Below are 57,671 nucleotides of genomic sequence, written 5' to 3' on the forward strand. Positions count from 1 at the left end.
AAACGAACCAATAAGAAGTGAATGACCGGACAAATTCGTAATGGCTAAGATCGACCAAATGGATACAGAACTACTAATCAAACTCCAAATAGCAAACCGGAGAGAACGTTTATTTCTTTTTACCGAAAGCGGTGCTTTGATTTTACTCGGTAAACTTTTAAATCTATTTTTCAGCGTAATTTACCCAAATCTCTTTCATCTGATCGATAAAACAAAAAGCAGACTGGTGGGATGCATCATTAAATAAATCGCAAGTTCCAGGTTTATTCCAATTCAAAGGATAAGCTCCATAAGAAGTGGCAAGGATCTCCATTGGATCCCACCAAATTTCTTTTATATGAAACTTTTCATAGTAATTGTAATAATCACCATAAACCTTAGGCCAAAGAACAAGTGTTTTGATTTGATTCTTCTTTGTGAGTTCCAAAAAAGCCTCTACATAAGGTTTTTGTGATTCACCCAAAGAATAAGAGCTCATATACAAACTTCCAATTCGGAGTGTGTCTTTTTTGATTTTTTCAATAGGATTAGACTGAACCCCATAAATCAAATATTCCCCTTTGGTATAATTGATTAATTGAAACTCTTGATTATAACGTGATTTATATTCTCGTAGTTTCCCTTGTTTGAGTCTGGAAGTAAAAAGAGAGAGATTTAATTCTACACTACGAATGGTAAATATCTTATCTAAAAAGTAAGTCCATTTTTCTTTTAGGGGAATGTCTTTCCATACAATGTCTAAACAGTCCTTGTCACAACCCATTCGAAGAAACGGAGACAAAATAAATCCTTTATTGTCATCAAACGCTTCTGGACTGAGCGAAAGAATGACAAACTCCGGTTTAACACCCGATTCCAATAGTTTTTTTAATTGAATATAGGAATTCATAGGAATTCCTTGTGGACTACTGAAATTATAAAGAGTCCAATCTTTTCGATAAGGTTCAGGGATTCCTAATTCTGAAAACGGATACGACCGTGAATCCCCAAAAACAAGAGCCAGTTTTTTATCACTCAGCTCTTTGTCCGTTAACAATCGCTTGGCGAGCACTGTTCGTTGAAAATAAAAAACGGAATTTCCTGCTTGAAGGAACTCTTCATGAAAGACAGGCAAAAGGAAAATTTTATCTACCAAAAAGACAAAAAAGAAAAGAGCCACTGGATATAATAAAAACGGTTTTGATTTCAAAAACACAAATCCCCTAACCTCACCATTTTAAGAGCGGATTGGATTCTTCAACCAAATTAAGGAGTCGGTTTCCCAAGAACCTGCTCTTCGGTAACAACCTTATATTTGCCTTCTTCCAGCACAAAGTCGCGTAGATCCAGTTTTCCAATCCTAATTCGATAGAGATCAAGAACCACCATTTCCTTGGCCTTACACATTCTACGGATTTGCCGTTTTTTTCCTTCTTTTAAAATGATACTGAGGTAACTGGTAAACCCTGGGTTCGTCTTTTCGGGAACCACATTGGCTGGTTTTACAGAAAGTGCCCGAAGTGTTTCACCACCTTCCCTTACACCTAACATAAATTCGTCAGCGATCGGTTTCCAAGCGACAGGTTGTTTCAAACTAATGATATATTCTTTATCAATTTTGTTCCTTGGGTGAGTTACTTTTTGAATAAAGTCCCCATCAATGGATAATAGTAAAAGCCCCCGAGAATCCAAATCCAAACGACCCGCATAATTGTATTTTTGAAATCCTTCTGGCAAAAGTGAGAAGATCGTATTTTCATGGAACTTATCTTCATGCGAAGTTAAGTATCCTGGTGGTTTGTTGAAGGCAATGATTTTGGGTCTTTTTAGTGAATCCTCTTCCAGTTGAACCGATTTTCCGTCAAAACTGACAGAGTCGGTTTCGGCTACCTGAAAGGAGAGGTCTGTGATGGTGCTTCCATTCACTTTGATTCGGCCCGCGAGGACCAATTCTTCCACTTTCCGACGGGAACCGAGACCTAATTTGGCTAGAAATGCGTTGATCCTCATGATTTTCCATTTTACAAAGGGGCCTCATTTCAAAAAGTCTAAAGAAGGTATGAATCCGTTAAAAAAGAAACCTCGCTCCAAAAATATCAGCCCCCGGACCCAACATCCAGAGTGGATGAAGGTACGAGTGAGTTTTCCAACAGACGGAGATGCCCTCTCCCAGGTGCGAGGAGAGGTAGAATCCAAAAAACTGCATACGGTTTGTGAATCTGCTAGTTGTCCCAATCTCAATCATTGTTGGAACCGACGCACTGCCACTTATATGCTTTCTGGAGATATCTGTACAAGACGGTGCCAGTACTGTGATGTGGCCTTTGGAAAACCAAACGCATTGGATTTAGAAGAACCGGAAAGAGTCGCAACGTCTGTGGCGGAGCTCGGGTTACGTCACGTAGTTCTTACTGCTGTGAACCGGGATGATTTGAAAGATGGGGGTGCAGGACACTTTGCCGAAACCATTACCAAAATCAAATCCTATCATCCTTCTTGTTCCATCGAAGTTTTGATTCCAGATTTCAAAGCCAAAGAGGAATCCTTACAAATCCTCTATGCATCAAAACCCAATATCATCAACCACAACATTGAAACCGTAGAACGACTCTTTCCAACGATTGCCCCTCAAAAAAACTACAAACGTTCGCTCGATGTTCTCAAACATATTTCTGAAAACGGTTTCCTTACCAAAAGTGGATTGATTCTCGGGCTTGGAGAAAATGAGGAAGATATCAAACAATGTTTAGGGGATTTGTATTCACATGGTGTGCGGATGCTTACCATTGGCCAATATCTCCAACCAGGCCCCACTCATTACCCTGTCCAAGAATTTGTAAAGCCTGAGGCTTTTGAGTTTTGGAAAGAATATTCCTATAAAATTGGGTTTAAAATCGTAGCATCCGGCCCACTGGTTCGTTCTTCTTACCATGCCGATGAATATTTTTCCGACCAAACTTCCAATTAGTCCGAAAGGTTAGGTATGGACCAAGAACATTTGGAGGCATTCCAAGAGGAACTTGCCAAAACTTTCTTTTTCTCCATCTTAAAGGACTTAAGTGAAGTTGGAGAAACCCTAACTGATTTTGAGGTCAAAGTCCTCATTCAAAAGGCATTGGCTCATTCTTCAGACTTACAAGTGGAATGGGGTGAGATGGACCGGTTTGGAAATAGCACCTTACTTGTGAAATACGAATCCAACTTACTAGTCATTGAAGCAAGTCCACTCATCAATGCCATTCGTATCCTTTGGAATGAATACAAATCCAAAGAAAATTGATCGTCCTTTCCATCGATAAGATCTCTCGTTACAAACACAAAAGCTAAATTATACGCGTCTTCCTCCATTGATTTTGGGTAAAAAATATATAGTGTCTAAAGGATTCGTTGTACATAAAAAAAGCCCGAAGGATTTCTCCTCCAGGCTTCTTTTCTACTTAAGGGTTGGTTTATTTAGAATTTAGATTTTTGTTGAAGGTCGTAAATGACTTCTTCCACATTGTCCATATCAATTTTTTTGACCCCATTTTCAGTGTGAACAATCAACTGACCGTTTTCTTGGTTGATGATCGCTCCAATCACTGTTTTACCGTCTACTAATACGATTTTTTCAATTCTTTCGTAGTAGTTTACAATGTCTTTTTTAGATTTGAACTCTTTTGGTTGGTTAGCCAAAGACTCTTCGAATTTTTTCTTCTCAGCTTCTTGGCGTTTTGCAACGTCTTGTTCAATCACTTGTCTCTTAGCATCAATTTCTTGTTTTTTCAACTCATCTAACTTTTCAGTTTGAGCTGATTCGCTAAGTTTTACAATCTCTTGTGCAGTTTGTTTGTCCACTGTCACGATTGTTTTGATTTCTTGTTCTTCGTTTTTAGTCAGTTTTGCATTTTCAACAACGAGTTTTTCTTTCTCAGAAGTTTTGAATGCTTTGCTCAAATCCAAAGATTTGATGTCAGCAGACTTTGCAAGGTCAGCAGACTTAGCTGATTGAGTGGATGCTTGGTCTTTCTCTAAGATGACCTCTGCTTTTGCAAGAGAGTCTTGGAGTTTTTTCAAGTCAGCATTTCCAGAAATTTCCTCTGTAGAAAGTTTTTCTAAAGCAGGAACACGTGGAGCAAATGCAACCGCACCATCTACTACTTTTACTTTCGCAGGTTTTCCATCAGCAGCTTCTACGATAAAAGACGTTCCTCGCACACCCGCAATCGCAGTCGGTGTTACGACAGTAAAGTTGTCTTCTTTCTTAGCTTTGTTAACTTTCGCAAATACCTTTCCGGAAACTAGAGCAATTTGAGTGTCTGTAGTTCCTGAATTGTCTTGGGAGAGTTTTGCAAAGTCAATCGCGGACTTAGGAGAGATACGAATGCTCGATCCATCCGCAAATTGGATGTCTACTTTTCCATTGTCGCCTGTGACTACATTATCCCCGGATTTCAGAAGGGCACCAAGCTGTGCTTTTTCTTCTGTTTGGTCTGCGTGTTGGATTTTTGAATCTCCTACCGCAAATACGACTACCGCAGATAAATCTGCCGCTTTTTTAGGTGCCTCGGACACTTCTGCGTCTGGTTTCTTACAAACTGTAAGACCAGTAAAAAGAAGCGCAAGGCCCATTATGGTTAGTTTCGATGCTTTCATATCGTCCTGTCCCTTAGTGAAATTCAACTTTCGTTACTTTAATCAACAAACTGGGAGATCAGAAATTCCCAGCTTTTTTGTATTTTTTTCTAGAATGAAAAAAATTTCATTAGTTCGGAAAAAAAATAATTTAGTGACTGGATTTGTAAACGAATTTTAAGTATTTTTGCCCAAAACTAGCGATTTTCAACGGAAATGAAGGGTTTTTTTGGGAAAATCGCTTTGTCTAAGATGGAGGAAGAAAAAAACTCCCATTATGGCTGAAACCTCTACATTAAACCAAAGACCTGCCTCCTCCATCAAACTCCTAGAAGAAATGGAAAGGACATACAAAGACCTACCGATGGAAGCCATTGTCAAACAAGACATCCTGAGACAAGGGATTCACTTCTTTCCTGAGGCATTTCAAGTCAAAGATCCTTATAAATCCAAAGACTATTTTATCTTTTCCTTTGATCATATTCCCCTTGCCGACCTAAAAGATGGGGCAGATACCAAAGCTCCAGAGGAAATCAAAATCTCAGGGGGACACTTCGGCCTTTTAAAAACAGTGATCTCCACGAGAAACAACCCCAACTCTCCCTACAAAATGAAACTAAAAGAAGGAATCCCCACTTTGTTTCTAGAGGAAACAGAGATTGGTAGTGCAGAATACCCACCAATTCCTTCGTGGTACAAACACAAAACCAAGTCAGGGAAGTTGCCAGGTGAGATCGCACCTGTCATCGAATGGGGTTACCTTTTGTATCTGACAGTGTTTCGTAACTGCCAATATTTTGGAAAAGACGAAGAATGTGCGTATTGCGATATCAACCACAATTACCGCCAACAAAAAGGTGCGGGTAGACCGTATACGGGAGTGAAGGACGTAGAGGATATCTTAGAAGTCCTCTCTTGGGTGGATGCCGAAGACCAAATTGCCAAAGTATACACTCTTACAGGGGGTTCTGTCCTTACCAATCTAAAGAAAAAATCAGAAGTGGACTTTTATCTCCAATACCCAGAAGCCATTGAAGCTCGGTTCCCCAAACGATGGATGGGAAAACTTGTGGCCCAGGCATTTGAAAAAGAAGACTGCCAAAAGTTTAAAGATGCTGGAATCCAAATTTACCATCCCAATTATGAAGTTTGGGATAAGGCACTTTTTGAGAAAATCTGTCCTGGAAAGTCGAGTTGGATTGGTTATGAAAATTGGATTCGCAGAGTTGTGGATTCAGCGGAAGTGTTTGGTCCAGAAAATGTGATTCCTAACTTTGTGGGTGGAGTGGAACTCTCCGAACCTTGGGGTTTCAAAACAGTAGCGGAAGCAATCAATTCCACGAAACAAGGTTTAGATTTTTTTATGTCGAAAGGAATTGTTCCTAGATTTACCGCTTGGTGCCCTGAACCTTATACGACTCTTGGCCAACAAGCGGGCCCACCCCTTGTGTATTTTTGTGAACTCCTCCGTGCATGGAAAGAAACCTTTGAACAGTATGGTTTGCCTACTCCTCCTGGTTACGGAGAACCGGGTCCTGGAAAGGCAGTGTTTTCAGTTTCAGCTTTTATGGATGTGATAGGATATTCTGGACGAAATTAATCCTTTCCCATACAAAGAAAAAAGCTAAAATCCGTTTATGCGAAAACTAATTCTTCTGGCAGGAGTGATTCCACTTCTGCTTTTACACCTTGCTTGTATGAATCCCGAACAGGAAGAACCACATCGGTTCCGCCAAGGGGTTCTTGACATACGCGATGTCATTTTCAAAGAAAACACCATTGTTGATCTACATGGGGAATGGGAATTTTATTTTGGTGAGTTCCATTATCCCCCCTTTCATGGCGAAAAACCTCTTACAGGATACTTAGCCATTCCTAATTCTTGGCAAGATGAAGAATTTGACGGTGAAGAATTACCAAGAACAGGACATGTCACCTTACGAGCGTTCATCCATATAAACAAACAGACCATAGGTCAAGAATTAAGAATTTATATTCCCGACATTGCTTCCTCCTATCGATTTTTTGCGAATGGAGTTTTGATCGGTGGGCAAGGAAAACCAGGGATCAACAAATTTGATGATACACCAAGAATCAAATCAAAATACTATACCCTCATCCCCGACCAGGAAGTGATCGAACTTGTTTTTCATATTGCAAATTATGATAACAACTTTGGTGGGTTTTGGGCCATTCCGAGTTTAGGAAATAAAAATGCACTGGATCGGGAGAAGATGCTCGCTAACGCACGCGAACTCTTTTTGCTGGGAGCCCTTGTTCTCATTGGTTTGTATCATTTTGGATTGTACTTTTATAAACGAAAAGAAACTTCCATCTTTTACTTTGCTCTCTTTTGTTTTTTGCTTGGGATACGACTTGCCTTCACTGGAGAAAGATACATCCTCGAGGTATTTCCTAGTTTCCATTGGCCTACCGCATTTCGGATTGAATTTGCTTCTTATTATTTTGCTGTACCTACATTTTTATTATTCATCTATTCTCTTTTTCCACAAGACTCCAATCAAAAGTATGTTCGATATGCTCTCATAGCTAGTACGATCTTTGCCCTTACACTTTTTTTACCGATTTCAATATTTACCATTTTATTATACGGGTTCCAAGTATTAGCCTTTTTTACGATTGGGTATGTCATCCATATCAACCTAAAAGCTGTGATCAACAAACGGCCCAATTCCAAATTGTTTTTTTTAGGACTTCTCATTTTAGCTTTTTCGGTTGCGTTTGATATTTTAAGACACAGTGTAAACAACCGCGGAATAGGACTTACTCCTTATGCCCTACTTTGTTTTATTTTTATTCAATCACTCATTCTCTCTAGTCGGGTGGCCAATGCATTTTTACGTGCTGAGGAACTAGCAATGAGTTTAAAGATTAGTAACGAATCTTTACTTGCAGTGACAGAAAATTTGGAACAAATTGTTTCAGAAAGAACATTCCAGTTAAATTCCTCTTTAAATCGAATCAAAAAGGATCTCTTACTTGCGAAAAAAATTCAACAAAAGATCCTACCACAAGATGGAATCAAATTTGAACATTTAAAAATCCATTTGTATTTCCAACCACAAGAAGAAGTGGGTGGAGATTTTTATGATATCTTTGAGTTGGATGATGGAACGGTTCGTTTTTTTGTCGCTGATGCTACAGGACACGGAATCCAAGCCGCCCTTTATACTATGGCAATCAAATCAGAATATGAGGCCATCAAACGTTTCATTACAAAAACAGATGATTTAATGAACCATCTCAACCAAAAAATTCAAAATAAATTTTCTGGACTAAAAATTGTATTCTCTGGGTTTTTATTAGATATAAATACAAATACAAAGACCATCTACTACTCGTCAGCTGGTCACCCAAACCAAATTTTCCAGTCAGCCAATAAACAATCCATCTTAGATCGTACAGGGAATATCATTGGGCTCAAAAAAGACCAACCCTATACACAAAAACAATTTCAGATGGCTATGGGAGATCGAATCCTTTTGTTTACAGATGGTATGTTGGAACAAAAAAACGAATCGAGAGAAGAGTTTGGAATGGAGAGAATCCAAAAGATTTTAAGTGATTACCAAGAAAAAGAATCAGAGCGAGTTCTTGCTGAGCTCGTCATCCAATTGTTCCTTTTCCAAGGGAAAGAAGAACAAGAGGATGACCAAACGATGGTTCTGATTGAATGGGAAAAACCTACTTAAAAGTTTTTAACCTAGTCTTTGTTTATTTTTTAAGAAAAAGATTATCCACACCATTCTTTTCAAATTCAGAATCATACTTCTCTGCTTCCTTGGCTACTTTGGCTTCGTAATCTTCTGGAGCTAAAGCTTCGAGGTCTTTGGCAGATACTTTTTGTTCTAAATCTCTTTGAGCCAGTTCGGTAGAAAGATCTGTCCAAAAGATATCATCGTTATATGGTTCAATATAAGATTCGAATACTTCTTGAAAGTATTCTTCGGAAATAGTATAGAGTCCGTTTTCAGAATCAATCGGGCCCTTTTCGCCACCGGCAGAAAGTTTTTTTAAAAGGGACTGGATGAATTCATCTACAGAAGGGTCTGTTTCTTCGTGTGGGGAATTACTCACCCATTCGAACACAGCGAGTGCATTCAAAAGATGTTTTGTTTCTTGAGGATTAAGATCTAAATTCATGATTACCTACTTTGTTTCCATGGAAGCAAGAATCCTTCGCATAGGCAAATCAAAGAATGACCGTGGATCGATTTTCCTTATAGTTTTGATACATCTGGTCAACGAGAAGGCGAAAGGTTGGATCTTCTTTTAGAATTTCCAATTTTTCTTCCAGGCTCAGAATCGAAAATTTAGGATACAAAGCTTTCGTGACTGCAGGCTTCATACCTAATAAGTAAACAAACGAGTAGTATTGTCAACCAAAAAATACTAAACGTATGTCATGTATTTATGTCTCGATAGACTTTTGCGATTCGTTTCACACCCTCTTCCATTTCAACATCCCCAAGAAAACTAAAATTCATTCGAAAGTTTGATGAAGTTCTCTTCACGGGAGAAAATTCACTGCCAGGAACCATCGCCACCCCACTCGTCAGACATTGTTTCATCAATTCTTTCTCAGAAACTTTAGGATACTCAACCCAAAGAAACATTCCACCTTTTGGTAAGGAAAACTTGGCTTCAGGAAGAAAGTTCTTCATAAGAGAAACCAATATCTCTTTTTTTTCCGAATAGAATCTTTGAATGGAACGCAGATGATCTTTAAAATCCATCTCATCCAAAAGTTTGGAGACAATCACTTGTGAGAATTGGTTAGAATTCAAATCATTTCCTTGTTTGATTGCGGTGAAGAGTGAACGATAAACTTCCGGAACCACAGTCCAACCCAATCGAAAACCAGGAGAAAGGATTTTCGAAAAACTTCCCAAAACAAATGTTAAATCATTTCTCTTACGTAAGGAACTAACAGAAGGATATACATTTCCTTCAAAATCTAAATACCGATAGGCCTCATCTTCGATGAGGATGATTTCTTTTTCATCCAGGAGAGAGGCAATTTGTTTTCGTTTTTCCAGAGACCAAGTATAAGTAGATGGATTTTGGTAAGACGGATTTGCATAAAAAACATGAATTTTGTTTTGAGATAAAATTTCTTCCAACCAAAAAAGGTTAGGACCATCCGTTTCCATCGGGACACTAAAAAACTGAGGATGGTAAGGAGAAAATGCCTGTAAAGCCCCTAGATATACGGGATCTTCTATTAATACATTGGTGTCCGAATCCATAAACATCTTTCCCAAAATATCCAAACCTTGTTGGGATCCATGAGTGATGATAATCGAATCAGGAGAGTTCCAAGGAACATCCGTTAACTCTTCTATAATTTGTTTTCGCAGTGGTAAGTATCCAGAGGAATCTCCGTATTGAAGGGCTGTGGCAATATTCTCTCTAATGGTCGCCTCCATTACAGAACCTAAAATATCTTTTGAAAGTAAATGTGGATTTGGCAGTCCACCGGCAAAGGAAAGGATATCCGAATTTTCAACAGTTAACTTCAGAATTTCGCGGATAACAGAAGTTCGAACAAAAGAAGTTCGTTTCGCTGAAAAAATAGTTGGTATTTCCGTTTCCATAATTATAGAATAACAAAAATGGGTAGAACTGTCCATATACAGTTGACTGAATCTATCCATATACAGTTAAAAAAATGACTAAATACAAACAATTAGCTGAAGATCTAAAACTAGAAATCCAATCGGGATATTATTCAGAAAAAGAAAGAATTCCTTCTCTTCGTGAAATCCAAAATTTAAAATCCTGTAGCCTCACCACAGCAAAAGAAGCCTATCGGATCTTAGAAGAAGAAGGATATATTTTTGTAATTCCCCAGTCAGGATACTTTGTTCATCCAAACATAAGTTCAGTCATTTCGGGGCCAAAGAATGAATTTTACCCAGCAGTTGAAGCAGATGACAGAATCCAACAAATCATGCGAACCGTAATGGATCCAAAACTAATCTCTTTTGGTGCGGCCATTCCTTCTGATTTTTATCTTCCTCTTGGCGGACTTGTCTCCTCATTCAAAAAAGCACTCCAACATAAAGAAATTTTTTCTTATGGAGACCTACAAGGACACCGAGGGTTACGCGAATGGATTAGCAAACGTACTTCGATCCAAGGATACAGAGTGAATGCAGAAGAGATTCAGATCACAAGCGGTTGTACAGAAGCGATCACATTTTCTTTACTTTCGACAACAGAACCAGGGGATACAGTGATTGTCCCTTCCCCTATTTACGTTGGACTATTTCAAATTTTAGAAACACTGAAACTAAAAGTCGTAGAAATACCCTATAGAAAGAACGAAGGAATTTCATCCGATGAATATGAAAAACTAATCAAACGTCATAAACCAAAAGTATTTTTATTCTCAGCTAACTTCAACAATCCGAATGGAGTTTTGATGAGCGAAACTTCCAAACAAAGTTTGGCAAAAATTTCGTATTTATACGGGATTCATTTAGTGGAAGATGATATTTATGGAGATTTGTATTTTTACGGAACGAGACCAAGGGCTTTAGTTAGTTATTTTCCGGAAGATCCGCGTGGTCCCAAATCTTTTCTATGTTCTTCATTTTCAAAAACAATTGCTCCAGGAATCCGTGTCGGTTGGGTCAGCTCCAAAAATGGAATTAGAGATTTAAGTAAAAGAACAAGAGCCTATAAAATATCGGAAAACAATCCGGCGCAGGTGGCCGTTTATGAATTCTTAAAACTACAAACCTACGAAAGACATCTTAAATTCCTACGCACTGAATATAAAAACCTCATAGACGAATACATAGAACTTTTGTCATTTTATAGTGAGGGAATTCTTCAGATACAAAAACCAGATGGTGGTTTTGTATTATGGATCAAATCACCGTTAGATGGTGACAAACTACTTTATGAATCCAAAAAAATAGGGATGGCCATTGCCCCTGGTTCTCTTTTTGGTTTATCCAAACATTGGGACAACCACTTTCGACTCAATGTATCTGTAGGTTTTTCTCCCAAAATCAAAGAGAAACTCATACAGTTTTCCAAGTTATTCTTAAAAAAAAGGAAATCCTAATTTTTTTAGTTTTTGGTTGCCAATAGAAGAAAGAGAAACAAGGTCTATACTATGTCAGAAAACACACGCAAGTATCTGGAAACATCTCAAATCATCCCTTCCAAAGGTATGTCTTACACTATGTATGAAATTGAAGGCCAAGATACGATCTTACGTATGCTTACCTTTATCCCAGACAATGACGAGATCCACATCTATCCCAAACCGCCGGTAAAAAAACTTTATAAACCAGAACTTTGTAAAAAGGTAGAAGAGAACGAATTTTTAGGTCTTTGGACTATGGGAGAAGAAAGGAAGGCTGGAAATTAGGCAACCGTGGCCCCGGACAGAATCGAACTGCCGACACGAGGATTTTCAGTCCTCTGCTCTACCGACTGAGCTACAGGGCCTTCGGTTACAACCAAAGTATTTTTCCACATCCCGCTGTCAACGAACCTTTATATTTTTTGTGAGGACACTATGAATACCCATGGGAAACTTTTAACCACTACGATCCTATCTGCACTCCTCTTTGTTCAATGTGCATCCACCCTCCACAAAACAGGAATTAGTTTAGAACGATACAGATCAGATTTAGAAACAAAATCGATTTTAGTCGACGGTCTTCAGTGGAAGTATACAGAAAAACCTGGTGATAGAGAAATCCTTATCGCAGTACATGGATTTGGTGGAGATAAAGACCATTGGACTCGGTTTTTTAGACACCTTCCCGAAGGAATCCGAGTTTTTTCTCCCGACCTACCGGGTTTTGGAGAATCAGACAAACCCGAAGGTGCAAATTATACCCAAGAGGCGCAGGCAGACAGGCTTTACCAATTCACAGAAACATTAGGGTTAAAGAATTTTCACATTGCTGGGAATTCTATGGGCGGGGGGATCGCTGGTATCTTTGCCGCCAAATACCCAGAGAAAGTAAAATCACTCATTTTGTTTGACAACGCAGGAATCAAAAGTCCTACCCCGAGTGAAATGCAAACCATTGAGATGTCCGGAAAACCGAGCCCCCTTCTTCTCACAAGTCCTGAAGACTTCGATAGACTTCTTGCTTTTACCTTTGTGAACCCACCCTATCTCCCCAGTTTCTTAAAAACATACTTTGCAAATAAAACCTTTGCCAATAGAGACTGGAACGCATCCATCCTAAAACAAATTCGAAGGGAAGGTTATTTCTTAGAAAACAAATTGGAAAAAATTCAATCTCCCACCTTGGTCATCTGGGGAAAAGAAGACAAAGTCATCCATTACACAGTCATGGATGTTTTAAAAAAGAAGATGAAAACAAAACTGGAAACAGTCCTTTTAGAGAATATGGGCCATGCTCCCATGATAGAAGATCCAAAATTGTCCGCCAAACTCGTACAAGACTGGATTTACAACCTACAAACTTCTCAAAAATAATCTCCAAATACTTTAGTATTTTTTTTCCAATTTAGGATAAAAAAATACTTGTACTTTCATGGGTTTTTTATGTTATAAACCCGTGAGCGTAAAACATAACAACAAAACATTGATAGGAATTACCGGATCCATTGGATCAGGAAAGTCCACTGTGCTTGCTATGTTTGGCGAATTAGGAGCCGAAACGATTAGTTCTGACTCCATTGCTCGCAGTTTCACAGAACCGAACAGTCCCGTTATCAAAGAATTAGTATCTATATTTGGCGAATCGATTCTAGATTCCGAAGGTGCACCTTCCAGAACAAAAATTGCGGAATCTGCTTTTTCCGACAAATCAAAGCTAAATGCCCTAAACAACCTTCTCCACCCTTTAATTCGCAAAACCTTTCTCGAATTTCTAAATTCCAGAGAACCAGGAAGTATCATCGCCTGGGAAGTTCCTCTCCTCTTCGAAACAGATGCCTACAGCCTTTGCGACTTTACGGTGACCGTAGCAGTGAACCCGGAGGTCGCCTTCGAACGAGTTATGGGACGAGGTGGAATGACAAAAGAAGACTTCCAAAGACGAAACCTCGCCCAAATGGAATTGGCGAAAAAAAAGTCTCTCTCTGATTTTGTCGTAACGAACGATAATCAAAGGGAAGAGTTAAAAGAACAAATCGAAATCATCTATTCAGAAATCAAACAAAGGATTCAAAAATGAAAGAAAGAGTATTTTACGTAATCAACCTAGATAAACAAAGAATTGGAGTTTTATCCCTCTTTCTTTTTGCACTGTTCTTTTCGATTTTTTTTCTCGGCGTTTCCGTAGGAAAAGGAAAAGCAGAAGAAACACAAACTCTTTACAAGAAGTTGGAAGTAAGTCCAGTCGCTCCTGAAGTGACCGATGGATCGATCCCTGCACCAACTACTGCCACACCGGATGCGGCAAATACAACGGTAGGAACAAATGTTGCTTCTTCTCTTGTTCAGGGGACAAAAACCAAAGAACAACCAAATCTATCTCAAGAAATTCCAATGGCCGATGTGGGTAATCATCCCTACTTTGTAGAAACATCCACTGCCAAAGATGAGGAAGAAGAGAAAAAACAACAAGTTGTAGATTTGACAAAACGTACAGAAAAAAAAGTTTCTGCAAACAAAGTAGAAAGTTTTAAAAATTTGGCTCCCACGTCAAAATCATATAAATCACAAAAAACAAATTCACAAGTTGTTACGACAACTAAGTCTGAAGGAAAACAATATACCTTACAATTGGCAGCTTTTACGAGCAGACAATCTGCTGAGACATTTTTATCTCAACTTAAATCAGATAACCATGGTAAGTTGGCTGCGAAAACCTTCATCGTAGTGAAAAATGGGTTCTTTGTGGTGCAAATGGGAAAATCGAAAGATAAGTCCTCTCTTTCTAAAGCCCTATCCAAAACTTCCATGCCTAAGGAAATTAAATCCAAAGCTATGGTTGTGAGTTACCAACCGCTTTCATAAAAAAAGATCGTCAAAAACCTTGGCCTTCGGCTTTCCTAAAGATTCTTTAGGGGAGCCTTTTTCTGATTTCTTCCCAATTAGAAATCAGAAATTATTTACAAAATCAATTAAGAGAGATTCTCTAATCATTAGAATGGAAGCAGAGGAAACTCCCCACCACAGTCTCACTTATGGAACCAGCCGATTGGCTCCGGCGATCAGTCTCGTGGACCGAGCAAAAGAAATTGAATTGGCTGAAGAGTCAGTTAAACTTCATGTACATGGAAAATTAGAAGTCATTGCCAACCAAATCCGCCGTCTTAAGGAAGAAGCAGAACTAATCTTAGAACAAGCAGAAAAAGATATAGAACTTCATAAAGCTCGTTGTCAGTTTGAAAAAAAACCAGGTCAGACCATTCATCTTTACGAAAAAGAAACAGGTTCTTACTTTTCCCTTCTAGCACCCAGTGATTGGGGAAAGAACCCACCACATTCGTACAAAGGATCCTACACTATGAATCCTGATCGAAGTTTTACCGAAATTTTCCTGACACCCAAACCGTAACACCTAACTTTGATTTATCAATTTAAACTTAAAATCAAATTACTAAAAAGGATATTTACTTCTCTAATCAATGGGAAGTATTTTCTTTTCGGACTAAAACCAAATACAATTGCTTTATGGACAGAGGAAACATCCCTTAGTTTACCTATTTTTGATTCCCCACTTAAGGAAGGAAAACTTCAAAACCTTCGGATTGCGATCGCAAATTTAAATGGTCGTGTCCTAAATCCAGGAAGAATCTTTTCCTTTTGGCATGAAATCGGAAATCCCACTCTCCAAAAGGGATATCAAGAAGGACGTGTGATCCGCAATGGAGAAGTAGGAGCGGAGATTGCAGGCGGACTTTGTCAATTGTCTGGGATCATCTACTATCTCGCGTTGGAACTCGGACTAACCATCATAGAACGATACCCTCACTCACGTGACTTATATACTGAAAAAACAAGATTTACACCACTCGGAACCGATGCCTCCGTTGTGTTTCCCACAAAAGATTTACGAATCCAAAATTCATTTCCTTTTCCCTTACTTATGGAATGGGATCTCACCGATACAAACCTGACATTTCGAATCAAAACAGCAAAACCTCTGAGGCGACAAAAATTATATTTCCAACAAACAAACAAAAATGGATATTCGAATGTTTTAGTTTATCGAGAATCAGAAAAAAATGACAAACCCATCTTATGTTCTTCCGATGATTACCTACTTTAAAAAAAAGGGATTTGTTATTGGGATCTTCCTACTTGTTGTTTGTTTGCAATTGATCGTACAGTTCAGCTCAAACTTTGCTTATGGAGCTGACGGTTATTACTACGCCGCCCAAGTAAATTCTTACATTACCAAAGGTAGGTTTTTTAGTCCGGATGTATCTCCTGTTTTATATGGCCTAGTTTACTTTTCAAAACTAGGAACCAATATTGTCGTAACAAATAAGGTATTTGTGTCCCTACTTGTTGGTTTTTTATTCTTATCTGGATACCGACTCACACTTCACCTTTCTAAAAAAGAATCTACTTCTGTATTACTTGGACTGGTTTTGGTTTCTTCTTCTTTTTTGCCACATTTTAGTTTTAACTTTATCAAAAACTTAGGGGGGATTGTTTTTTTTATCTTATTTTTAACAGAACTTTGGATTTTAGAAAAGTCAGAACATAAAGACAACCTAATAAACTACATACGCATTTGTATCATATTTTTATTAGTGCTTTTCAGTCATAAAATCACAGCAGGGATAGCTTTCTGTTTTCTGCTGCCTTGGATATGGAAACAAATTCCAATTGCAAAAATCTACAGAACCCTTCTCCTTTTGGCACTACCACTTACCCTAGTGGGACTTACCTTTCTTTTTCCAAATCTAATTCACTGGAATGATTTAAAAACGATTCTCTCTGAAGAATTACAGTTTCAGCTCCTTTCTCCGTTTTTTAAGTATTCCCAAATCCTTCCTGAATTTGTATGGGAACAAATTCTATTTTTTCTTTCGCCCTGGATTTATTTAATCCGAAGAACAAAACTCTCCCCTGTGGAGAAATCGTTTTACGATAGATTGGTTGTTTTCTTTTTCCTACTCTCACTTCCTATTTTTAGTTATACACCCTTTAGTTTTCCATTTCGATTGTTTTTACTTATTTTTATCCCATCCACTTTTTTATTACTTCCTTTCCTCTCCCAAATTAAATCAAAATGGATGATCACCTCCCTCTGTTTGCTAATCGCGATCTATCAATATTTTACAATGATCAAAGAAAAAGATTTTAACAATCAAGATTACAAACTCTATTCGATTCTACTTCCTTTGTTTCAATTTCCAAAAGACTCTTTGATTATCGTACACCAAGGTTTTGACTATTTTATTTGTTACAATAAGGCAGGAGACGCTTTCCATTTTTTACCAGAAGAGAAACACAAAGGTAGGCCCATTTACCGAATTGTATATGGAGTGTCTGGGGCGGACTATAAAAAATATCTCCCAGATAATGTAAAGATACAGTATCTACCCGGTTTTTATTCTGTATTGGAAGAAGGGAAATGGCAGGAGTTTATAAACAAACTTCCTGCCGAATCCAAGAAACGGATATTAGATTGGAAAAATCCTCATACACACCGAACCAATGGAATGATTCGAAATGAATCCTTTAAGGAGAAGAGTAAGAAGATTTAGTATAGGCATACTCTGTTGCACATGCAGATTCTTTTTCTTTTTTCTCTTTTAGTAACAAGAGTTTGTCGTTACAAACATAAAAATAAAGATTTTCTTTTCCCTCCACAGGGTAGGTGCTCAGCGCCACCAAATGACTATCAGAATCAGAATATCCAAAATAAGCGTTATTATAAGCAGTTCGTTCTTCATCTGTTTGTGGGTATTGAATGAAAATAGAAGGTCGAACAAGTCTAGATTTTGTATCCAATACTAAATGGTCGGAATACACATCAAACACACCTTCTAACTTTTCACTAATTCCTGAATAACCAAAATAAGCGCGATATACAAAACTTTCCCCATCAAATTCAATTGTATTTGAACAATCCTGCCTATCAGGAACTTTACAAAGCACAAAGTTTCCTTGGACAGCAGCAATCATCGCATCCCTAGATTCAACTTTGCTAATAGACAAATAACCACCAAATACCCAACCAGTGATGTCCTTGGACTTAACACGGTACCAGAAAGAGGAAATTCCATCGATTTCTGTTTCTGATTCCGATTTTTCTAAAACACTGACTTCATCACCGAGTTTCAGTTTCCCAACCTTCTCTCCATCCAATGTGGGGGTTTTTCTCGCATTAAGGACAGTGGCGGAAATAAAAGCATTTTTGCCCACTTCAATGGTAGGAGTCTTTTTGCACTGAAATAAGACAAGAGAGGAAAGGATCACTAAAAGCAGTTTCTTCATGGAAGAAAGATTGGTTTTTAGGAGAAATTTTGGCAAGAAAAAATGTAAGGCCTATACAAAAGAAATGCCACCTAATTTTTCATAGGTGGGCCTGAGATTCAATAGGAGGATTTTATTTTGTAAATAAGGATGCCAAAGAGGAAAGCTGGGAAGTGATGTCACCGCCAGGTTCTTTTCCATCAGGTGAAAGTTTATCGATCACCACTGGTAATAAATTTCCAATGAGACCTGCGGTCGCTTCAGAATCCAATCCCACCTTTTTCGCAAGTTCTTGGATCGAATCACTTCCGAGAACTTTGATCACGTCAGACGCTCCAATATTTACATTATCTCCAGTTCCAACCCAAGAGGATGCTGCCTCAACAAATCCTTTATCCTTAAATTTTTGGACAATTCCAGACACACCACCGTTCTCCTCTATGATCTTTTGGATCCCAGATACAACTTGTGGATTGTTTTGTACTAGCTCTACTGCCTGAGCTGCGACGGCTTTCAAACTTTCAAAAAAACTCATGCCAAGGATGATGACTCAACAAATCTAAAAAGGAAAGATATTTTTTGAATTCTATTTTTTATTTACTCTATTTTATCACAAAGATTGTCACAAAAAATCCAAGATATTTACAAAAAATAATAAAACCGAAAATCACTGTTATGTGAATTTTTATAGACGAAATGTAATTTCATAAATAGAATTTTTAGAGCAGCCTGCGGACAATGCTGATCTTAAGTAGGAAAAAAACGATGAAACCCAAAGGAACGTTATCTGCATTTTTATTTTTATCACTCGATGGTTTTTATAAAGGTGAAAACGAAGACATCTCCTGGCATTCCCATGGCCCAGAGGAATCGAAGTTTTCCGAAGATAACCTAAACTCAGGAAACACCTTACTTTTTGGAAAAAGAACCTTTCAAATGATGGAATCATTTTGGACCAGTGAAAGTGCTTTTCAGACCTTTCCTATGGTCGCCAAACAAATGCAAAATGCCCCAAAATTAGTCCTTTCACATTCAAAACTAAATACCAAATGGAAGCATACGGATACCTTGGAACCTAACTGGGTGCAACAGATACTACAGCTAAAAGAAAAAGGAACGAGTATCACAATCCTAGGAAGTGGAGAGGTCGTCCGTCAATGTTCGGACTTAGGCCTTCTCGACCATTATTCTCTAATGGTCGATCCGATCGCAATAGGAAAAGGTGAATCTTTGTTTGGTGGGCTAAAATCGACACAATCCTTAAAACTCGAATCCACTAAGAGTTTTGCCAGTGGATCGGTGCTTCTCAATTACAAAAAAATACAGGATGATTCTGTCGAAGAATAGAGTTTTTGCAAAAGGAATTGTACGAAGTGTTCGAATTTTGGGAAACCGGATCGAGTAAATCTTAATGTTCAATTTTTAAGCATTTTCAAACATCCTTTCAAAAACCTTAAATCCAAACACAGTATAAAGCAGGTAACCATTCCCCTTTCTCTGTTTTCACTTTTTCATAAGATTAAATCATTGCACTCCCATTCCCGAAACCTAACATCAACACAATGTTAGACTCTGAGAACCATGGTATTTAGAACGTTCCGTCAAAAACTGAAGCTAACACCTAGATTTTTGCCATTGGTTGTAATTTTCAGTTTCATTGGTTGTTGGTCCAATCCCCTCACCCACCCACCAATTGAATGTTTGATGAAGATATCCAATTTTATCTGCCCCGATAATGACATTTTGAGACGTTGGTCTCCTGCCTACTATTTACTCCTACTCCCTGAATCCACCGTCACCATTTCCAACCTAACCAACCATTCGATTGTGGAAACAGGATTTGTTGTGGGTACGGTTCCTCCTGGACCAACCTTCGTAAACGTTGGAATTGATGATGCACAGCCTACCCAAGTCCCAGTAGTCAACGGAACTTGGCGGTATGCTCTGCCTGCAAAGGCCGTTACCAATACATTTTGGACCTATGGAAGCCTTCATACTATCTATGCGCATTTGCCTTATGAAAGATCCAATACCATCCAAGTGCGAATGGGAACCAATCATGATACAAATGGGGATGGGTATCCGGATTTGATTGTATCGGCATGTCCAAACAATAGTACCCAAGGTTATGGCTATGTTTACACACCAAATCCAAATACGAAACAACTCGAAATGACACCTAACACAGTTCTAACAAACGGAATCACTTCCTATTTTTTTGGAAGTCGAATTGGTGCTGGTGATTTTAATGGAGATGGGTACTCTGATATTTTAATTGGAGCGCAAGCATATAATGCTGCGGCAGGGAGAGCCTATTTATTTTTAAGCCAAGGTCAGTCAGGAGTTCCTTCCCAAAACCTAAATGCCGGCGGATCGGCCGATGCGATTCTTGATGGAGTGACAGGTGGTGGAAGATTTGGAACGAATATCATCGGAGCCGATATCAATCATGACGGTTATGATGACGCAGTATTTGCTTCTCCTTGGGCAAATGAATTATTTATTTTCTATAGCCAAGGTACTAACGGATTTTCATCACTAAACACGAATTCAGCGAATTTTGTTTTTAAAAACCCGGCTCCTCCCAACCCAGATGATAATTTCGGATCCTTTGCTTTAGCTGGTGATATCAATGGAGATGGTTTTTTAGATTTAGTAGTCAGTGCTACGACGCATTCCACGATCGTTGGCCGGATTTATATCTTCATATCCAATCAAGGATCCTTACCTACGACTCCGCAACAAATCCTGGTTGCTCCAATAGAACCTTCACCAGGTTGCGCTGCAGGTACCGGGTGCCAATTTGGAACTAGTTTTGCTTTGGATTATTTTAATTCTGACCGTTGTATCGATCTTGCTGTGGGTGGACCAAGTTTCAATTCAAATCAAGGAATCGTATTCGTATACCATTCCACTTGCGACCCAATCAATCCATATACTACACCGGTTGCTACGTTGGTAGGACCGCCAACGACAAGTTGTAATGCGAATAATTGTTCCTTTGGTGGAACCGTAGCTTCCGGTGATACCAATGGAGATGGCTTACCCGATCTCTTAATCGGATCTCCAGGTGCCAGTTCCGGAATCGGTGACGCATACTTAGTGTTAAATGATCAAATTTCAGGATTTCGTAATATGAACTTAAGTGCGGGCGGATCTGCTGATAGCCTTTTTTCTGGTTCACTCGTGAATCGTGGATTCTCTCAAGGATTAAAGTTCCAAGACACCAATGCAGACGGTCTTCAAGATATCATCATCTCAGAACCATTGACCACCAATCGAGTTTATACTTTTCATAGTGTGCGCGGAGGTTTACCAACAAGCCAAAACTTAAATGGAAGCGGAGTGACAAGCCAAACACTTTCTCCTCCAGCAGGGACTTCCTTGGGGAATACCATTGCGTTATGGAAAACGAAAACCAGGAATTATTTATGGGCTATCGTTTCCCAAACCAAAAAGTTTTTTGGGATGATTTAACGGGAGATAGATTAATTTTTTCATTTGGCCGCCTCGTCATCGTTCGGTGGATCAAAATCCACCGAGTTACGTGACCGCGCTTTACGCTCCAATCTTTTGCTATGCAAAAGGATTTCCGCTACAATCGCTGGCGGAAGATTCATACTTTACTTTGCAGAATGCATCCCAATCTTATTCCCTTCTGAATCAGAAATATAAGCATAATATCCCATCTCAGGACTAATCAACGTTTTTGTAAGAAGGATTTTCCCACCGTTTTTCTCCACTTTGTCTAAAGCCGGCTGTAAATCATCTCCTAGGTTTAAATAAATAACGACTCCATTTTTCGTAGGAACGTAATCCTTTCCCTTAACTAAAACGACGTTCACAGAATTTTCTGAAGCAGGAATGACCCCAAGCTCAGTATCTTCCATATTCATTTTTTCTATAGAAACATTTAGTATCGTCTGATAAAACTTGATGGCTCGTTCCATATTCGAAACAGGAATCTCCACGATTGAGACTGCATTCTTCATTCCCTTACCTACTTTCTCCGAATCACTTTCTGCCTGTGTCGATTCCGTTTCTTTTTTACAACTAAAGAGGCTCAAACCTACTATCAATAATACAAAAACCCAAATGACCTTTCTCATATTTTCCCCTAAAACACGAATATAAGGACACAAAACTGAAACGAAAACAAGTAAAATATGCCAAATATATCTTTCCCTAAAACAATCAATTGAACTTCACTTCCTAGAACCAAATGACAAAGTCTGAGTAAAACCATTTCATCATTGCGCAAAGACAGTCTGAATCCATCCAACAAAGATCCACAAAAGTTGGGACTGTGATCATTGCTAATGAAACAGAATTGGTATAGTTTCCATAAACTAGAACCGACTTTTGAACCCTTTCCTGTTTATTCCGAGGACTTATATCCAACTGACACAGATACTGCGAGGAAGGGAAAAACCCACAGATTCCCGTTAGGTGATTGTAAACAAAAATTCATCTTACAATCCAAAATATTCCTAGACCGAAGTTCAAAAATTCTAACTAGTAGCAAATAGAAGAATAAAAATGACACTTCCTATTCGTATCGTTTTAACATCGTTAGTTTGTCTTTTCGCGTGCAGACCCCCGATTGACAATCCAAACAGAGAACTAACGATATCAAAAAAAGAAACGGAGGACAAAATTGCGGCCTACACAGCAATCAAAACCTTAAGTTGTCAATTCGAAGGATTCCAATCTTATTTATATTCAGAACTTGGAAACGATGAGGATCCAAACCCTGACTACCAAAACAAAAGTATCTATTACGAAAAAAGAGCTGTAAGTGCTTGTCTACGAAGTATTCTGGCAATTCCCTGTCCCACATCCCCGAAGAACACAACACAGGCGGTTTCAGAAATGGTAGCCCATATCGCCATAAATCGATTGTTAAACTGTACATTCAAAGTGGCACTTTTTTTCGAATTTGAGAAACCTTTTTACGGAAATTTTTAATGATTAAAGAAAAAATAATCTACCTACCGATCTTATTCCTTAGTTTTCTTTGGATCGCCAATGATTCCTTTCTCAAATTGATATATCCTGGATGGGTCACAGGAAAAATTTCAGATATCATTGGCCTTATCTTCACACCTCTCATCCTAACAGGAATTTTGTCTCTTTTTTCAAAAAAAACAAAGCCAATCTTTTTTTTCTGGTTCTCAATTCTCCTAACAAACATTATTTTCATTTGGATCAACTTATCTCAAGAATCGAACAACAACTTTTATTCGTTTATCAATTCTAATGAATCCATGAATTTAGCAGACAAATCTGATTTGATATTACTGCCACTTACACTTCTCAGTATTTTAATTTTTCGTAAATTCGGAACCATTTTCCAAAAATCAATTCAAAAGAAAATATACATTCTCATATTACCAACCCTTGCTCTACTCAATACATCTCATCCCCAAGGTAGATCGGACTTTCGTGACATTTTGTTTTTACTTAGTTTAGCTCATGATCAAATCATCCAACTAGAACCGAAGGATATCGAAGTTACTGGAAACGAATTTACTTTTAAATTTAAGTTTATCGGAAAAAATAATGAAAGTAGCCCCGTGTCCGCAGAAATTCCCAACGGGAATGCCACTTGTCCAAATCCTGGGGATCCACCAAAAGAGAAAGGCAATGGGACAAACTCTTACAACCAAGAAGAATATCCAGGCAAATTTCAAAACTATCGAATCGATTTTTCTAAGAGTCAAAACTTTGAAACCATTGAAAAAACTTCTGATTGTAATGGAACTGAATGTTCAATCGACTTACAATCGCTAAACTCAGGAACCTATTTCTGGAAAGTTCGTACAAGATACCTGTATCTTTCCGATTGCAAATTGTATTTAGAAAATTTTTTAGTACGTCAAGATATACATTCCTTTCGGAGGTAAGAATGAGATTTTAGAATTTATAAATTTGTATCTACCTTCCGCGTAGAACTGAATTATTTTTCATAAAACGGCTTGTCACATTTCTTCTTTTGTTTCTCTAAAGTGAGACAGGATACTAAGAATATATTTTGTCTACGAGTTGTATCTTCACAACCATTTGACCTCAAACAACTTTCATCTACAACTAATACGGATAACATGGATTTACTACATTGATTGGCGATAGGATCATCTTCCAGACACTTTTCCTTTTCGGTCTGACAATTGAGAATAAAGAGAAGGTTTACGATAAAAAGAAGGATCAGTTTCATAGAATGTAAGTCCTCCGCGTTGACTACAAACTAATTCAATTTGTAATCACCAATTCTATATTTTAGAACTAGTAATATCCGATATTCATTCCTTAAAAAAACAAAATGCAAGTGATATCTGGCAAAAAAAGGAACATGGAAGAAGAAAACAAAAATGGAAAAAGGGTATAGAGTGGAATTTCGTTAGTCACGAATGGATTCTTCTGTGACTTAACTGAATGTGATATTGAAGGTTGATATTAATGGTTAGTTAGAAACTTGAGACTGAATCCAATCGGCGATTCCATAGATATTTTCTATTGAGATGAGGTTACTCTGGGACTTGACCTCTTTCGCTAAAAACACTTCGTGTGTCTGCTATGTTTCGAGGCAGGGTTCCCTTCGTTGTATGTCATCCGAGTATGCTCTATGAAAGGATTGCTCCCTATGGTTCGCAAGTCATGTAGCCTAAAGGGAACTGATTCAAGTCCCTAAATCTTTGTAAAAATTTGAATGTTATGATTCTTTTAAGAAAGGTTGTTATGCGGGCGGAGGGACTTGAACCCCCACGCCTCTCGGCGCCAGAACCTAAATCTGGTGCGTCTGCCAATTTCGCCACGCCCGCATTGTGGTTGTATAAGCAGGTTTTTGTACTAGGGAAATCTGTCTACTGAGTTTTTATGATTCACTTGCCTTTGTTTTGAAATTTTATTCTCATGTCAGATACCAATAGGACAACCCCGATGAACATTTTGGAATTTATGCAAAATATCTCTACGCAAGTGTATTTGCGAGGAGATGTGATCTTTCGTGAAGGAGATCCACATGATGGAAGTATGTATTGTATCATGAGTGGAATGTTTGCCGTCACCAAACGAATGCCAGATGGAGCTCAAGAAGTCATAAAAGGTTTAGGGCCTGGCGAATTTTTCGGGGAACTTTCGCTTCTCACAAGAAGGCCGAGGGCTATGACCATAAGCGTAGTTTCCGCCAATGCACGGGTCGGAATCCTTCGAGATGATCAGTTCGAAAAATTGGCTCGGATCAATACTCATTTTCTATTGCAACTGACCAAAAGTACTGTCGAAAAACTTCATAGAGCAGAGGCAAGGCTCACCGAACTGGACAAAATGTTAGAAGAAATCAAAAAGGAAGAAGAAAAATGAGTATCGACCATTTGCGAAAGTACATCACCGAAGTCCGAATCGACCACTTTGCCGAAGGAACCAAGGTTTTTTCAGAAGGCGAAGATTGTAATGGTAAGATGTTCTTTGTATTTGCCGGCCAACTCCAAGTTTTCAAACGAAAGGCTAACGGCGAAGATCAATATGTTCGCGATATCAAACCGGGGGAATTCTTTGGAGAGATGGCACTCGTATTTCCTTCACCGAGAGCTGCAACTGTTCTTGCCTCTGCCGAAGATACAAAAGTAGGAATTATTACAAAAGAAATCTTTTTGGCGATGGGTCATGAAAGCCCAGGATTTCTTTCCGTCATCCTCCATAGTATCATCAACCGCCTAACATCTATCGAAGATCAAATCACAGAAAGACAACTAGAGTTACATACGCTGATCAACCTAATGCCTTCTTTACAGAAGGCGCCTCTTACCACAGAAACCGTCACAACCGATGAGGAGAAAACACAAGATTCGACAGGAACAGAGGAGAAGGCCGAGTGAAAAAACTCGGAAACCTCCGAAACTTTACATTCTAAAAATAAGTTGACTAAAACCCTAAAATCGAATTTGATTTGCGGGTGACTTTGCGGTTCTTCAACTACCCCATCCCTGTTCTATTGGTGACTCTCGGTTTTTTTGCGGTGCCATTCCTCAATTTCTTTGCGATCGCCGCTTTATACGATTTGGATCTGGATCACTTTAGTATGATCCTTTCCAGAATCCAACCATGGCAGTACGTACTCTCTGGGTTCAGTGCCATCATTGCCTATGGCCTCATCTCCAAAAAGAAATTTGGATACTATTTGTTCTTATGTTTTAGTTTTCTCATCCTCACTTACAATGTTTGGATGGTATTTTCTCTCACACTTGGTAAGAAGATTTTCCTAGCTGGGATTCGCATTCATACATCCGACGTAATCTGGAATATGGTGATCACCACAGTTTTACTCGGGATTGTTTTTTATTTTTTACGTAGAGAAATTGCGGCACCTTACTTGAGTGGAAAACGTCGGGGTTGGAGAACGAAATACCGCGAAACCCATCCCATCCCCTTCCATTGGACCAATGCTGATGGAGAACGTGAAGGTGATGGCCAAACCATCAATATTTCTCGTAACGGAATCCTCATTCCCATGACGGAACATCACTTTTTAAAAGTGGGAGATCCCATCAACCTACTCTTAAAATTGGAAAAAGAAAATAGAGAACCTGTATCCATCTCTGTCCAAGCAAAGATTGTTCGTATCGATAAAGAAAGTGACGGATCAGAAATTGCAGGTGTACAACTATCTTTTTTAATCAACCAAAGAGAAGAGAAACAAATCTACGAAACTTTTTTGGCAAGGGTATTTGCACCAAGATATCCAGTCTCCAACCCGGTAAACTTTTCAGGAAAGGACAACAAAATCAGCCAAGGAACCTTACTTAACGTTTCTATGGAAGGATTGTATATTGAAACCAGTTCGGTTCTAGACCAAGACCAAATTTGTAACGTAAAAATTCAAACTAGATCTGGAGATATTTCCGTAGGTGGAGTGGTACGTTGGTCGAACCCACAAGGGAAGTATGGAAAACCAAGTGGATTTGGAATTCAAATTGATTCTATCGAAAACAAAAACCTATTTCGAATTTGGATTTGGAAACAACGTTTTAAATTATTCCACGGGCGGTAGTTCTTCCCAAAACAAGGAGTCTGCAAGTTCTGCATCACCGGGACTTGTGACTTTGATGTTATGGTGGTCTGTCTCCACAATTCCCACTTTTCTTTTCCCCATCCAAGTACAAAGGTCTGTCGGGTGTTGCCTTATATCAGAAGAAAGTCCCTCTAACAAAAGTTCTTTAATCATAAAACCGGCAATCGTTTGTGGGGTTTTTACGGCATACACTTCGTCTCGTTTTAATGGTTCTTCTGTATAGTTTTGGTGTATACGAACCCGCACCAAACTCTCCGTAGATTTTCCTACAATGGTGGCAGTACCAAAAATCCTAGTTTGTTCCACTAACTGATAGAGTTCTTTTTGTTTAAAATTAGGACGTGCCACATCATGGATGAAAAAAATATCCTTTGTATCGTAAGAAATTGATTCCAATCCACATAACGTAGACAGATGACGACTCTCCCCTCCGGGAACGATCCGATCATTCGCTTCCAACAAATCATCCAGTTCTTTTTCTGTTTCTAAAATCCAATCAGGATGGGATACAATCGTAATCGATTTTGTAAGTCCAAATTTTCGAAACCGTTTGACCGAATGTCGAAGCAGGGACTCACCTCTCACTTTCAAAAACTGTTTGGGAACTTCTGTTCCCATACGAGTTCCTGTCCCACCTGCCAGTAGGACAACATACAAATTGTTCATTCGACAACGAGGATTTCGTTTCTAAAGATTTCCAAAACTGGTTCTCTTTTACGAATCAATTTTCCTTCTCCGTTATTACGAAGTAAAACTTCCGCGGTCTCAGGAAAACTATTGTAGTTCTTTGTGGACATTCCAGCACAATAAGCACCTACCGCTTCCATCACTACATAGTCACCAACTTCTGCTTCTCCCATAAGACGAGTGATCGGTTCTCCCCCTTCTTTTTGAGTGAACACATCCCCTGACTCACAACAATGCCCCACAACCACATATTCTTCGTTTGATTTTGGAGCCCCACCCTCTTTTTTCACTGTGACAAGAGGATGTCTTGCACCGTATAACGAAGGTCTGGTGTTTGAATCCATACCTGCATCCAGTTTCATAAATCGAAATCCTTTAGGACCTGTGTCTACCAAATCATCTACTGTGGTGAGAAGTGCCCCACAAAGTGCGATCAAGTAGGTACCTGGCTCGATTTCTAAAATGAGTTTTCTTCCATGTTTTGCAGCAAATTCTTCAAATTGCGGTTTTACGGGAGCACCAATCTTTTGTAAGTCGGTTGATTTTTCATCTTCCATACGACCTACTTTATAACCACCACCGAGACTGACTACGGTTACCGTTGGAAAAGCTTCTGCATATTCCAAGGTATACTTTGCGACTGCTTTCCAAACCTCAGGATCACTTCCGGAACCAATATGAGTGTGGACTTTTTCGACTATGATTTTGTATTTTTCGACTATGGCTTTCACTTCAGGCAATTTTTCATGCCAAACCCCAAAGGAAGAAGTGACCCCTCCGACATCCGTTTTTTTTGTATGTCCAGAGCCAAGTCCTGGATTGAAACGAATGGAAACGGCCTTCCCTGGAAATGCCTTTCCAAAGGCTTCTAATTGACGAAGGGAACAGGCATTGAACTTCACTCCTTTGTTAATGAGTTCTTCGAAAGCCTTAGGAAGTTCTTGTGAGGTAAGCATGATGGATTCTGGTTTGAATCCAAAGTGAAGGGCACGTACTACTTCGTGTTCCGAAGAAGCATCAATGAGAATGCCTTTCTTTTTCATAATTTGAAGGATATTGGAATTGGGATTTGCCTTCATGGCGTAACGGACTTGTAATCCGAAAGCATTAGGAAATGCCAAGGTATCGTCACATTTTTGTTCAATTTCTTTCTCGGAATAGACAAAGATGGGTGTACCGAATTCTTTTGCTAAAGACCTTACTTGGTCTTCTTTTAAAAACTTTAGTTTTTCGATTGATGTCATAGGATTTAAGATAAACCTTTCAATAGGTTCCATTCCATAAAGTCAAAAAAGTAGAAAATGGCAGGAAAGATTACACATATCGAAGCTCTCTCCCAAGTGAAAAAACATTTGGAACATGGAAATGCGACCCAACGTCGTATCGCCGCTCTACTCTCGCGCCCAGATGTTGCCTCCTATGCCAACCTAGGTGCAGTTGCTCCCGACATTTTTTACTTCTATCACGTGTTACAACCCAAACGAACAAAAAAAGCGGCATTCTTTGGTGACCTGGCACACCACCACCGTGTGGCAGAACTCATCCTTAGTTTTTTGGATCAGGTTCATGATACAGAGATGGGACTTTACCGTGACCGGTTTCTTGCGTTTACTTTAGGATACATTTGTCACTGCGTGGTAGACATCCAAACCCATCCTTATATCTTTTATATCTCCGGGGATTATTATAATAACGATAAAAAAATTTCTTACCAAGCTCAGGTAAACCATATGAAGGTGGAGTTTGGACTGGATACCCTTCTCATCAACCACAGGTGGGGAATGAGTGCCAAAGAATATGACTTCCCCCAATACATTGATATCCGCCACAGAACCGTTGGAATTAAAAACAAAATGGATCCGGTACTTTGGAATTTTTGGTTACAATCCATCAAAGAAACATATCCGACAGAGTTTGCCTCTTCTTACCTAGGCTCCGAAAAAAAAATCATTCCGGGTGATATCCTCAATGAATCCTATTTAGGTTTTTACCGATTTACATCCACCTTGGATTCGAGAAGTGCCCTGATGCGAGGCCTAGTGAGTGTAGTGGATACACTGACCTTTCATAAATACAATGCCAGTGTATTGATGTTACCCACACTTGAAACCATCAATCCCAAGATTATGAACGATGAAAAGAGGGAATGGTTCTATCCGGCCGATCCAAAAAGAAAGTTCAACGATTCGTTTATTGAACTTTTGAACCAAGCAAGCCAAGCTAGCAAAGAAATTTTAACGAGAGCCTACGAATATAGTTTTTCTCCGGAAAGCAGATCGAAAATTCTGGAATCTCTCGGTGGATATAATTTGGATACTGGTCTCCGTTACCACGGAGTCGACCATATGAAGGAATTTTCTCCACTCGTTTGATGTGGATTTAAAGTTAAGGGAAATGTATGAAACAAGAACCCGTTGGGCTCTTTGAAAAGTATTTTATCATTTGGTTTCGGATTGTCACAGAACGAATCTGGACTGGAGACAAAAAATTAAAAAACACTGCCATAGCAATCGTTGCTTTTGGCGCCTTGAATGTTTTTTTACTCACCGGGTCCATCAAAGACTTCTTTCGTTTGAAGGAAGCTGCGGTTTATGACATTCCTTCCACTTTGTATGGAATTGGTGACAAAGGGGATTACGAACCCATTGCAGAATATTATAAGTTTTCCCGTATCCCTGTTCGTTTAGAACAACTCAAACCAGAAGGCACTCCACTCTCTCCAGATAACAGAAACAAGGTCATTCAATGTTTTTTATCCACCGAAGATAACTCTTTTTATTCTCATAATGGGATCGATTTAAAAGGGATTGCTCGTGCCTTTGTAGTCAACATCATGGCTGGGCGAGTGAAAGAAGGTGCTTCCACCATCACACAACAAGTAGCACGACTCAAATTTTTATCCATTGAAAGATCCATTGCAAGAAAAGCTCGCGAAGCTTGGCTCGCCATCTTACTAGAATTAGTTTATCCTAAAGACAAAATTCTAGAAGTTTATTTAAACGAAATTCCTCTGGGGCACGGAACGATTGGCGTTGGTGCTGCTTCCAGGTTTTATTTTCGAAAGGAAGTCCAAGATATAAGTTGGGGAGAGGCAGCTATTCTTGCAAGTCTCACCACAAGGCCTACACAGTTTAGTCCCATTGTGAATCCCGTATCCAGTTTAAACAAAGTAAGGGTCGTCTTCCGTAAGTTAGTAGAAAATGGAAGGATGACTGTTGCCGATGCGGAAAAAGAATACGCAGCCCTCGAAGAATATTATACCAATCTCAATCGTTCTCCAAACGATTCTGCGTTTTCCGATAGACTGAATCGTTTCCCTTATGTAACAGAGTACATACGAAAAAACTTAATTCGTTCCATTGGTTCTGGCCGTTTGTATAATGGTGGACTTAAAATTTATTCCACAATCCAAATCCGTCACCAAGAGGAAGCAGAAAAAGCACTTCTTCCTGCCTTACAAAGACAAACATTAGAATCCAACCAAAGAGCTTTCCGAAACATCGATGCTTTTGATGATTTATACGGAAGTGGATATTCTTTAATTGCCGATTTATATGACCTACCTGATTTTAAATTTCATATTTCAAGGACAGAACGTACGTTTTCTTCTGCTTACCAAGAAGACATACGCGATGAATTCTCCGCTCTGAATTTATTAACTGGTGATGATTTTTTAGGTGATTTGATCGATAAAAACTACACTTCACAAACGACAAAAGACCATCTCCTTCCTGTAGAAGGTTCACTGATTGCCATTCGGCCCGATACCGGATATATCACCGCCCTTGTGGGTGGTTCCGGATTTCGTTCGGACAACCAGCAGATCCGACCCTTCCAAGCCTTTCGCCAACCGGGTTCTGCTTTTAAACCCATTCTTTATGCAGCAGCCATGGACTACTCTGGCAAAAATCCGGACCCAGAAAAAAATGTAACACCGGCCACTCTATTTGCGGATTCCCCTCTTCAATATTTGATGGAAGATGGGGATGAGTGGGCACCTGAAAACTATAGTAGCGAATATTCTGGTTTTATTTTGTTACGAAAAGCATTGGAACAATCCAAAAACTCCGTGGCCGTTCGAGTATTGGAACAAGTAGGACTTTCCCACCTAATGGATAGTTTACGAGGACTTTTGCAGCTAACTGGTCGAGACATTCCTTATAACTTTAGTGTTTCCCTTGGATCTTTTGAACTCACACCTTATGAACTCACAAGAGCTTATGCAGCCCTTGCCTCTGGCGGGAAAACTGTAAATCCTATCTCTGTATTGTATGTTGAAGACAATGCAGGAAAGGTCATCAAAGACTTTCGCAAAGACTACGAAGATGTAGAACGCAAACAGATCATTTCCAAAGAAGCTGCCTTTCTCATCACCTCTATGATGAAGGACGTGGTGGAGGAAGGAACGGGACGTGGGGTTTTGTCCTATGGACTGGGCCGCAAAGCTTATGGAAAAACAGGAACGACAAACAACTTTCGAGATGCATGGTTTGTGGGTTACACACCGGAGCTTGTGACTTCCGTCTGGTTCGGGTATGATGTGGGAACCATCTCTCTCGGACGTGGGATGACTGGCGGAAAATTGGCAGCCCCTGTTTGGGGAAGGTTTATGGCAAGGGCTCTTGAACGAGAACCTCATACTGACTTTCCTTGGCTTTCCGAGGTAAAAGTTACGAAAAAGACTGTCTGTCGTATGTCTGGCAAACTCCCGAGTAACCAATGCCACGACCTCTTTGAAGAGTATTTTATCCCACAAACAGCTCCTAAGGACGTTTGTAATGACCATGGTTCTTCTTGGAACGTGGTAGAAACGAAATCAAACGCTCCTACAACGACTGTTGTGCATTCAGAAAAGAAAAAAACGGAAAAAGTAGAAAAACTCCCCGCAACAACCAAACCACCGAAGCGAAAAAAATCGGTCTTTAGCGGAGATGAGGAAATCGACTACTAAAAAGGCTTGTCAAGAAGACCGAAAATTTTGATTCTCACAGAAGGGGAAAAGGAGCAGGAATGGCAATAGGTAAGGATTCCATCAATAGCGTTATCGGACCAGGGTCGATATTTGAAGGTAAGTTTTATATCGCAGGTTCACTCAGAATCGATGGAAAATTCGAAGGTGATATTAAAACTGAAGATGCACTCGTTATCGGAGAAACCGGTAAAGTTAAAACCAACATCAGCGCAAGAGAAGTCATTGTATCAGGTACCCTCATCGGAAACATCAAAGCCGAAAACGAAGTCAAACTTGAAGGTACAGGACGTATGTTAGGTGATATTACAGCTCCTTACTTAGAACTTCAGAAAGGTGTAGTAGCAAAAGGAAATATAACAATCACTGGCGGCCAAAAAAAGGACGTTCGTAAGATTGTGGAAGAGTCCTTTGGCGGTATTAAATCCTTAGATACCAAGGATTAACGAATCCCTATTAACACATGCTACTTCGATCTCCAGAAAAGTCTACGATCGGTAAGCATGTGTTACGCTGGGGAAACGTAAATGTAATTCAAGTTTCTCCAGGTAAGTACTTTTATAATCTCCAATCACAATCTAGTGTTCTTCATGGAACAATTGATCTCAACCGAAAACGGTATCGGATACTTCCCCTTCTCATTTCATCTTTTATCTTAGCTTTCTTTTTATCCGTCCTTGTAGACAAACAAACTTATGAAGAAAGTTTGATGGAAAAAGAGTTCCTTAGTATGTCCACCGAGGTAGAAGAAAACGACGTTAAAGACAAAGAAGCAAAACTAGCCGACGCAAAATACCTACAAGAAACAGAAGATAAAAAAATGGCCATCCTCCGTTCGGCTGATTTGGATGCCTTGGCTGATAATAAAAACAAAAAATTAAAAGTCACTCAGTACAAAGTGAAAAAGAACGAAACTCTTTCGGACATTGCTCGTAGGTTCAAAGTTTCTGCCGAATCCATTGCAGGAAGTTCAGGAATAAATCCAGAAGTTTCCATCCTTCCTGGACAAACTCTAAACATTCCCAACAAACAAGGATTAGTTTACAAATTAAAAAAAGGTGATACACTTGCCAAAGTAGCAGATTACTACAAAGTCAAAATTGATGATATTTATTCCGAAAACCAATTGGAAGATTATGATTTATTCAAATCAGGCCAAAAGGTTTTCCTACCAGGAGCTGTGATCCCAGAAACAGGTCCTGTTTGGAGAATTCCTGTTGTATCAAAAGTCATCACATCAGGTTGGGGAACAAGATCCTACCCTCAATATAAATTCCATATGGCACTCGACTTACGGGCCAATTATGAATCGGTCTACGCAGCAAGAAAAGGAAAAGTTACTTATTCCGGTTGGATGGGTGGGTATGGTAATGCGATCATTCTCACTCATGATGATAGTTACCAAACTTTGTATGCTCATAACTCCAAACTCTTTGTCAAAGAAGGTGATTATGTGAGTGCAGGCAAAGTCATTTCGCGTTCTGGTTGCACTGGATATTGTTTTGGTCCCCACCTCCACTTTGAAGTCATCAAAGATGGAAAAAACGTAAACCCAACAAAAATCATCAAAGGATTTTCATACAAATAAACTGGATACAAATAATGAACCTAGTAAAAAACAACAAAAAACATTCAATTTTCCTAATATTCCTTCTTGTTTTATTAAACTCACTTTTCTCTTGTACAACAAAAATTGGCGAACAAATTAACAAACGAATTGTAGATCCTTTTGATGAGACCAAAATTCTAAATGTACATTTTGTCACAACTCGCAGAGAAATGACAATGAAGGACAATTGTGATCCACTCAGTTTTGGATTCATTACCGACATCAATCCTCATTATGGAATCTGCTTAGTAAATATCCCCTCCAAACATATCATTGGCGATATCTCTCTCGACAATGCTCAAGACAAAAACCAATTCTTTCAATTCAAAGGGCGAATCAATACTGACGATAAAGAATTTTTATCTAAAATCAAATCCTCTGCTTCAAATGAGGTTTTAGTTTTTGTACATGGATTCAATGTCAACTTTGATGAGGCAGTTCTCCGTGCCGGACAAATCAAATACGATCTCAAGTTTCCAGGGGAAGTAGTTGTTTATTCTTGGCCAGCAGGAGCCGATGCGGGTCTTCTTGGGCAAGTAATGGTAAAATCCACTTACGACCTAAACTTCACGGAAGCAAAAATCAACCGTGAACCTTTTGCTAAATTTTTAACCGACATCACTGGACTTGGTAAAAAAATACATTTAGTCGTTCATAGTATGGGCCACCAAGTGGTGTTGCCTTCAGTTGCGACGCTCGCCAAACAAGGAAAAAACAAATTCCTTTCAGAACTTATCCTCAATGCTCCTGATTTTGATAAAAATGAATTTGAATTTATCTTAAGCGACCTGACGAAGTCTTCTGAAAGAATCACACTTTACTGTTCTCCTGGTGATAACGCACTCGTTGCTTCCCAAAAAGTCAATGGTGCCCCACGTGCAGGAATGTGTTTTAAATATTCCGGTGTAGATGTGATTAACGTTAACGAAGTGGACGATCCTGTATTTGGTGTCGGTGGACTTGGGCATGGATATTATTCTTCAAGGCCCATCCTCACCGACATCTATCAAGTGTTACTTGGTGTTTCCGTAGAAAGACGACTTTTTATCCGGAAATCAGGTCCGAAAAACGGAGAAAACTTTGTCCTTAGAAAATAACTAAGGAACCACCATATCTTCACCAGAATTTAAAGCACGGTTTGTTTTTTGAGGTAAGTTCCTTTCTTCCGTGCCTTCCAATTCTTCGTTCTCCATTTCGAGTTTTGCCACTACCAATTTGAATTTTATTTTTTTCGCTAGTCCTAATTGCTCTTTGGAAAGTTGAACTAACCTATCACCTCCTGCGATTTTGGGATGGTTTGTACCAGAAAGTCCGGCAAACACTACATGTCTAGCATGAGTGATACCCGGTTTGGATCTGGGAGCCGCAAGTGGTTCCATGGGAATCCAACCAAAACCTTCCACCCAAACTTCGACAAACTTATGATTGAAAGTGATTTCTTTGGAAGATTCGGTGGGTAAATAGTTCCAAACCAAACGAGAAGGAATTCCTAAACCACGTAACAATGCCATGGTGACATAGGAATGTTCGGTGCAACCTCCATTGTTTTTTTCAATCACTTTGGGTGCCGATTCAAAACTTCCTGATTTGTAAGGAATGGACGAAACATACTCCTGGGTTTTAGTTAGAATTTCTTTCAGATTTCGATTTTCTTCAAATAATGTTTTTCTTTTTTCGAGTACAATATCAGAATTCATTTTCAAAAACCAATCATCTAACATATAACTCTGAAATTCTTCCTTTGTTTGACCTGAAGGTAAGTTTAATGTAGGATCTAAATTCCATTGGATCTTGTACCGAGTGAGTAATGCACGGTATACAGTCATATCTTTCGTATCCCCTGCCTTCATTGCTTTTACGGTCAAATTGATAGAACGATTTCCGGCTGCATCCACTTCGAGTCCTGTCTCTGGGCCAAAACTTTCCTCACGGAGAGTTTGAGAGGCAATATTCTCTTTGGGCAAAACAAAGTGAAACTTAGTTTCCGGAATATCAACTAATGCTGTTAATTGGAACTGGTATTCAATTTGATTTTGAATGGGCGAAAAACGGTAACCCTTTGCACCAGCCGCCACCTCAAGAGAGGACGTGGTTAAAGGGAAAATGGAATTTCCAAATCCTATCCACTCACCATAAGTTTTAGTGAGTGGGTCAAAAATTAGAAACCGGTCCTCGGGTAAAACAACCAATTTAAATAAGGATCTATGTGTAACAGGAAACTTTAACTCTTTAACGTTTGTTTGGTCTTTAGGAGAAAACACTTGAATGGAATTTCCCCAGAAAGAAGAAATGAGAAATACTTCGGTTTCACTGCGTTTGGTCATTCTTTGGACCGATGGAAACGGAAGTAGAATTTTGGATTCGAGTTCCCCCGAATTTAAGTTGTAAACTTCTAATTGATTCCCGGCCAATCGGTAGATTTGGTTATCCAAACAAACAATATCCTGCCAAGATTTTCCTTTGTCAGGCCATGAAAGTTTTCTCTTTACAGAAAAAGTTTTGGAATCCAAATCCCAAAGTGTCTTTGCTGTTTGAACGAGAAGATTCCCGCGGCACTCCGTCCAACCTGTGACCCTTCCTTCTTTCCAGGGAAGTTTCGTTGATTCTCCTGATTCTAAATTCCAAACAAGGATGGAGGTTTGTCTTGTGGTGTCTCTTGTTTGCAAAAAAACACGACCATCTGAATACAAAATTGATTCAAACAAATCTACAGATTCTGATTCGGGAAAAAGAACTGGTTTCTGCCAATTGTATTTAGAACGCACTTCCGTCCATGAAATGGGAATCTCTCCAACACCTACCGCAATTAGAGAAGGGAGAGAAAGTAGGAAAACTAAAACCCAAATCATTTTTTTCATTCGATAATCCTTGCCTTTTTAGAATGGTTCTTTAAAGTTTTTTTAGTGTATGGATTCTAAAAGAAAAGGAAGTCTTTTTTATTTTGGTGAACGGATTCTCCTAGGTACTGCTGGGATCGTAACAGAACCACATTCTCATTATGCCGTCTCCATCTTAGTATCTCTCCGTGGATCTTTTCACCTATATACCAATCCAAACAAAGTGATTGAATCTGATGGGATCATCATCCCTCCCAACTACTACCATCGATTGGATGGATCAAACTCAGAAATGTTAATCATTCAATTGGATCCTAAATCAGATGAATACAAAAGGATTGAGATGGATGTATCTCCCAAAACCATTGAACCAGAGATCAGGACAAAAATTCAGGAACTCGCCGATCCTTTGTTTGGTGAATCTCTTAATTGTGAATCAGCTCGTTCCATCTACAATCAGATTCTTTCTCTACTTGGATCCAAAACAATTCCCAAAAAGTATGATGAACGAATCGAAATGGCGATCCAAAAAATCAAAGAACAAATTCCAAATCCAGTAACTCTCGCAGAACTCTCGGAGATCTCGGGAATTTCTACCGATCGGTTTATGCATTTGTTTAAAGACAATATGGGAATTCCGCTGAGACAATACTTATTATGGCAACGCCTTCACATTGCCGCAAAACTTTTACAAGGTGGCGAAAATCTAACAACGGCATCGCATGCAGCGGGATTTAGCGACCAGGCTCATTTATCAAGGACGTTTAAAAAAATGTTTGGGGTAAAACCTTCTTTATTTTTGGGAGGCCAATCTTTAAATAAGGTATGTTTTTGTGAAAATTGAATTTGAAAACGAAGGTTTGAATCAAAATCGGTTTTTCGGTTTTCGTTTTTAATTTTGAGTGGATCTAAAAACTGATCAGTAAAAAAAAATTTATGATCGAATCCGAATCTGGCTAGTCGATGCGGATCCTAAAACTGGAGTGGGATCGCAAAGTAGATATTGTTTGTGTATTTCTATCAATCTCTTCTACTTTACGATCTTTCCTTAAGGGGAAAAAAGTTTTAAGCGTGTTTATGGGAAAAGTCTTTCCAAACACCTTTTTGTTTCAATTCCGCTTCCACGGCTGCTTTTAAATCCAATCGATAACCTAACTCAAAGAAAACATCTGCTACCACAAATAGAGGTGCGGATACTAAAGCTTGGAAAAGGTTGTCGAAAAGTGCCGGACGACTTTTTTCAAAAACAAAATGCCCATAGAATTGAGCACCCCATCCAATCACCTGTCCTAATCCAAATATAGTCCACGCAGTGGTTGCCGGTAGTTGTGTTGTGATCCATTCGGAGGTTAGATAAAGCCCTCCAAAAACGAGAGTCGCTACAAAAGCAAACAATACATCCAAAGTGTAGTAATAACCAAGGACGGCCAAGGTAAACACAAGTGAGGCAGACACGTTAAAACCATTGTATTCAAAAAGACTAAAACGGCTTAACACAACAAACAAAGTGAAGGTGATTGTGGGAACACCGAGCACATGAACCAAAACATTACGTTTTTCCTGATGGTAAGCGGAATAAAACGCCATTTCTTTTGCAAATCTCAAGGGAGACCTCCGGGGGTGTAAAGGTCTATCCTACCAGAAACCAGTACTCTTGACTTGAACGAACCTGTCACAATTGTAAAAATTCTAAAAAATTACGAATTTCGCCCCGAATCCAGAAGGAGTTTCCGGAGAGTCAAATTCCGTTTGAAGTCGGAAGCAAAGTCTTCCATGAGAATTGGGAACCGGTAGGTCCAATTGGAATGGTCAGTCGTCCCAGGCAGGTTGATGCGGTGGTTCTCAGGGTTTTCCAAAACACTAGGAACTCCCAGTGCCAAATCCTGAAACAATTGGATGGAAAAAAGACTACTCGTTCCAAACACAAATTCGAGAAGTCCAAGAAGGATATCCTCATCCGTTTCCGGCCTTGGTTTTTTCAAACGATCAAAGAAAAATTGGAGTTTGGATTCAGGGTCTCCTTCGTTTTTCCACCAATCAAGCGCCAAACTCGTGTCATGTGTAGATAAAACAGAAATGGCATTTTCCCTATAGGATTCTTCGGGTATGAACTCACCCGTAGTAAAGGATTTGGTCCAACGAACCACATCAATGCCAATCATCTGACGTTCGAATAAAGATTCTCTGATAAAAGAGGGAACTGATCCCAAATCTTCGGCACAAGGAATCATCGAAGAAAAGGATTCGAATATTTCTAATATCTTTTCGCCAGACTCTCTCCAATGTTTTTCCTCTTCTTTGATATGTAGCTCTGACAAAGGATAGAGTTTGGTTTTGGTTTCCTCCGCAAGCTCTTGGTATGCGGCTTCTTTCCAAAAATCCCAATAGAAAATATAATGATTAGGACTGAATTCATGGATAAGGTTGAGAGATTCAAATGGTTTTGGATCCAATCCTTCTTTCATAAATTCTTCTTTTGTGATTCCGAATTGAGGGTGGAACCAACCCCGGAGGGCCGTACTATCTTCTTCTGGGATAGCCCAAATCCGATACATTCCAATCACATGGTCAATGCGATAGAGATGAAAAAAATGTTCTAAATACGACAAACGCTCTTTCCACCAGGAGTAGTTTGATTTTTCTAATACTTCCCAGTTAAGGACTGGAAATCCCCAAGTTTGCCCAGTTTTCGAAAAATCATCCGGTGGTGCACCGGCTTGCAAATCCATAATAAAATATTCTGGATGTTCCCAAACATCACAGGAATTTCGGGAAGTGAGGATTGGCATATCACCCTTTAGATACACACCTGAATCTTCAAAATGGACTTTTACTTCAGATAACTGGTCAAAGGCGATTTTCTGTAAATACACCCAAAAGAAAGCATCCTCTCTTCGTTTGGAAAATATATATTCTTTGGCAAGATTTGGATCCAAAAATTCTTTTGGCCATTTCCACCAACCCTTACCTTCAAACTCTTCATACAGTAATCGGAATGCTGCATAGGAATAACACCAAGGATGTTTTTCCAAAAAGTAAGCAGCCTCACTCATGGCCTCTTTTTGATTTTCTAAATAATGTTTTCGAATGATTTCTAATTTTAAATTACGAATGCGATTGGGATGGTTTTGGAGAAATTTTATCTCACGTTTGCGAGACTTTGTATTTATGTTTAATTTGTATAAGGATATATAAAGGGGATCAATCGCAAAAGCAGAGATGGCACTATACGGTGAGTAGCCGAAACCCGTGTCGTTTAAGGGTAATAATTGGATGATGCTAAAACCCACATCCTTTGCCCAATCGCAAAGTGGGTATAAACTATAAATGTCACCACATTCAAAGGAATGTTCAGAAACAATCGAGGGCAGAGATACAAGCACCCCTGCCCTTCTTTTGTTTACATTTTCAAAAAATTCCAAGTCGATTAAGCGACTGTGACTTCTTTCGATAGGTATACGTCTTGGATGGCGTTGAGTAATGCAACCCCTTCCTTCATTGGTTTTTGGAAAGCCTTTCTTCCAGAAATGAGACCCATTCCACCAGCACGTTTGTTGATCACGGCAGTTTTGATCGCATCTTGTAAGTCATTTTCTCCAGAAGCTCCACCAGAGTTGATGAGTCCTGCTCTTCCCATATAACAATTTGCTACTTGGTAACGAGTGAGGTCAATTGGGTGGTCAGAAGTAAGATCTGTGTAGATACGTTTGTCTGTTTTACCGTAAGAAGATTCTTGGTTTAACACATTGTATCCACCATTATTCTCAGGTAACTTTTGTTTGATGATATCCGCTTGGATGGTCACACCTAAGTGGTTTGCTTGTCCTGTTAAGTCAGCAGAAACATGATAATCTTTATCTTTTTTGAAAGCATTGTTTCTAACATAACACCAAAGGATGGTTGCCATTCCTAGTTCATGAGCCATTTGAAAGATTTTAGAAATCTCAACGATTTCACGACCCGAATCAGCAGAACCAAAATAAATAGTAGCACCGATCGCAACACAACCTTGGTCGTAAGCTTGTTTCACAGTAGCGAAAAGAATTTGTTCACTTTTGTTTGGATACGTAAGGAGTTCGTTGTGGTTGATCTTCAAAATGAAAGGAATTTTGTGTGCATACTTTCTAGCAACCGATCCAAGAACACCAAGAGTTGTCGCAACACCGTTACAACCACCTTCGATAGCCAATTTGATGATGTTTTCCCCATCAAAGTAAATAGGGTTTTTTGCAAAAGAAGCACCAGCGGAGTGTTCAATTCCTTGGTCTACCGGCAGGATGGAAACATATCCAGTTCCGCCGAGGCGGCCGCTTCCAAGTAAGGTTTGGATGCTACGAAGAACAGGGATTGACCTGTCTGTGGGAGCAAAAATTCTATCAACCCAGTCAGAGCCAGGTACGTGGATTAGTTCTTTAGCGATTTTAGGTGATTTGAATCCAAGGAGGGATTCCGCGTCGTTTCCAAGATGTTTCGAGATTTCGTCGAAGTTCAAAGTTGTTCTCCTAAAAAATAAATTCTCGGGTTCATCCAATGTGACAACATCTTTTTTTGCTCGTCGTCCATCCGCTTGGCCCTAACTTGAATTGAGAGGCAAATTTGAGAGGATCCGCACAATTTCGAATGTTTTTTTCCCTGGCCTGGCTCTTCCTCACACTCTCTTTAGGTGTGTGGTGGTGGATTTTGGGGTTTCGCCAAGCAAAAACCATATCAGAAATTTCTATCAGTGAAGCAAGGCAAGTGGAACTGAACCGAGTGAATCGGATGTTGCAATTGGAAGGATCTTTTTTTCTTTCTATGTTAACTCTCGGTGGAGTGACCCTTGCTGTTTTATCCTACAGAGACCACAAACGTTCCAAACTCATTTCTGATTTTTTTTCCACTGTCACTCACGAAATGAAAACTCCTATTGCCAGCTTACAGTTGCAAATCGAAGTTTTATTAGAAGATACAAAACATCCTGAACTCAAAAGAAAATTAGAAAAAATTTGGAAAGAAAACCAACGGATTGAATCCCAAATGGGGAATGCTTTTTATCTCGCAAGCCTGATGCAAGGGGAATCCTTGTATCTGGAATCACTTACCATTTCTGATTTATGTGAATCCTATTCCCATCATGAACCCGACCTCCATTGGAATGTTTTGGTTCCAAAAGAAACTAAAGTTTATATTGATAAAAAGGCATTTTTTGCGATGTTAAAAAATTTAAGTGAGAATGCAAAACGCCATGGAAAGGCAAAAACAACCAAACTCACAGTCGCAAAAGAAAACAACCAAGTTACCTTCCTTTTAGAGGACGATGGAGCCGGTTTTGCCGGGAATAAAAAAAATCTCACTCTTCCATTTTTACGACATTCAAAAACAAGTGGGAGTGGAATTGGTTTGTATATCGTCAAAAAATTAATCGAAAAAATGAAAGGTTCCCTGGAATTTCCGAACAGTTCGTACGGTTTTCAAGTGAAACTGATTCTAAAAGAGGTTCCATGAAACCAAGAATTTTACTCGTCGAAGATGACGAGGGTCTCGGTGAAACTTTAAAAGAACGACTGGAACAAGACCGGTATCGAGTCCAATGGGCCAAAACAGTTTCTGAAGCAGAAACGTTATTTTCCCCGAACCAATTTGATTTAATCGTCCTCGACTTACGACTTCCCGATGGAAACGGATTCCAACTAGCGGAACTCTTTTTATCCAAAGAAAAAGACATTCCCTTTTTATTCCTCACAGCTCAAGCCGGAGCCCAGGAAAGGCTTCGTGGATTTGAACTAGGGGCTGCTGAATTCATTCCCAAACCCTTCCACTTAAAAGAATTTCTCATTCGTTTGGAAAGGGTGGTCGCCCAAACTCGTCCTCATTTTGGCCAAAAATGGAAAATGGGCCAAGTGGAAATCCACTTGGATTCCTTCCTTGTGAAAAAAGAAGACGGATCCTCGGTTTTACTTTCCAAACGCGACTGTGCCCTCCTTGCCCTCCTACTTTCGGATGTGAGAAAAGTCTTTAGTCGTTCAGAAATTTTAGACAATATTGTGGGTGAAGAAAGTTTTCCCACGGAAAGAACCATAGACAATGCCATTGTCCGGCTTCGGGATGCTCTGGGGGAAGAATCCATCCGCAATGTGCGCGGGGTCGGTTACCAGTGGGTGGCAGAAGTGATTCCGCTAAAATAACCCTCAGCAGTTGGGGAATCCGGGAATTTCGCCGATACTTTTAGAAATGAAACAAGGATTGTTAATTTCTATTCTACTCTTCCTATCCTTGTTTTCGCATTCTCTCGGTGCCTGGGAAACGGATATCGATTACAACTATGAATACGAGAAAAATGGTCCCTATACCAAATTTTCGGATTGGGTTCCATACAAACTTCATAAATGGGAACCCAAATATTTGGAAGACTTTTATGAGTTATACAACCTTAAACAACATTATAACGATAACGAAATTAGAAAAAATATCTATTGGTTAAAAATTGCTTTGGGAAAACGGTTCCGTCACCCCAAACATTCCTTATGTGAAACCAAAACAGAAAAAGAATATTACAAATATCGTAATTTGATGTTTATGCATATCAATATCCAGATCATGCGTTCTTATATGCGACTTGCCTCTAAATTTGATAAACGTCACGTTTACTTTTATAATTTAGATTTTGCCCATGAACTAAAAGAAAGTTTTGGTGTGGCAGAAGCCTTCTATAAAGAAGCCATTCCTTATTGGGAAAAAGCAAAAGAATATGCGGACAAAGCCAATGAAGTACCTGTTGATTTGGATTTAGGGACCATTGAAACAGAACGTTATGAAATTGTGACAGGAAAATTAGACTTTGGGCATATCATCGAAAACCATCTGGATAGACTCGATGGAAAAAAGAAAATTGTATCGGAATATTTGGCAAAGTATCCAGAAGCGGATGCCAAAGCCCTTGACCTCGCAGACAGAGAAAACTAAAATTCCATAAGAAGTACAGCGATATCATCATGAATGATTCGTTCTTTATCGATCAAACAGTTTGCTATCATTTTTTTGAGTAAGGTATCGGAACTATCGGAAACCGAAATCATTTCAGAAAGTTCCTGTAAAAAGATATCAAGGCCGATATAACCACCACTCTCTTCTTCTAGTTCATAGATCCCATCAGAATACAAAAGTAATCTGTCACCAGGTTCAAATGTTTTAGAAATCGTACGCCCTTGCCATACATCAAGGAGTAGAATTGGATACATTTCATCTTTTACGAGTTTCATCACTCGTTCGTTTTCTTTCCAAAATACAACAGGTGGATGGCCTGCAAAACTAAACTCCACCCTTCTTTCTTTTGGAAAAATCCTGAGGACACAAGCAGAGATATGGTGTTTGAAAATGATTGTTTTTAACTCCAAATGCATGGAAGCCAAAATACTAGCAGGGGACGATTCTAATTTGGAATGTTTTTTAAAAGAAACCGCTGCAATTCCAGAAACCAAAGCGGAGGATATTCCATGTCCCGAGATATCACCAAAAAAAATATCAATACAATCTTCCGTTGGTTTTTCATATAAAATCAGATCTCCCCCAATTTCATCATAAGGCAAAAATCGAGATTGGATTTTAATATTCGGAATCTCTCCAAAATCTTTGGCAACCCAAGCTTCTTGGGTTAGTTTTGCAAGAGCCAAATCCTCTTTCACATCAGAATAAAATCTTTGTAAGATTTTTTCCTTTTTCATCAGTTTGATTTCGTTTTTAGCCCGCACCAACCCTTGCGAAACAAATCCTGCAATCAAACCTAACAGTTGTTTCGTTTCCTCTGACCAATTGCCAATCCTTTCAAAAGTAGTAATCCCAAGAATCCCGATGACACTTCCCTCATCTCGTAAACCTACAACAAGGATGGAACGAACTTCTGCCCTTTTGAAAAGATCCAAATGCCAAGGTTCATCCACCATAAGAGAAGTATCGGCAATGTGAATCACACCGTCAGAAGCAAGAATTCCCAATCGTTCAGGATTCATCTTCGCGATGGGAAGTTTGGTTCCCACTTGGAATAAAGAAGGCATCCCTTCAAGAACCCATTCGTGTGAGACAGAGAGAAATTGTTTATCTGGTGAGATTTCTGCGACGAACACTCGATCTGCTCGAGAATATTTACCGAGTTCCTCTAAGGCAAATTGGATGGCATCGGAAACAAACTCAGCTTTGGAATGAACAAAGGTTTTCGAAACTTCAGTTACAATTTGGGAAAACCGCAATAGACCAGAAAGTTTGACTTCCGATTCCCGGATGGAAGAAATTTCAATTTGTTGGCCCCAAATCCGAACAAGGTGTCCATCTTCTATTTGGCCATGGGAGTTCATTAAAAAAATTCGTTGGTGTCCGTCTGACAACTCTACTATGTATTCGTAATTTTCTAATTGGTAAAAGTCAGCGATGAACTTACGGAGTAAAAATACACTTTTAAGACTAACTAAGTCTTTGAGATACTTACCGATGATATCACTTGCGGTTTGGTATCCGTAAAACCGAGCCATTGCCAAATTACAATCTCTGACAACACTATGACTCCAAATGTATTCCATCTGCCCCTCTTCTGAAAGGTTGATGGGCATAGGCAGGTCTAACTCGTAACACCAAATGGCATCTTTGGAAAGGTGGATGAAACTCTCTAAATGTTGGTAACGACCATAATCCGGCTTTCGAGAACTCATCTAGATTCTAACCTCTAAAATTCTTCGGCCATTGCCACAAAAAAAACATATTTATTCGCCATTCCGAAAATTTTCCGAAATCTACTCGAAAAATAGCCGATTCCGTTGACCAAATCAGCCCATTTATAGATAGTATTTCGAAATGGCGGAAGCTTAAATTGAGCATTTTTGCTCATAATTTAAGCAAAAGGTTTCCGTTACATGCAATTCGTGTAAGATAAAGGCATGAGATTTAATTCAAATTGCTTAGAAACTCCACGAAACCCTTATATTTAGGTCGAAATGCCTTGGTATAAATCTTGCATTTAATGAGACATCAGATTACAACAATCAGACCGACCTCTGAAAGAAGGAGAATCAAATGCAGTTCGCAACCCCAAAATTTACTTCCGGAAAGGAAGTGGTTGAGTATGCCAAAAAAAATGGAGTCATTTTCTACGACTTCCGCTTCACGGATATCAAAGGAATGTGGCATCACGTTTCGTATTATGTGAATTCAGTTGATGAAGAAACATTCAAAGGAATTCCTTTTGATGGATCTTCCATTGCACGTTGGCAGCCAATCAATGCTTCCGACATGCAACTACACCCAGAAATTTCTACGGCTTTTTTAGACCCGTTTACTGCAGACAAAACTCTTGTTATGTTTTGCGATGTATGGGACATCTATAAAAAACAATACTATGAAAAATGCCCACGTTCCATTGCGAAAAAAGCATTAGAGTTTATGAACAAATCCGGAATTGCAGACACTGCTTATTTCGGTCCAGAAAATGAATTCTTTGTTTTTGACAGTCTACGTGTTCGCGATGAAATTAACTGCCAATACTACGAATTAGATTCTAACGAAGGAATCTGGAACACACATTCTGAAATTCCAGGAACAAGCAATACAGGAAAAATCAACTTCAACTCCGGACACCGTCCAGGAACTAAAGGTGGATATTTCCCAGTAGCTCCTATTGACTCTCAAGTGGATCTCCGTGCTGAATTCGTAAAAACTCTAGAAGCAATCGGAATGGAAACTTTCGTAGTTCACCACGAAGTAGCACAAGCACAAGGGGAAATTGGTGTAAAGTTTGGTACTTTGATTGAAGCTGCAGACAACGTTCAAAAGCTAAAATACATCGTTAAGATGGTAGCTCATAAACACGGAAAAACTGCTACTTTTATGCCAAAACCACTTTTTGGTGATAACGGTAACGGTATGCACGTTCATATCTCCCTCTGGAAAGGTGGAAAAAACCTTTTTGCTGGAGACAAATACCAAGGTCTTTCCGACTTCGCATTCAACTATGTTGGTGGAGTTTTGAAATATGCTAGAGCTTGTGCAGCGTTCACTAACGCATCTACGAACTCTTACAAACGACTCATTCCTGGATTCGAAGCTCCATCCATTCTAGCATACTCTGCTCAGAACCGTTCCGCTTCTTGCCGTATTCCTTTTGTTAGCGGTGAAAAAGCGAAACGTGTGGAATTCCGATTTCCAGATTCAACGGCTAACCCATATTTGGCGTTCGCATCGTTACTTATGGCTGGTATGGCTGGTGTCGCTGAAAAAATCGATCCAGGTCCTGCACGTGAAGAAGATCTTTTTGAACTTTCATTGGATGAAATCCGTGAAAAAGGAATTCGCCAAATGCCTCACACACTTCGTGAAGCAATGGAAGAAATGCTTGCTCAAAGAGAAATTTTCAAACAAGGGGATGTGTTTACAGAAAACTTTCTACAAACATACCAACACTACAAGTTTGAAACAGAAATTTGGCCATGGGAAGGTCGCCCTCACCCATACGAATTCCTCACTACTTACTCTTGCTAAGAGAAAAAGCCCCGGCAAACAGTCGGGGCTTTTTTTTGTTTACCATTCTTTATCTCTTCAAAAAATGACAAAAGAACTAAAGATTTAGTTCAACCAAACGATCTAAGGTTACAGGGCGAGGTAGCTCAGATGGTTAGAGCACAGGATTCATAACCCTGAGGTCACGGGTTCGACTCCCGTCTTCGCTACCAAAGATCGAGAGGACAAGGTATGAAAAAAACAAACCGTTTCTTTTCAATTCTGGTTCTGGTATTATTTGCCGGATCCATTCAAGCAGCTGACTTTCCTAAATGTAAAGAGGCCTGCGATAAGTTTTACACTTGTTCGGTACAAGTAAACCCTACTGCTACAGAAGAACAAAAAGCAACACTCAAACGTGGTTGTGAGTTCAATTGCAACCGTCCCAAATACTACAACAAAATTGCGAGTTGCCTCACTGGCGGTGATACTTGCAAAGCTTTCTCTACTTGCATTATGAAAGAAATGCAAGCCAACAAATAAAAGAACCTACACTGCTATAGAACAAAAACAGAAAGTAAGAGCCGGTCATCTGGCTCTTATTGTATTTGTTTTTACTTTTTGTTTCGGTAGATCCGGAACCCGACTAATTGTCGGTTCCGGTCTTTTGTGTAATCTGTTTGGAGAGTGACTTGGCTTCATCCAATCGAAGAGAAAGGATTTTAGAAATTCCTGGTTCTTCATTAGTGACACCAAAGATAGCGTTGGCTCTGGAGATTGTGGACTGGGCATGTGACACAACGATAAACTGAGTTTTGTCTTTAAATCGGTCTAGAATCTGACAGAATCTGAGTTTATTGGCCTCGTCTAGAGCCGCATCAATTTCATCTAAGAAACAGAACGGGCTTGGTTTCACCATGTAGATCGCAAATAAGAGGGCAATGGCTGTAAGTGACTTTTCCCCACCAGACAACAATCGTAAGTTCTGCACATGTTTGCCGGGAGGTTCTGCCATAATCTCTACGCCGGAATTGAGTGAGTCTTCTTTTTCCGTAAGTTCTAGAGTGGCCCTTCCCCCATTGAATAATGTAGAAAAGGTTTCTTGGAAGTTTTGTTTGATCTTTTCAAAGGTTTCTTGGAAAAGTTTTTCAGACTCTTCGTTGATTCGTTTCAAAACATCTTCAATGTCTTTTTTGGAACTTTCAATATCGATCTTTTGTTTGAGATTGTGTTCGTAAATTTCTTTGATATTACGATACTCTTCAATCGCCAGTGGATTGATGGAACCAAGAAGTTGGATCTCCGACTTTGCAGATCGTAGTCTTCTTTCTTCCGCTTTTTGGTCTAACTCAAAGTTTCCACGTTCCGTTTCCAATTCAGAATCGGTAAGAGAGTAATCATTATACAACTCTTCCACAAGAGAATCAATTTGTACTTTGAGTGCGGAACTGGTTCTTTCTTTTTCAGATAAAAGTGGAAGGAGGTTTTGAAACACTTCTTGGTTTTTTGAAATATTGGATTTAATTCCAGAGATCTCTTCTACCAGTGATTGTAAGGTTTCTTTTTCCGATTCCAAAATGCGGCTCATGGATAGAAACTCTTGGTAAGACTCTGCAATTTCTTTTTCTAAAACTTCGACTTCTTTCTCTAAACTATCTTTTTTATCACGAATGACAGATTCTTGTTCTTTTGCACCCAAGATCCTTTTTTGGATTTCACCAATCCTTTCATCAAGGACAGCAATTTCTTTTTGTTGGTTTTCCAGACGAGAGTTGGATTCGAGAAGTTTTTTCTCTAGTTCCACAATATGAGTTCTTGTTTCTTCCCAATGACTTCTGTGTAAAATGATATTACTTTGGTTGTCCCGAATTCCTCGTGTTAGGTTTTCGTTTTCTAAAATGAGATCTTCGATCGCTTGATCAATAGATTCTTTTTTAGAAAGAATTCCATCTTTATCAAAAAGTAAATTTCTAAAGTCATCTTCCTTTTTCAAAAACCCAGTTAGTTTTGAAGAATATTGTCCCAAATGGATTTCTCGAAGGTCGGAAATACCTTCAGTGACCTGCGACGATTCTAAGTAAGAAAGAGCAGATTGTAATTTATTTGCGTAAAGATCCAAATCAGAAAGAAGTATTGCTTTGTCTGCATTACGAATCTCTTCCCCTTCTTTGGATTCTCTTTTTTTATTTTCTAACTCTTGGATGAGTTCAAGAATTACCGTTTTTTGTTTGTCCCGAAGAGTGATATGGCGTTTTTCGTTTTCGCCAATTCGTCCTTCTTTCTCCTCGATCGACTTCTCTTCTTCTTTAATAGAAAGTTCCAAGGAAACACGTCTGGATTCCAAAGTTTGGATCTCTTGTTGCAGAGTGGTTTGGATTTCTCTTTGGCGTTCGTTTTCCAGTTCAATGGCTCGTTTTTCTACTTCGAGTTTGATCGTTGCCTGATTTTCTGTTTCCAATGCGGAAAGGATTTCTCCAATACGAAGTTCATACTCCAGAATAAAGGTTTTGTTTTTTGCTATTTTTTCTTTTTGGATTTGGCTTTTGGAAAGATGATCAAATAACTTTTTATCAATTTCAGCAATTTCCCTTTCTTTGGCTTCTTTGGTGGTTTCTTTTTCCGAAATCAAATTGGTTTCGTTTTGAATGAGAGATAAAATGGATTTGTTTTTTTCGCGAATCTCGAGTAAATCTTCATCCGATTTTTTCATACGGCGTTTGAAATCGCGTAGTTTTAAAAACCGAAGGTTTTTGTCAGACTCATCCAAATCAGATTTAAGTTTGAAGTATTGTTCTGCCTTCTCGGATTGTTTTTCTTTGACTTCCAGGTCTTTCACCATGGAGTTCATAATGTCTTGGATACGAAGTAAGTTTTGGTTGGTATCATCCAGTTTCTTCGTGGCTTCTTTGCGATCCAGTTTGAACCGAGAAACCCCCGCCGCCTCTTCAAAGATGGCCCGTCTTTCCTCTGGTTTCGAATTGAGAATTTGGTCAACTCGACCTTGTTCTAAAATGCTATAACTTGATTTACCAATTCCTGTATCGAGGAGGGTTTTTTCGATATCCTTTCTTGTGGTTCTGATATCATTGAGATAGTATTCGTTTTCACCGTCTGGATACAAACGACGAGTGATTTTGACGGATGGATAGTCAATGTTGAAAAAATGGTCATCATTATCAAAAAGAATGGAAACCTCGGAAAACCCAGCAGGTCGCCTACTCTCTGTTCCGTGGAAGATGACATCGTCCATTTTTTCGCCGCGTAGTCCCTTGGCACTTTTTTCGCCAAAGACCCATTTGACTGAATCAACGATATTTGATTTCCCCGAACCATTCGGCCCGACGACAGCAGTAAACCCAGGATCAAAATTGATCTCTGTTTCATCCGCAAACGTTTTGAATCCAACAATACTTAGGCTCTTTAAATGCATATATGTTTCGCCGTTCGATTTCCCTGTTTCCCGGTTGACACCACTTGGGAGACATAAGAAAAAACCTTAGATAGTATTATGTCCCAAATTATCGATCCCATTTCCAGTGAAATTTTTGAAAGGAAGCCGTACTTACAAAATTATTTCAGAAACTTTAATTCCGGAAACCGTTGGGAACTGGGTTCTGCCAAGAAACCAGGGGAATATTATGTCTCATTAAATGGGGAACCACTCTCTTCTTCCTTCTCCCCCCTAACACAAGCCATCCGACTATTGGACACCTATTCCTTAAGATCAACAGACATTGTCATTTTGTTTGGACTTGGAAATCCCCATCTCATCCAAAAAATCAGTGAAACTTTGGCAGAAGGTCAGATCCTCATTCTTATCGGAGACGACGAAACACTAATTCCTGTTATTTGGGATGAAATTTTAAAACCAGTTTTATCGATCCCAGGAAGGCATTTATTTTCTGGAGATGTTTTTTTCCCTTTGTTTTTTAACTATTTAGAGTCCTTACCCATTGAACGTGTGAGTGGACTGAAAGTCATTCGGAACCCAACCGATACAAGCCGGAATGTAGTTTTTCGTGAATTGGAAGAAAAAACCCAAACCGTATTTTCAGCAAAAATGAGTGACCTACTCACCAAGTTTGAATTTGAAAGGTTGTGGATCAAAAACTCCATTTGGAATTTGGTTCATGTAGGAAAAGAAACACCAGTTCGTTATCCCATCTCTTCTCTAAGGGAGAAGTTCAAAGGTCTTACCGCCGTACTCGTATCAGCTGGTCCCAGTTTACGAAAAAATCTGTCTTGGTTACAGTCTGTCAGAGACAAAGTTTTTGTTTTGTCCTGCGATACTTCTCTAAAGGTCCTCATCAAAGCAGGCATTGAAGCAGATGGGGTTGTTACACTTGATGCCCAAACCAATTCCTTTTTTCATTTTATGGGAGAGTCATTAAACAAAATTCCTTTATTTGCTGACTTGGTGAGTTCTCCGACACTCCTTCGTGAACCCATGTTTCGTTCCGTAGTACATTCCGTCACAGCCAAATACCAAGTAGATCCCGAAGGAACACTTGTACGTGAAGTGACAGCCGGAGGGGAGCTCGCCGAACAAGTGTTTACAGAAGTGGGAGATATCCAATCGGGTGGGTCTGTGGCAACCACAGCATTTGATATGCTTCGTTTTATGGGATTTACCTCTGTGTATTTTCTTGGACAAGACCTGGCATATTCAGGGAGGGAAATCCATTCTACAGGAACCCATCATAATGAAAAATGGCTCACACTTCTTAACCGAAAAAATAGTTTAGAACGAATCAATGAAGTCATCATTCGCAAACGGGAAACTCGTTTTGTTCCAAGAGCAGGTGGCAAAGGATCTGTTCTTACCGATTATGTTTTGGATTTGTACAGGCATTGGTTTGAAGAGTCAGCAAACACTGTGGAGGAGATGAAACTCTTCAATGTAAATGAAGACGGGGCAGAAATTGCAGGAATCCAATCCCTTTCTCCTGAAAGAGCAAGTGCAAATTTAAATGAGATACCAAACCACAACTATCCATGGCGAGAACTTTCTATTTGGAAATTAGGTTTGGAAGATGGGACTGGAGAGAAAAAGTCACGTGAGACTTTCGTAAAGTCTCGCGAACCAAAAGACAAAGGGAAAGTGGGGAAATCAGAGATGGCGACGTCCTTCTACTTACACCCCAAGGGTTCAGGACAATTATTCCATAAACTCCAAAAGGATTTGGAGTTTATGGAAGACGGCCTAAAGGCTTTTGAAGAGAAACTGGCTATTTCGTCCTTTCAGGAATCAGACATTTGGATTTGGATGCGGGAACAGTCCTATTTACGAAGGATGGTGCGTAAAACTGAGATTTATATTTTGCGCCACAAGGACTTGGAGCTAACGCGCAAAAACCAACTGATGATCCAATCCATCAAAAAAGAAATCCGTTATTTAAAACGAAGTCTTTATCCAATGATGGATTCATTTCCTGAAAAAGGGTGAAAGACAGAATTGTCTTCAAACTCAGGAAAATAATCAAAAAATAATTTTTGCGATACCACACGGTAGGCAAATGGATTCTTTTCCGCATAACCGTCAGTATATGGCATAGCAGGCAATTGGTGAAAATTAATTCTTTCTTCAAAGTTAATAAAATCACGGCGACTAAGTTCTGGTCTTAATTCCAAAGCCGTTTCTTTGAGTAAGTTCCAATCCAGTTTAAAACTCATCCTTGCTCCACGAAAGGCAGGTGACCTTTCTAACAAATTGACAAGCCGTTTCACTGGACAATCCATATGATAATATTTTGTTACATAAACTTTGACAAACCGAGCGGCAAGTCCCATCGGTTCCCAAATAAGTTCGGACTCAATACTTTCTGCTTCTTCTTTTTTAATTTCACTTAAAACGACATGTAACTCTGGAATGGATTGGCGTCCGGTCATAATCAAAGTGGATTCTTCCATTCCGAACTCTCCATAGTACAACCATTTGTAGAAGTCCTGGATTTCTGCTTCCGGATGGTCTTCTACAAACTTCGTAAGAAGAAAAAGTTTTTCTTTTTGTGTGAGTGTCGATTCGCGTTCAGTTTGCATCCCTAAGTTGCTCGCAGTTCTTTACCCAACACCAAACGTTTGATGTTTTCTCTATGTGAGTAGGAAATGAGGAAAAAGGTAGCAACTAATACAAAAAAGATGATGGGTTGGTATTCAGAATCAGGAATGTATTTTGTGGTTCCAAAATACCAAATTGGCATAGAAAGTGTTGCCAAGATAGAACCAAGAGAAACAAATCCAGATACTTTATACACAATGAAAAAAATCACAACCGCACAAACGGTAACAATGGGCACGAGGGTCATATACACACCCAATGCCGTGGCCACCCCTTTTCCGCCTTTGAAACGTAAGAAAGGTGTGAATGTATGTCCAAGGATGGCAACAGATCCGAGTAAAATTTCAGTGGTGGTCAGTGAGTAAGGAGATTCAATATAGGAGGCAAAAAAAACAGGAATAGCTCCTTTGAGTGCGTCCAAAAAGAGAGCGACGATTCCATATTTCCAACCGATGACTCGGCCTACGTTTGTCGCCCCAATATTACAACTACCATGTTCGCGAATATCAATTCCGCGCACTTGTTTGGCCAGGAGAAACCCAACCGGAATGCCACCCAAAAGGTAGCTCAATAGGACTGCGGCAAGTATCATTCCTTGCCCTCCTTACCCTCGTTTCTGTTACGAAGTTCTATCTCAACGGCTAGGCCATCCAATCCGAACTCTGCTACTATACTCTTTCGGTAAAAGCTCAAAATATTTGACGGAAAGAGTTTCGTATCATTCACGAAGAACAGTATTTTAAAAGGAATCTGGGAGACCTGTGTGGCGTAATACACCTTCGGAGGTCGGTTCGATGCCTTCTGAACCTTATTTTTGCCCCCCCACTTGCTTAACCAGTCATTTAAGGCACGGGTTGTGAGCTTTTTCTGGGACTTTTCGTAGAGAGCCACCACAGATTCTAGGAGTTTGTGGGTACGGACTTTCTCTTTGGCAGAAAGGGAAATGAGAGGGCGTTCTTTCAAAATGGAAAGTTTGGCTTCCATCCGGTCTTTGTAGTGTTTCCAAGAATTGGATTCTTTTTCTGGAACCAGATCCCATTTGTTCACAGCCACAATCATGGGTTTTCCAAGCTCCTGGATTTCTCCAAAAATCTTTTTATCAAATTCACCCAAACCTTTCATCGCGTCGACAAGAAGCACCACTACATCGGCTTCTCCCAAACTATGAAGGGTTCGTTTGTAGGAATAGAATTCTAAACTTTCACCAGTTTTCGATTTTCTGCGAATCCCGGCCGTATCAATGATTTCTAATTTTTGATTTTGAAAATAGAACTGATCGGAAACAGAATCTCTAGTGGTTCCCGGCACATCACTCACCACAGCACGTTTGTAACCGAGAAAGGTATTCAGAAGTGAAGACTTACCTGAGTTAGGTTTTCCTATGATCGCAATTTTGCAATACGGATCTTCCGGCATTTTGATTTTGTCTGGAAGGAAAAAATTAATCTTTTGGTAGAGGAGATCAAAATTCCTACGCCCAAGAGCCGAAATAGGTAGAAGTTCGTTTAGACCCAGTTTGTAAAATGGTTCCAAGTCATACTCATCTTGTTCGGTATCTACCTTATTGATGAGGGTAAGAACCATTTTATCTTTTAGAATATCATCTTTTTTAAATAGATCGATGAGTTTGTGATCATACTTACGTAAGTCTTTATGATCAATAACATGAAGGATGAGATCCGAATTTCGTAAATGTTCAAAAGCAATATCGATGATTTCTTTCGAAATTTCATCGATATTTTCAATATCTAAACCTGGTGTATCGGACAAAGTGAACGGAATTTTAAATTCAGACCTTTCCACTATTTTTTGTAAAACGTCTCTTGTGACACCAGCAGTATTTTCTGTGATGGCACTTTGTGCGCGGAGGATGGCGTTGAATAGTGTGGACTTACCCACATTTTGTCTACCAACAATGGTGACCACTGGAAGTCCTTTCATTTGCGTAGGTGTTCCTTCATGGCTCTTTCCATATCGATTTTGGCTTCCTTTTTTTGAATGTCGTCACGTTTGTCGTAAAGTTTTTTTGGTTTGGCAAGAGCGATGTCTATCTTCACCAAACGGTTGTTTTTAAAGAAACAACGAGTGGCAACAAGTACAAGACCTTTCTCCTTGATGGAGCGATCAATTTTTTCGATTTCTTTTGCTTTTAAGAGGAGTTTACGAGGTCGAATTTCCGGATGGTTCGCATAACCCCCGTTCTTGTAAGGAGGGATTTGAAAGTTTTCCAAAAAAACTTCCCCGTTCCTTACTTTGGCAAAACAATCGGTAAGATTTCCCTTTTTTTCACGAAGGGATTTTACCTCAGATCCTGTGAGTACAACACCAGCCTCGAACGAATCTAATAGTTCGAAATTGAACTTTGCCTTTTTATTGATTAAAGGATCAGTTCCGCGAGGTTTGTCGTCTTTTTTGGTTTTGCCCATACTAATTATTGCCTAAGGGAATGGTGGATTTGCACCAATCTTGCAATTTCAGCTCCAATCAAATTTGGCATGGAATAGAAGTTGTCTGCCGTAATTTGAAGGGAGTCGTGGAACACATGTTCCGCAATGTAGCGAGACCCAAGTCCCACCCCTAAAAATACATAATTTTTGTCCTGGTTTTTCAGTACAGCTTCTTTCAATTTTCGAGTATCAAAAGAGGAGAGTTCGTCCTCAATATAGGTCTTGGCCCTTTGCCCACGGAAGTCGGAAAGGATCACAATGATCTTTGTTTGGGCATCGGGGGAGAAAAACCGCTCTGAATTAGAAAGAACTTGGTATTCAGGGATGCTGTCCCCATGCCAATTTTTACAAAGAGCACTAAACACCTCTTCTTCCTTTTCTGTAGTGTAATCTTCTTCCGCTGACTTTAAATTAAAAATGTCCACTGTGTCTTTGGAGTTTTTAATATCACAAAATGTATGAACACTTGTTTTGATATCATGTTCATTTAGGATATGTAAACTCACAAGAAGAGCGGAAAGCATCGCAATCGAATATTCGAAGTTAAAGATCCTGCGGCATTTCGAAACAAGGAAGGTAACTTCTACACCTTTTAATTTTTCATCATTCTTTTCGATTGTGGTTTTATCGAAGATCTTTGTATCTCCCCTTCCACTTTTGTATGAGATGTATTTTCTTGCATCCACTCGTGACCCTTCGTTTTTGTACATCCGGTGGATGTCAATTTCAGGATCAAAAAGTTGTTCTAAATTGAGTTCAACCTCTTCCAATTCCTTTCCAAATACGGACTTAAATTCTTCAAGACCTACCATGATGGAATAGTCCCAAAGCAGACGGCGTTTTTTCAAAAATTGTTTGTAAAGTTCTTCGGTTCGGTAACCCCAACCACCGCCACCACCTTGTGGTTCTCCTTGGCCTTGGTTCCCTTGGGTGTCTTGTCCATACCAAGCATCTGGACCTTCTTTGGTGGCACCGCCGGTTTCTGGAGTATTGATCTCAATTCCTCGTTTGGTTTCTACACCGGAATTGAGTTTTTTAGCAACACCTGTTAGTGGGTCCCTTTTATGGAGTTCGGGATCCCACCAATTTTTACGATTTAGTCCTGATTCAACGGTAAACGTTTTTTTTTTCTCTTCGATTTCCTCGAAGAGTGTTGATACGACTTCTACACCGGAAAGATAACCTTCCAAAAGGCGTTCGAGTTCCTTTCTCTCTTTTGGATCAGCAATTTGATTTGTATAATAAATCTTTCCCCCACGGATCGCAATGTCTTTCACATCTGTTTGGTTGTATCGATAGATATGATTTTTCCATTTCAAAAGATTCGAGATTCCAAATCGATAAGGCATCAGATTTGCCGAACCAATGGTGCGTTTTTCTGCTAACTCTTTGGCTTTGAGATGGAAACGTGCTAGGGAACGCGGGAGCACTCCTTCCGGAAGATAGAATTCCAAAATCTCTTCTAATACTTTTGTATCTTCTAGTTCAGGGAAAAGAATGGGTGTGAAGCGGTTTCGAAAGGCACGAGATATGGTTGT

General features: G+C 39.4%; 55 protein-coding genes and 3 tRNA genes (2 of these 58 running past the window's edge). 32 read left to right on the forward strand and 26 right to left on the reverse strand.

Annotated features, from left to right (window positions below):
• The 3 genes in view from EHQ49_RS15495 to EHQ49_RS15505 are tightly spaced (at most 56 nt apart) and all read right to left on the reverse strand, a layout consistent with a single transcriptional unit that may run on beyond the window.
• Positions 1-141, reverse strand: the start of a protein-coding gene (locus EHQ49_RS15495; protein WP_425269881.1) for an HPP family protein. 351 nt of this gene lie to the left of the window's left edge; only the first 141 of its 492 coding nucleotides appear in the window; the start codon lies at positions 139-141; its stop codon lies beyond the left edge, outside the window.
• A gap of 22 nt (positions 142-163) precedes the next feature.
• A complete protein-coding gene (locus EHQ49_RS15500) occupies positions 164-1,189 on the reverse strand; it encodes a DUF1574 domain-containing protein (protein ID WP_135580540.1) in 1,026 nt (341 codons plus the stop codon).
• A gap of 56 nt (positions 1,190-1,245) precedes the next feature.
• Positions 1,246-1,989, reverse strand: a complete 744-nt coding sequence (locus EHQ49_RS15505; RefSeq protein ID WP_135580541.1) for a pseudouridine synthase — start codon at positions 1,987-1,989, stop codon at positions 1,246-1,248.
• Between the two features lie 49 nt (positions 1,990-2,038).
• Here EHQ49_RS15505 and lipA point away from each other — a divergent pair, with 49 nt between their 5' ends.
• Together lipA and EHQ49_RS15515 are read left to right on the forward strand one after the other, a co-directional pair.
• Positions 2,039-2,947 (forward strand): lipoyl synthase, encoded by a 909-nt coding sequence (gene lipA / locus EHQ49_RS15510; RefSeq protein WP_167483014.1) that lies wholly within the window; start codon positions 2,039-2,041, stop codon positions 2,945-2,947.
• A 15-nt stretch (positions 2,948-2,962) separates the two neighbouring features.
• Positions 2,963-3,259, forward strand: coding sequence for a hypothetical protein (locus EHQ49_RS15515; RefSeq protein WP_135580543.1), 297 nt, complete (start codon positions 2,963-2,965; stop codon positions 3,257-3,259).
• 173 nt (positions 3,260-3,432) lie between these two features.
• Here EHQ49_RS15515 and EHQ49_RS15520 read toward each other — a convergent pair whose 3' ends face one another.
• Positions 3,433-4,614, reverse strand: a complete 1,182-nt coding sequence (locus tag EHQ49_RS15520; RefSeq protein ID WP_135580544.1) for a lipoprotein LipL45 — start codon at positions 4,612-4,614, stop codon at positions 3,433-3,435.
• A 256-nt stretch (positions 4,615-4,870) separates the two neighbouring features.
• Here EHQ49_RS15520 and EHQ49_RS15525 point away from each other — a divergent pair, with 256 nt between their 5' ends.
• Together EHQ49_RS15525 and EHQ49_RS15530 are read left to right on the forward strand one after the other, a co-directional pair.
• A complete protein-coding gene (locus EHQ49_RS15525) occupies positions 4,871-6,193 on the forward strand; it encodes a radical SAM protein (RefSeq protein ID WP_135580545.1) in 1,323 nt (440 codons plus the stop codon).
• A gap of 37 nt (positions 6,194-6,230) precedes the next feature.
• Positions 6,231-8,306 (forward strand): PP2C family protein-serine/threonine phosphatase, encoded by a 2,076-nt coding sequence (locus EHQ49_RS15530; protein ID WP_135580546.1) that lies wholly within the window; start codon positions 6,231-6,233, stop codon positions 8,304-8,306.
• 22 nt (positions 8,307-8,328) lie between these two features.
• Here the strand turns inward: EHQ49_RS15530 and EHQ49_RS15535 are convergent, their stop codons facing one another.
• Genes EHQ49_RS15535 through EHQ49_RS15540 form a run of 3 tightly spaced genes read right to left on the reverse strand, consistent with a single transcriptional unit; the run spans position 8,329 to position 10,211 of the window.
• On the reverse strand, positions 8,329-8,757 hold the full coding sequence (locus EHQ49_RS15535) for a hypothetical protein (RefSeq protein ID WP_135580547.1): 429 nt from the start codon (positions 8,755-8,757) through the stop codon (positions 8,329-8,331).
• Positions 8,758-8,806: 49 nt separating this feature from the next.
• Positions 8,807-8,962 (reverse strand): hypothetical protein, encoded by a 156-nt coding sequence (locus EHQ49_RS18740; RefSeq protein WP_167483015.1) that lies wholly within the window; start codon positions 8,960-8,962, stop codon positions 8,807-8,809.
• A gap of 55 nt (positions 8,963-9,017) precedes the next feature.
• Positions 9,018-10,211, reverse strand: coding sequence for an aminotransferase-like domain-containing protein (locus EHQ49_RS15540; protein ID WP_135580548.1), 1,194 nt, complete (start codon positions 10,209-10,211; stop codon positions 9,018-9,020).
• Positions 10,212-10,285: 74 nt separating this feature from the next.
• On the opposite strand from EHQ49_RS15540, the gene EHQ49_RS15545 reads away from it, so the two are divergent.
• Together EHQ49_RS15545 and EHQ49_RS15550 are read left to right on the forward strand one after the other, a co-directional pair.
• Positions 10,286-11,692 (forward strand): aminotransferase-like domain-containing protein, encoded by a 1,407-nt coding sequence (locus tag EHQ49_RS15545; RefSeq protein WP_135580549.1) that lies wholly within the window; start codon positions 10,286-10,288, stop codon positions 11,690-11,692.
• A gap of 51 nt (positions 11,693-11,743) precedes the next feature.
• On the forward strand, positions 11,744-12,001 hold the full coding sequence (locus EHQ49_RS15550; RefSeq protein ID WP_039937811.1) for a hypothetical protein: 258 nt from the start codon (positions 11,744-11,746) through the stop codon (positions 11,999-12,001).
• Between the two features lie 7 nt (positions 12,002-12,008).
• On the opposite strand, the gene EHQ49_RS15555 is transcribed toward EHQ49_RS15550, so the two are convergent.
• Positions 12,009-12,081, reverse strand: a tRNA-Phe gene (locus EHQ49_RS15555).
• 70 nt (positions 12,082-12,151) lie between these two features.
• Here EHQ49_RS15555 and EHQ49_RS15560 point away from each other — a divergent pair.
• The 6 genes from EHQ49_RS15560 (at position 12,152) to EHQ49_RS15585 (ending at position 17,286) form a co-directional block, all read left to right on the forward strand.
• Positions 12,152-13,090 (forward strand): alpha/beta fold hydrolase, encoded by a 939-nt coding sequence (locus EHQ49_RS15560; protein WP_135580550.1) that lies wholly within the window; start codon positions 12,152-12,154, stop codon positions 13,088-13,090.
• A gap of 58 nt (positions 13,091-13,148) precedes the next feature.
• Positions 13,149-13,793, forward strand: a complete 645-nt coding sequence (gene coaE / locus EHQ49_RS15565; RefSeq protein ID WP_208732226.1) for a dephospho-CoA kinase — start codon at positions 13,149-13,151, stop codon at positions 13,791-13,793.
• Positions 13,790-14,578, forward strand: a complete 789-nt coding sequence (locus EHQ49_RS15570; RefSeq protein WP_135580551.1) for an SPOR domain-containing protein — start codon at positions 13,790-13,792, stop codon at positions 14,576-14,578. Before coaE ends, EHQ49_RS15570 begins: the two co-directional genes overlap by 4 nt.
• Positions 14,579-14,711: 133 nt before the next feature.
• A complete protein-coding gene (locus EHQ49_RS15575) occupies positions 14,712-15,122 on the forward strand; it encodes a DUF2452 domain-containing protein (RefSeq protein ID WP_135580552.1) in 411 nt (136 codons plus the stop codon).
• A 9-nt stretch (positions 15,123-15,131) separates the two neighbouring features.
• Positions 15,132-15,836, forward strand: a complete 705-nt coding sequence (locus EHQ49_RS15580; RefSeq protein ID WP_135580553.1) for a VanW family protein — start codon at positions 15,132-15,134, stop codon at positions 15,834-15,836.
• Positions 15,793-17,286, forward strand: a complete 1,494-nt coding sequence (locus tag EHQ49_RS15585; RefSeq protein WP_135580554.1) for a hypothetical protein — start codon at positions 15,793-15,795, stop codon at positions 17,284-17,286. Before EHQ49_RS15580 ends, EHQ49_RS15585 begins: the two co-directional genes overlap by 44 nt.
• Here EHQ49_RS15585 and EHQ49_RS15590 read toward each other — a convergent pair.
• Entirely contained in the window at positions 17,261-18,019 is a 759-nt protein-coding gene (locus EHQ49_RS15590; RefSeq protein ID WP_135580555.1) for an SH3 domain-containing protein, read from the reverse strand. The genes EHQ49_RS15585 and EHQ49_RS15590 overlap by 26 nt on opposite strands.
• A gap of 112 nt (positions 18,020-18,131) precedes the next feature.
• Positions 18,132-18,533, reverse strand: a complete 402-nt coding sequence (locus tag EHQ49_RS15595) for a YidB family protein (RefSeq protein WP_135580556.1) — start codon at positions 18,531-18,533, stop codon at positions 18,132-18,134.
• Positions 18,534-18,763: 230 nt separating this feature from the next.
• Between EHQ49_RS15595 and EHQ49_RS15600 the strand changes: the two genes are divergently transcribed.
• Together EHQ49_RS15600 and EHQ49_RS15605 are read left to right on the forward strand one after the other, a co-directional pair.
• A complete protein-coding gene (locus tag EHQ49_RS15600; RefSeq protein WP_167483016.1) occupies positions 18,764-19,345 on the forward strand; it encodes a dihydrofolate reductase family protein in 582 nt (193 codons plus the stop codon).
• 357 nt (positions 19,346-19,702) lie between these two features.
• Positions 19,703-21,475 (forward strand): FG-GAP-like repeat-containing protein, encoded by a 1,773-nt coding sequence (locus EHQ49_RS15605; RefSeq protein WP_244241513.1) that lies wholly within the window; start codon positions 19,703-19,705, stop codon positions 21,473-21,475.
• A 146-nt stretch (positions 21,476-21,621) separates the two neighbouring features.
• Here the strand turns inward: EHQ49_RS15605 and EHQ49_RS15610 are convergent, their stop codons facing one another.
• A complete protein-coding gene (locus EHQ49_RS15610; RefSeq protein ID WP_135580559.1) occupies positions 21,622-22,107 on the reverse strand; it encodes a VOC family protein in 486 nt (161 codons plus the stop codon).
• A gap of 430 nt (positions 22,108-22,537) precedes the next feature.
• Between EHQ49_RS15610 and EHQ49_RS15615 the strand changes: the two genes are divergently transcribed.
• Together EHQ49_RS15615 and EHQ49_RS15620 are read left to right on the forward strand one after the other, a co-directional pair.
• The gene (locus EHQ49_RS15615) at positions 22,538-22,966 is read left to right on the forward strand and encodes a hypothetical protein (protein ID WP_135580560.1); all 429 of its coding nucleotides are present in this window, start codon (positions 22,538-22,540) and stop codon (positions 22,964-22,966) included.
• Entirely contained in the window at positions 22,966-23,904 is a 939-nt protein-coding gene (locus tag EHQ49_RS15620; RefSeq protein WP_135580561.1) for a hypothetical protein, read from the forward strand. Before EHQ49_RS15615 ends, EHQ49_RS15620 begins: the two co-directional genes overlap by 1 nt.
• 53 nt (positions 23,905-23,957) lie before the next feature.
• Here EHQ49_RS15620 and EHQ49_RS15625 read toward each other — a convergent pair whose 3' ends face one another.
• Positions 23,958-24,215, reverse strand: coding sequence for a hypothetical protein (locus EHQ49_RS15625; RefSeq protein WP_135580562.1), 258 nt, complete (start codon positions 24,213-24,215; stop codon positions 23,958-23,960).
• Between the two features lie 522 nt (positions 24,216-24,737).
• Positions 24,738-24,819 (reverse strand) — tRNA-Leu (locus EHQ49_RS15630).
• 118 nt (positions 24,820-24,937) lie between these two features.
• Here EHQ49_RS15630 and EHQ49_RS15635 point away from each other — a divergent pair.
• The 3 genes from EHQ49_RS15635 (at position 24,938) to EHQ49_RS15645 (ending at position 27,047) form a co-directional block, all read left to right on the forward strand.
• Positions 24,938-25,360, forward strand: coding sequence for a cyclic nucleotide-binding domain-containing protein (locus tag EHQ49_RS15635; RefSeq protein ID WP_135580563.1), 423 nt, complete (start codon positions 24,938-24,940; stop codon positions 25,358-25,360).
• Complete coding sequence (locus EHQ49_RS15640; protein ID WP_135580564.1) at positions 25,357-25,875, forward strand: Crp/Fnr family transcriptional regulator; 519 nt, start codon at positions 25,357-25,359, stop codon at positions 25,873-25,875. The genes EHQ49_RS15635 and EHQ49_RS15640 overlap by 4 nt, the downstream gene beginning before the upstream one ends.
• Before the next feature lie 77 nt (positions 25,876-25,952).
• The gene (locus EHQ49_RS15645) at positions 25,953-27,047 is read left to right on the forward strand and encodes a PilZ domain-containing protein (protein WP_135580565.1); all 1,095 of its coding nucleotides are present in this window, start codon (positions 25,953-25,955) and stop codon (positions 27,045-27,047) included.
• Here EHQ49_RS15645 and EHQ49_RS15650 read toward each other — a convergent pair.
• Complete coding sequence (locus tag EHQ49_RS15650) at positions 27,030-27,734, reverse strand: 2-C-methyl-D-erythritol 4-phosphate cytidylyltransferase (protein ID WP_135580566.1); 705 nt, start codon at positions 27,732-27,734, stop codon at positions 27,030-27,032. The genes EHQ49_RS15645 and EHQ49_RS15650 overlap by 18 nt on opposite strands.
• Complete coding sequence (locus tag EHQ49_RS15655) at positions 27,731-28,999, reverse strand: diaminopimelate decarboxylase (RefSeq protein ID WP_135580766.1); 1,269 nt, start codon at positions 28,997-28,999, stop codon at positions 27,731-27,733. Before EHQ49_RS15655 ends, EHQ49_RS15650 begins: the two co-directional genes overlap by 4 nt.
• Before the next feature lie 57 nt (positions 29,000-29,056).
• Here EHQ49_RS15655 and EHQ49_RS15660 point away from each other — a divergent pair, with 57 nt between their 5' ends.
• From EHQ49_RS15660 to EHQ49_RS15680, 5 genes are read left to right on the forward strand one after another with little or no spacing between them, the layout of a single operon-like run.
• On the forward strand, positions 29,057-30,127 hold the full coding sequence (locus tag EHQ49_RS15660; protein ID WP_135580567.1) for a zinc dependent phospholipase C family protein: 1,071 nt from the start codon (positions 29,057-29,059) through the stop codon (positions 30,125-30,127).
• Positions 30,128-30,153: 26 nt separating this feature from the next.
• Positions 30,154-32,706, forward strand: a complete 2,553-nt coding sequence (locus tag EHQ49_RS15665; protein ID WP_135580568.1) for a penicillin-binding protein 1A — start codon at positions 30,154-30,156, stop codon at positions 32,704-32,706.
• 59 nt (positions 32,707-32,765) lie between these two features.
• The gene (locus tag EHQ49_RS15670) at positions 32,766-33,170 is read left to right on the forward strand and encodes a bactofilin family protein (protein WP_002974102.1); all 405 of its coding nucleotides are present in this window, start codon (positions 32,766-32,768) and stop codon (positions 33,168-33,170) included.
• A gap of 17 nt (positions 33,171-33,187) precedes the next feature.
• Positions 33,188-34,312, forward strand: coding sequence for a M23 family metallopeptidase (locus EHQ49_RS15675; protein WP_167483017.1), 1,125 nt, complete (start codon positions 33,188-33,190; stop codon positions 34,310-34,312).
• A 14-nt stretch (positions 34,313-34,326) separates the two neighbouring features.
• Positions 34,327-35,430, forward strand: coding sequence for an alpha/beta hydrolase (locus EHQ49_RS15680; RefSeq protein ID WP_135580569.1), 1,104 nt, complete (start codon positions 34,327-34,329; stop codon positions 35,428-35,430).
• Here the strand turns inward: EHQ49_RS15680 and EHQ49_RS15685 are convergent, their stop codons facing one another.
• On the reverse strand, positions 35,431-37,191 hold the full coding sequence (locus EHQ49_RS15685; protein WP_135580570.1) for a transglutaminase-like domain-containing protein: 1,761 nt from the start codon (positions 37,189-37,191) through the stop codon (positions 35,431-35,433). It lies immediately after the preceding gene.
• Positions 37,192-37,240: 49 nt separating this feature from the next.
• Between EHQ49_RS15685 and EHQ49_RS15690 the strand changes: the two genes are divergently transcribed.
• Positions 37,241-38,014: an AraC family transcriptional regulator gene (locus EHQ49_RS15690; RefSeq protein WP_135580571.1), complete on the forward strand. Its 774-nt coding sequence runs from the start codon at positions 37,241-37,243 to the stop codon at positions 38,012-38,014.
• Positions 38,015-38,235: 221 nt separating this feature from the next.
• Here EHQ49_RS15690 and EHQ49_RS15695 read toward each other — a convergent pair whose 3' ends face one another.
• The 3 genes from EHQ49_RS15695 to EHQ49_RS15705 form a co-directional block, all read right to left on the reverse strand.
• Positions 38,236-38,775 (reverse strand): Mpo1 family 2-hydroxy fatty acid dioxygenase, encoded by a 540-nt coding sequence (locus EHQ49_RS15695; RefSeq protein WP_135580572.1) that lies wholly within the window; start codon positions 38,773-38,775, stop codon positions 38,236-38,238.
• A gap of 92 nt (positions 38,776-38,867) precedes the next feature.
• The gene (locus EHQ49_RS15700; protein ID WP_135580573.1) at positions 38,868-40,592 is read right to left on the reverse strand and encodes a 4-alpha-glucanotransferase; all 1,725 of its coding nucleotides are present in this window, start codon (positions 40,590-40,592) and stop codon (positions 38,868-38,870) included.
• A gap of 5 nt (positions 40,593-40,597) precedes the next feature.
• Positions 40,598-41,662 carry a class I fructose-bisphosphate aldolase gene (locus EHQ49_RS15705; protein ID WP_135580574.1) on the reverse strand — a complete coding sequence of 355 codons (1,065 nt, stop codon included), beginning with the start codon at positions 41,660-41,662 and terminating at the stop codon, positions 40,598-40,600.
• A 128-nt stretch (positions 41,663-41,790) separates the two neighbouring features.
• Between EHQ49_RS15705 and EHQ49_RS15710 the strand changes: the two genes are divergently transcribed.
• Genes EHQ49_RS15710 through EHQ49_RS15720 form a run of 3 tightly spaced genes read left to right on the forward strand, consistent with a single transcriptional unit; the run spans position 41,791 to position 44,112 of the window.
• Positions 41,791-42,654, forward strand: a complete 864-nt coding sequence (locus EHQ49_RS15710) for a sensor histidine kinase (protein WP_135580575.1) — start codon at positions 41,791-41,793, stop codon at positions 42,652-42,654.
• Entirely contained in the window at positions 42,651-43,334 is a 684-nt protein-coding gene (locus tag EHQ49_RS15715) for a response regulator transcription factor (protein WP_135580576.1), read from the forward strand. Before EHQ49_RS15710 ends, EHQ49_RS15715 begins: the two co-directional genes overlap by 4 nt.
• 46 nt (positions 43,335-43,380) lie before the next feature.
• Positions 43,381-44,112 (forward strand): hypothetical protein, encoded by a 732-nt coding sequence (locus EHQ49_RS15720; protein ID WP_135580577.1) that lies wholly within the window; start codon positions 43,381-43,383, stop codon positions 44,110-44,112.
• Here the strand turns inward: EHQ49_RS15720 and EHQ49_RS15725 are convergent.
• A complete protein-coding gene (locus EHQ49_RS15725; RefSeq protein WP_135580578.1) occupies positions 44,109-45,848 on the reverse strand; it encodes a PP2C family protein-serine/threonine phosphatase in 1,740 nt (579 codons plus the stop codon). The two genes, EHQ49_RS15720 and EHQ49_RS15725, sit on opposite strands and share 4 nt — an antisense overlap.
• A 361-nt stretch (positions 45,849-46,209) precedes the next feature.
• On the opposite strand from EHQ49_RS15725, the gene glnA reads away from it, so the two are divergent.
• From glnA to EHQ49_RS15740, 3 genes are all read left to right on the forward strand, one after another.
• A complete protein-coding gene (glnA, locus tag EHQ49_RS15730; RefSeq protein ID WP_135580579.1) occupies positions 46,210-47,670 on the forward strand; it encodes a type I glutamate--ammonia ligase in 1,461 nt (486 codons plus the stop codon).
• Positions 47,671-47,784: 114 nt separating this feature from the next.
• Positions 47,785-47,861 (forward strand) — tRNA-Met (locus tag EHQ49_RS15735).
• Positions 47,862-47,880: 19 nt separating this feature from the next.
• Positions 47,881-48,171 carry a Cys-rich protein gene (locus tag EHQ49_RS15740; protein WP_135580580.1) on the forward strand — a complete coding sequence of 97 codons (291 nt, stop codon included), beginning with the start codon at positions 47,881-47,883 and terminating at the stop codon, positions 48,169-48,171.
• Between the two features lie 103 nt (positions 48,172-48,274).
• On the opposite strand, the gene EHQ49_RS15745 is transcribed toward EHQ49_RS15740, so the two are convergent.
• Entirely contained in the window at positions 48,275-51,058 is a 2,784-nt protein-coding gene (locus EHQ49_RS15745) for a chromosome segregation SMC family protein (protein ID WP_135580581.1), read from the reverse strand.
• A 78-nt stretch (positions 51,059-51,136) separates the two neighbouring features.
• On the opposite strand from EHQ49_RS15745, the gene EHQ49_RS15750 reads away from it, so the two are divergent.
• Positions 51,137-53,074 (forward strand): motility associated factor glycosyltransferase family protein, encoded by a 1,938-nt coding sequence (locus EHQ49_RS15750; RefSeq protein WP_135580582.1) that lies wholly within the window; start codon positions 51,137-51,139, stop codon positions 53,072-53,074.
• Here the strand turns inward: EHQ49_RS15750 and EHQ49_RS15755 are convergent.
• The 5 genes in view from EHQ49_RS15755 to EHQ49_RS15775 are tightly spaced (at most 5 nt apart) and all read right to left on the reverse strand, a layout consistent with a single transcriptional unit that may run on beyond the window.
• Entirely contained in the window at positions 53,038-53,667 is a 630-nt protein-coding gene (locus tag EHQ49_RS15755; protein ID WP_135580583.1) for a hypothetical protein, read from the reverse strand. The genes EHQ49_RS15750 and EHQ49_RS15755 overlap by 37 nt on opposite strands.
• 2 nt (positions 53,668-53,669) lie before the next feature.
• A complete protein-coding gene (plsY, locus tag EHQ49_RS15760) occupies positions 53,670-54,278 on the reverse strand; it encodes a glycerol-3-phosphate 1-O-acyltransferase PlsY (RefSeq protein WP_135580584.1) in 609 nt (202 codons plus the stop codon).
• A complete protein-coding gene (gene der / locus EHQ49_RS15765; protein WP_135580585.1) occupies positions 54,275-55,627 on the reverse strand; it encodes a ribosome biogenesis GTPase Der in 1,353 nt (450 codons plus the stop codon). Before der ends, plsY begins: the two co-directional genes overlap by 4 nt.
• Positions 55,624-56,112 carry an SsrA-binding protein SmpB gene (smpB, locus tag EHQ49_RS15770; protein ID WP_004788614.1) on the reverse strand — a complete coding sequence of 163 codons (489 nt, stop codon included), beginning with the start codon at positions 56,110-56,112 and terminating at the stop codon, positions 55,624-55,626. Before smpB ends, der begins: the two co-directional genes overlap by 4 nt.
• 5 nt (positions 56,113-56,117) lie before the next feature.
• Positions 56,118-57,671 carry the 3' portion of an AAA family ATPase gene (locus EHQ49_RS15775; protein WP_135580768.1) on the reverse strand. It continues 1,464 nt past the right edge of the window, so 1,554 of the gene's 3,018 nt are visible here — the last part of the coding sequence; the start codon falls outside the window, past its right edge; it ends in the stop codon at positions 56,118-56,120.

The organism is Leptospira perdikensis, assembly GCF_004769575.1.
GTDB lineage: Bacteria > Spirochaetota > Leptospiria > Leptospirales > Leptospiraceae > Leptospira_A > Leptospira_A perdikensis.

Bases quoted from the DNA above. Each gene is read 5' to 3' on its own strand.
- EHQ49_RS15545 (WP_135580549.1), top strand. From the start codon at position 10,286: ATGACTAAATACAAACAATTAGCTGAAGATCTAAAACTAGAAATCCAA.
- EHQ49_RS15660 (WP_135580567.1), top strand. From the start codon at position 29,057: ATGGCAGGAAAGATTACACATATCGAAGCTCTCTCCCAAGTGAAAAAA.
- EHQ49_RS15600 (WP_167483016.1), top strand. From the start codon at position 18,764: ATGAAACCCAAAGGAACGTTATCTGCATTTTTATTTTTATCACTCGAT.
- EHQ49_RS15665 (WP_135580568.1), top strand. From the start codon at position 30,154: ATGAAACAAGAACCCGTTGGGCTCTTTGAAAAGTATTTTATCATTTGG.
- EHQ49_RS15650 (WP_135580566.1), bottom strand. From the start codon at position 27,734: ATGAACAATTTGTATGTTGTCCTACTGGCAGGTGGGACAGGAACTCGT.
- EHQ49_RS15675 (WP_167483017.1), top strand. From the start codon at position 33,188: ATGCTACTTCGATCTCCAGAAAAGTCTACGATCGGTAAGCATGTGTTA.
- EHQ49_RS15540 (WP_135580548.1), bottom strand. From the start codon at position 10,211: ATGGAAACGGAAATACCAACTATTTTTTCAGCGAAACGAACTTCTTTT.
- EHQ49_RS15745 (WP_135580581.1), bottom strand. From the start codon at position 51,058: ATGCATTTAAAGAGCCTAAGTATTGTTGGATTCAAAACGTTTGCGGAT.
- EHQ49_RS15530 (WP_135580546.1), top strand. From the start codon at position 6,231: ATGCGAAAACTAATTCTTCTGGCAGGAGTGATTCCACTTCTGCTTTTA.
- EHQ49_RS15710 (WP_135580575.1), top strand. From the start codon at position 41,791: ATGTTTTTTTCCCTGGCCTGGCTCTTCCTCACACTCTCTTTAGGTGTG.
- EHQ49_RS15560 (WP_135580550.1), top strand. From the start codon at position 12,152: ATGAATACCCATGGGAAACTTTTAACCACTACGATCCTATCTGCACTC.
- EHQ49_RS18740 (WP_167483015.1), bottom strand. From the start codon at position 8,962: ATGAAGCCTGCAGTCACGAAAGCTTTGTATCCTAAATTTTCGATTCTG.
- EHQ49_RS15725 (WP_135580578.1), bottom strand. From the start codon at position 45,848: ATGAGTTCTCGAAAGCCGGATTATGGTCGTTACCAACATTTAGAGAGT.
- EHQ49_RS15690 (WP_135580571.1), top strand. From the start codon at position 37,241: ATGGATTCTAAAAGAAAAGGAAGTCTTTTTTATTTTGGTGAACGGATT.
- EHQ49_RS15515 (WP_135580543.1), top strand. From the start codon at position 2,963: ATGGACCAAGAACATTTGGAGGCATTCCAAGAGGAACTTGCCAAAACT.
- EHQ49_RS15715 (WP_135580576.1), top strand. From the start codon at position 42,651: ATGAAACCAAGAATTTTACTCGTCGAAGATGACGAGGGTCTCGGTGAA.
- EHQ49_RS15625 (WP_135580562.1), bottom strand. From the start codon at position 24,215: ATGAAACTGATCCTTCTTTTTATCGTAAACCTTCTCTTTATTCTCAAT.
- EHQ49_RS15750 (WP_135580582.1), top strand. From the start codon at position 51,137: ATGTCCCAAATTATCGATCCCATTTCCAGTGAAATTTTTGAAAGGAAG.
- EHQ49_RS15570 (WP_135580551.1), top strand. From the start codon at position 13,790: ATGAAAGAAAGAGTATTTTACGTAATCAACCTAGATAAACAAAGAATT.
- glnA (WP_135580579.1), top strand. From the start codon at position 46,210: ATGCAGTTCGCAACCCCAAAATTTACTTCCGGAAAGGAAGTGGTTGAG.
- EHQ49_RS15685 (WP_135580570.1), bottom strand. From the start codon at position 37,191: ATGAAAAAAATGATTTGGGTTTTAGTTTTCCTACTTTCTCTCCCTTCT.
- EHQ49_RS15680 (WP_135580569.1), top strand. From the start codon at position 34,327: ATGAACCTAGTAAAAAACAACAAAAAACATTCAATTTTCCTAATATTC.
- EHQ49_RS15590 (WP_135580555.1), bottom strand. From the start codon at position 18,019: ATGAAGAAACTGCTTTTAGTGATCCTTTCCTCTCTTGTCTTATTTCAG.
- EHQ49_RS15525 (WP_135580545.1), top strand. From the start codon at position 4,871: ATGGCTGAAACCTCTACATTAAACCAAAGACCTGCCTCCTCCATCAAA.
- EHQ49_RS15755 (WP_135580583.1), bottom strand. From the start codon at position 53,667: ATGCAAACTGAACGCGAATCGACACTCACACAAAAAGAAAAACTTTTT.
- EHQ49_RS15595 (WP_135580556.1), bottom strand. From the start codon at position 18,533: ATGAGTTTTTTTGAAAGTTTGAAAGCCGTCGCAGCTCAGGCAGTAGAG.
- der (WP_135580585.1), bottom strand. From the start codon at position 55,627: ATGAAAGGACTTCCAGTGGTCACCATTGTTGGTAGACAAAATGTGGGT.
- EHQ49_RS15620 (WP_135580561.1), top strand. From the start codon at position 22,966: ATGATTAAAGAAAAAATAATCTACCTACCGATCTTATTCCTTAGTTTT.
- EHQ49_RS15720 (WP_135580577.1), top strand. From the start codon at position 43,381: ATGAAACAAGGATTGTTAATTTCTATTCTACTCTTCCTATCCTTGTTT.
- coaE (WP_208732226.1), top strand. From the start codon at position 13,149: ATGGGTTTTTTATGTTATAAACCCGTGAGCGTAAAACATAACAACAAA.
- EHQ49_RS15505 (WP_135580541.1), bottom strand. From the start codon at position 1,989: ATGAGGATCAACGCATTTCTAGCCAAATTAGGTCTCGGTTCCCGTCGG.
- EHQ49_RS15740 (WP_135580580.1), top strand. From the start codon at position 47,881: ATGAAAAAAACAAACCGTTTCTTTTCAATTCTGGTTCTGGTATTATTT.
- EHQ49_RS15670 (WP_002974102.1), top strand. From the start codon at position 32,766: ATGGCAATAGGTAAGGATTCCATCAATAGCGTTATCGGACCAGGGTCG.
- smpB (WP_004788614.1), bottom strand. From the start codon at position 56,112: ATGGGCAAAACCAAAAAAGACGACAAACCTCGCGGAACTGATCCTTTA.
- plsY (WP_135580584.1), bottom strand. From the start codon at position 54,278: ATGATACTTGCCGCAGTCCTATTGAGCTACCTTTTGGGTGGCATTCCG.
- EHQ49_RS15605 (WP_244241513.1), top strand. From the start codon at position 19,703: ATGAAGATATCCAATTTTATCTGCCCCGATAATGACATTTTGAGACGT.
- EHQ49_RS15610 (WP_135580559.1), bottom strand. From the start codon at position 22,107: ATGAGAAAGGTCATTTGGGTTTTTGTATTATTGATAGTAGGTTTGAGC.
- EHQ49_RS15635 (WP_135580563.1), top strand. From the start codon at position 24,938: ATGAACATTTTGGAATTTATGCAAAATATCTCTACGCAAGTGTATTTG.
- EHQ49_RS15640 (WP_135580564.1), top strand. From the start codon at position 25,357: ATGAGTATCGACCATTTGCGAAAGTACATCACCGAAGTCCGAATCGAC.
- EHQ49_RS15585 (WP_135580554.1), top strand. From the start codon at position 15,793: ATGACAAACCCATCTTATGTTCTTCCGATGATTACCTACTTTAAAAAA.
- EHQ49_RS15655 (WP_135580766.1), bottom strand. From the start codon at position 28,999: ATGACATCAATCGAAAAACTAAAGTTTTTAAAAGAAGACCAAGTAAGG.
- EHQ49_RS15550 (WP_039937811.1), top strand. From the start codon at position 11,744: ATGTCAGAAAACACACGCAAGTATCTGGAAACATCTCAAATCATCCCT.
- EHQ49_RS15615 (WP_135580560.1), top strand. From the start codon at position 22,538: ATGACACTTCCTATTCGTATCGTTTTAACATCGTTAGTTTGTCTTTTC.
- EHQ49_RS15575 (WP_135580552.1), top strand. From the start codon at position 14,712: ATGGAAGCAGAGGAAACTCCCCACCACAGTCTCACTTATGGAACCAGC.
- EHQ49_RS15520 (WP_135580544.1), bottom strand. From the start codon at position 4,614: ATGAAAGCATCGAAACTAACCATAATGGGCCTTGCGCTTCTTTTTACT.
- lipA (WP_167483014.1), top strand. From the start codon at position 2,039: ATGAATCCGTTAAAAAAGAAACCTCGCTCCAAAAATATCAGCCCCCGG.
- EHQ49_RS15535 (WP_135580547.1), bottom strand. From the start codon at position 8,757: ATGAATTTAGATCTTAATCCTCAAGAAACAAAACATCTTTTGAATGCA.